At 59.9% G+C, this 57671-nt stretch carries 52 protein-coding genes (1 of these 52 cut by a window edge); 21 read left to right on the top strand and 31 right to left on the bottom strand.

Annotated elements, in window-relative coordinates:
* Positions 1–84 precede the first annotated feature (84 nt).
* Positions 85–1287 (bottom strand): Na+/H+ antiporter NhaA, encoded by a 1203-nt coding sequence (nhaA, locus tag JFT44_RS05035; RefSeq protein ID WP_057961239.1) that lies wholly within the window; start codon positions 1285–1287, stop codon positions 85–87.
* A 285-nt stretch (positions 1288–1572) separates the two neighbouring features.
* Here nhaA and JFT44_RS05030 point away from each other — a divergent pair, with 285 nt between their 5' ends.
* The 3 genes from JFT44_RS05030 to JFT44_RS05020 all read left to right on the top strand — a co-directional run bounded on the left by JFT44_RS05030 (position 1573) and on the right by JFT44_RS05020 (position 7445).
* Positions 1573–3783, top strand: a complete 2211-nt coding sequence (locus tag JFT44_RS05030) for an LTA synthase family protein (RefSeq protein WP_120734383.1) — start codon at positions 1573–1575, stop codon at positions 3781–3783.
* 427 nt (positions 3784–4210) lie between these two features.
* Positions 4211–6943, top strand: coding sequence for a cation-transporting P-type ATPase (locus tag JFT44_RS05025; RefSeq protein ID WP_120734382.1), 2733 nt, complete (start codon positions 4211–4213; stop codon positions 6941–6943).
* A gap of 67 nt (positions 6944–7010) precedes the next feature.
* Positions 7011–7445, top strand: a complete 435-nt coding sequence (locus tag JFT44_RS05020) for a universal stress protein (RefSeq protein ID WP_057961231.1) — start codon at positions 7011–7013, stop codon at positions 7443–7445.
* A gap of 432 nt (positions 7446–7877) precedes the next feature.
* Here the strand turns inward: JFT44_RS05020 and JFT44_RS05015 are convergent, their stop codons facing one another.
* From JFT44_RS05015 to JFT44_RS04985, 7 genes are all read right to left on the bottom strand, one after another.
* Positions 7878–8840, bottom strand: a complete 963-nt coding sequence (locus tag JFT44_RS05015) for a bifunctional GNAT family N-acetyltransferase/nucleoside diphosphate kinase regulator (RefSeq protein WP_169989914.1) — start codon at positions 8838–8840, stop codon at positions 7878–7880.
* Positions 8841–9084: 244 nt separating this feature from the next.
* Positions 9085–10017, bottom strand: a complete 933-nt coding sequence (locus JFT44_RS05010; RefSeq protein ID WP_115129328.1) for a phosphatidate cytidylyltransferase — start codon at positions 10015–10017, stop codon at positions 9085–9087.
* 1 nt (position 10018) lies between these two features.
* Complete coding sequence (locus JFT44_RS05005; RefSeq protein ID WP_057440592.1) at positions 10019–10639, bottom strand: 1-acyl-sn-glycerol-3-phosphate acyltransferase; 621 nt, start codon at positions 10637–10639, stop codon at positions 10019–10021.
* Between the two features lie 9 nt (positions 10640–10648).
* Complete coding sequence (locus tag JFT44_RS05000; RefSeq protein WP_057961225.1) at positions 10649–11092, bottom strand: hypothetical protein; 444 nt, start codon at positions 11090–11092, stop codon at positions 10649–10651.
* Positions 11082–12380 (bottom strand): phosphatase PAP2/dual specificity phosphatase family protein, encoded by a 1299-nt coding sequence (locus tag JFT44_RS04995; protein ID WP_057961224.1) that lies wholly within the window; start codon positions 12378–12380, stop codon positions 11082–11084. Before JFT44_RS04995 ends, JFT44_RS05000 begins: the two co-directional genes overlap by 11 nt.
* A 2-nt stretch (positions 12381–12382) precedes the next feature.
* On the bottom strand, positions 12383–14137 hold the full coding sequence (locus JFT44_RS04990) for a bifunctional alpha/beta hydrolase/class I SAM-dependent methyltransferase (protein ID WP_057440589.1): 1755 nt from the start codon (positions 14135–14137) through the stop codon (positions 12383–12385).
* A gap of 10 nt (positions 14138–14147) precedes the next feature.
* A complete protein-coding gene (locus JFT44_RS04985; RefSeq protein ID WP_057961223.1) occupies positions 14148–14771 on the bottom strand; it encodes a CDP-alcohol phosphatidyltransferase family protein in 624 nt (207 codons plus the stop codon).
* Positions 14772–14987: 216 nt separating this feature from the next.
* Between JFT44_RS04985 and JFT44_RS04980 the strand changes: the two genes are divergently transcribed.
* The 4 genes from JFT44_RS04980 (at position 14988) to cfaB (ending at position 18193) form a co-directional block, all read left to right on the top strand.
* The gene (locus JFT44_RS04980) at positions 14988–15242 is read left to right on the top strand and encodes a hypothetical protein (protein WP_057440587.1); all 255 of its coding nucleotides are present in this window, start codon (positions 14988–14990) and stop codon (positions 15240–15242) included.
* 62 nt (positions 15243–15304) lie between these two features.
* Positions 15305–16150: a DUF692 domain-containing protein gene (locus JFT44_RS04975; protein ID WP_057961222.1), complete on the top strand. Its 846-nt coding sequence runs from the start codon at positions 15305–15307 to the stop codon at positions 16148–16150.
* A complete protein-coding gene (locus tag JFT44_RS04970; RefSeq protein WP_057961221.1) occupies positions 16141–16923 on the top strand; it encodes a DNA-binding domain-containing protein in 783 nt (260 codons plus the stop codon). Before JFT44_RS04975 ends, JFT44_RS04970 begins: the two co-directional genes overlap by 10 nt.
* Before the next feature lie 85 nt (positions 16924–17008).
* A complete protein-coding gene (gene cfaB / locus JFT44_RS04965; RefSeq protein ID WP_120734377.1) occupies positions 17009–18193 on the top strand; it encodes a C17 cyclopropane fatty acid synthase CfaB in 1185 nt (394 codons plus the stop codon).
* 61 nt (positions 18194–18254) lie between these two features.
* Here the strand turns inward: cfaB and cls are convergent, their stop codons facing one another.
* Positions 18255–19694 carry a cardiolipin synthase gene (cls, locus tag JFT44_RS04960; protein WP_057961219.1) on the bottom strand — a complete coding sequence of 480 codons (1440 nt, stop codon included), beginning with the start codon at positions 19692–19694 and terminating at the stop codon, positions 18255–18257.
* 130 nt (positions 19695–19824) lie between these two features.
* On the opposite strand from cls, the gene JFT44_RS04955 reads away from it, so the two are divergent.
* The gene (locus JFT44_RS04955; protein ID WP_057961218.1) at positions 19825–20346 is read left to right on the top strand and encodes a DUF3617 domain-containing protein; all 522 of its coding nucleotides are present in this window, start codon (positions 19825–19827) and stop codon (positions 20344–20346) included.
* Between the two features lie 14 nt (positions 20347–20360).
* On the opposite strand, the gene JFT44_RS04950 is transcribed toward JFT44_RS04955, so the two are convergent.
* The 5 genes from JFT44_RS04950 to JFT44_RS04930 all read right to left on the bottom strand — a co-directional run bounded on the left by JFT44_RS04950 (position 20361) and on the right by JFT44_RS04930 (position 24032).
* Positions 20361–21698 carry a dihydroorotase gene (locus tag JFT44_RS04950; RefSeq protein ID WP_057961217.1) on the bottom strand — a complete coding sequence of 446 codons (1338 nt, stop codon included), beginning with the start codon at positions 21696–21698 and terminating at the stop codon, positions 20361–20363.
* Between the two features lie 2 nt (positions 21699–21700).
* Positions 21701–22261, bottom strand: a complete 561-nt coding sequence (locus JFT44_RS04945) for a DapH/DapD/GlmU-related protein (RefSeq protein WP_115129320.1) — start codon at positions 22259–22261, stop codon at positions 21701–21703.
* Positions 22258–22683, bottom strand: a complete 426-nt coding sequence (hisI, locus tag JFT44_RS04940) for a phosphoribosyl-AMP cyclohydrolase (protein ID WP_198817633.1) — start codon at positions 22681–22683, stop codon at positions 22258–22260. The genes JFT44_RS04945 and hisI overlap by 4 nt, the downstream gene beginning before the upstream one ends.
* Positions 22680–23585, bottom strand: a complete 906-nt coding sequence (gene folE2, locus JFT44_RS04935; RefSeq protein WP_198830402.1) for a GTP cyclohydrolase FolE2 — start codon at positions 23583–23585, stop codon at positions 22680–22682. Before folE2 ends, hisI begins: the two co-directional genes overlap by 4 nt.
* 78 nt (positions 23586–23663) lie before the next feature.
* Positions 23664–24032 (bottom strand): glutamine synthetase, encoded by a 369-nt coding sequence (locus JFT44_RS04930; RefSeq protein ID WP_128593105.1) that lies wholly within the window; start codon positions 24030–24032, stop codon positions 23664–23666.
* Positions 24033–24158: 126 nt separating this feature from the next.
* Here JFT44_RS04930 and dksA point away from each other — a divergent pair, with 126 nt between their 5' ends.
* From dksA to JFT44_RS04910, 4 genes are read left to right on the top strand one after another with little or no spacing between them, the layout of a single operon-like run.
* Positions 24159–24563 carry an RNA polymerase-binding protein DksA gene (gene dksA / locus JFT44_RS04925; RefSeq protein WP_057961215.1) on the top strand — a complete coding sequence of 135 codons (405 nt, stop codon included), beginning with the start codon at positions 24159–24161 and terminating at the stop codon, positions 24561–24563.
* Between the two features lie 26 nt (positions 24564–24589).
* On the top strand, positions 24590–25798 hold the full coding sequence (zigA, locus tag JFT44_RS04920; protein ID WP_186625693.1) for a zinc metallochaperone GTPase ZigA: 1209 nt from the start codon (positions 24590–24592) through the stop codon (positions 25796–25798).
* On the top strand, positions 25798–26442 hold the full coding sequence (locus JFT44_RS04915) for a DUF1826 domain-containing protein (protein WP_057440577.1): 645 nt from the start codon (positions 25798–25800) through the stop codon (positions 26440–26442). The genes zigA and JFT44_RS04915 overlap by 1 nt, the downstream gene beginning before the upstream one ends.
* A gap of 45 nt (positions 26443–26487) precedes the next feature.
* Positions 26488–27450, top strand: a complete 963-nt coding sequence (locus JFT44_RS04910) for a CobW family GTP-binding protein (RefSeq protein WP_198830414.1) — start codon at positions 26488–26490, stop codon at positions 27448–27450.
* Here the strand turns inward: JFT44_RS04910 and JFT44_RS04905 are convergent.
* Positions 27444–27836, bottom strand: a complete 393-nt coding sequence (locus tag JFT44_RS04905; protein ID WP_057440575.1) for a DUF3301 domain-containing protein — start codon at positions 27834–27836, stop codon at positions 27444–27446. The two genes, JFT44_RS04910 and JFT44_RS04905, sit on opposite strands and share 7 nt — an antisense overlap.
* 116 nt (positions 27837–27952) lie before the next feature.
* On the opposite strand from JFT44_RS04905, the gene pdxY reads away from it, so the two are divergent.
* Complete coding sequence (gene pdxY, locus JFT44_RS04900; protein WP_057440574.1) at positions 27953–28825, top strand: pyridoxal kinase PdxY; 873 nt, start codon at positions 27953–27955, stop codon at positions 28823–28825.
* A gap of 56 nt (positions 28826–28881) precedes the next feature.
* On the opposite strand, the gene JFT44_RS04895 is transcribed toward pdxY, so the two are convergent.
* Positions 28882–29367, bottom strand: a complete 486-nt coding sequence (locus tag JFT44_RS04895; RefSeq protein WP_057961210.1) for an acyl-CoA thioesterase — start codon at positions 29365–29367, stop codon at positions 28882–28884.
* 295 nt (positions 29368–29662) lie between these two features.
* Here JFT44_RS04895 and JFT44_RS04890 point away from each other — a divergent pair, with 295 nt between their 5' ends.
* Positions 29663–31426: a cation:proton antiporter gene (locus JFT44_RS04890; RefSeq protein ID WP_057961209.1), complete on the top strand. Its 1764-nt coding sequence runs from the start codon at positions 29663–29665 to the stop codon at positions 31424–31426.
* Between the two features lie 52 nt (positions 31427–31478).
* On the opposite strand, the gene JFT44_RS04885 is transcribed toward JFT44_RS04890, so the two are convergent.
* From JFT44_RS04885 to uvrD, 9 genes are all read right to left on the bottom strand, one after another.
* Positions 31479–31886 carry an SMI1/KNR4 family protein gene (locus tag JFT44_RS04885; RefSeq protein ID WP_198830401.1) on the bottom strand — a complete coding sequence of 136 codons (408 nt, stop codon included), beginning with the start codon at positions 31884–31886 and terminating at the stop codon, positions 31479–31481.
* Between the two features lie 99 nt (positions 31887–31985).
* Complete coding sequence (locus JFT44_RS04880) at positions 31986–33485, bottom strand: surface lipoprotein assembly modifier (RefSeq protein ID WP_198830400.1); 1500 nt, start codon at positions 33483–33485, stop codon at positions 31986–31988.
* Positions 33486–33578: 93 nt separating this feature from the next.
* Positions 33579–34340 carry a Slam-dependent surface lipoprotein gene (locus JFT44_RS04875; RefSeq protein WP_233093208.1) on the bottom strand — a complete coding sequence of 254 codons (762 nt, stop codon included), beginning with the start codon at positions 34338–34340 and terminating at the stop codon, positions 33579–33581.
* 129 nt (positions 34341–34469) lie between these two features.
* A complete protein-coding gene (locus tag JFT44_RS28860; protein WP_269835597.1) occupies positions 34470–34592 on the bottom strand; it encodes a hypothetical protein in 123 nt (40 codons plus the stop codon).
* 43 nt (positions 34593–34635) lie between these two features.
* Complete coding sequence (locus JFT44_RS04870) at positions 34636–37752, bottom strand: TonB-dependent receptor domain-containing protein (protein ID WP_198830399.1); 3117 nt, start codon at positions 37750–37752, stop codon at positions 34636–34638.
* Between the two features lie 135 nt (positions 37753–37887).
* On the bottom strand, positions 37888–38868 hold the full coding sequence (locus JFT44_RS04865) for a FecR domain-containing protein (protein WP_307829651.1): 981 nt from the start codon (positions 38866–38868) through the stop codon (positions 37888–37890).
* Between the two features lie 43 nt (positions 38869–38911).
* Complete coding sequence (locus tag JFT44_RS04860) at positions 38912–39409, bottom strand: RNA polymerase sigma factor (protein ID WP_057440570.1); 498 nt, start codon at positions 39407–39409, stop codon at positions 38912–38914.
* A gap of 185 nt (positions 39410–39594) precedes the next feature.
* Positions 39595–40470: a Tim44 domain-containing protein gene (locus JFT44_RS04855; protein ID WP_029290048.1), complete on the bottom strand. Its 876-nt coding sequence runs from the start codon at positions 40468–40470 to the stop codon at positions 39595–39597.
* Positions 40471–40694: 224 nt separating this feature from the next.
* Positions 40695–42878, bottom strand: a complete 2184-nt coding sequence (gene uvrD, locus JFT44_RS04850; protein ID WP_057961208.1) for a DNA helicase II — start codon at positions 42876–42878, stop codon at positions 40695–40697.
* 280 nt (positions 42879–43158) lie between these two features.
* On the opposite strand from uvrD, the gene JFT44_RS04845 reads away from it, so the two are divergent.
* From JFT44_RS04845 to JFT44_RS28590, 3 genes are all read left to right on the top strand, one after another.
* Positions 43159–46038, top strand: coding sequence for a GGDEF domain-containing phosphodiesterase (locus JFT44_RS04845; RefSeq protein WP_169989919.1), 2880 nt, complete (start codon positions 43159–43161; stop codon positions 46036–46038).
* Positions 46039–46194: 156 nt separating this feature from the next.
* Complete coding sequence (gene hexR, locus JFT44_RS04840; RefSeq protein ID WP_029290040.1) at positions 46195–47061, top strand: transcriptional regulator HexR; 867 nt, start codon at positions 46195–46197, stop codon at positions 47059–47061.
* 163 nt (positions 47062–47224) lie between these two features.
* Entirely contained in the window at positions 47225–47422 is a 198-nt protein-coding gene (locus JFT44_RS28590) for a PA3496 family putative envelope integrity protein (RefSeq protein WP_057444237.1), read from the top strand.
* On the opposite strand, the gene JFT44_RS04835 is transcribed toward JFT44_RS28590, so the two are convergent.
* Positions 47352–48326 carry a LysR family transcriptional regulator gene (locus JFT44_RS04835; RefSeq protein WP_057440568.1) on the bottom strand — a complete coding sequence of 325 codons (975 nt, stop codon included), beginning with the start codon at positions 48324–48326 and terminating at the stop codon, positions 47352–47354. The two genes, JFT44_RS28590 and JFT44_RS04835, sit on opposite strands and share 71 nt — an antisense overlap.
* A gap of 195 nt (positions 48327–48521) precedes the next feature.
* Here JFT44_RS04835 and JFT44_RS04830 point away from each other — a divergent pair, with 195 nt between their 5' ends.
* Both JFT44_RS04830 and oadA read left to right on the top strand, forming a co-directional pair.
* A complete protein-coding gene (locus tag JFT44_RS04830) occupies positions 48522–49937 on the top strand; it encodes an acetyl-CoA carboxylase biotin carboxylase subunit (protein ID WP_029290035.1) in 1416 nt (471 codons plus the stop codon).
* A gap of 11 nt (positions 49938–49948) precedes the next feature.
* Positions 49949–51757: a sodium-extruding oxaloacetate decarboxylase subunit alpha gene (gene oadA, locus JFT44_RS04825; protein WP_115129316.1), complete on the top strand. Its 1809-nt coding sequence runs from the start codon at positions 49949–49951 to the stop codon at positions 51755–51757.
* Positions 51758–51835: 78 nt separating this feature from the next.
* Here the strand turns inward: oadA and JFT44_RS04820 are convergent, their stop codons facing one another.
* Entirely contained in the window at positions 51836–53092 is a 1257-nt protein-coding gene (locus tag JFT44_RS04820; RefSeq protein ID WP_198830398.1) for an autotransporter domain-containing protein, read from the bottom strand.
* A gap of 150 nt (positions 53093–53242) precedes the next feature.
* On the opposite strand from JFT44_RS04820, the gene JFT44_RS04815 reads away from it, so the two are divergent.
* Positions 53243–53509, top strand: a complete 267-nt coding sequence (locus tag JFT44_RS04815; protein WP_198791863.1) for a transcriptional regulator — start codon at positions 53243–53245, stop codon at positions 53507–53509.
* 3 nt (positions 53510–53512) lie between these two features.
* Here JFT44_RS04815 and JFT44_RS04810 read toward each other — a convergent pair whose 3' ends face one another.
* From JFT44_RS04810 to JFT44_RS04800, 3 genes are read right to left on the bottom strand one after another with little or no spacing between them, the layout of a single operon-like run.
* Complete coding sequence (locus JFT44_RS04810) at positions 53513–54184, bottom strand: GNAT family N-acetyltransferase (protein ID WP_057961202.1); 672 nt, start codon at positions 54182–54184, stop codon at positions 53513–53515.
* Positions 54185–54194: 10 nt separating this feature from the next.
* A complete protein-coding gene (locus JFT44_RS04805; protein WP_057440565.1) occupies positions 54195–54641 on the bottom strand; it encodes a GNAT family N-acetyltransferase in 447 nt (148 codons plus the stop codon).
* Positions 54638–55273, bottom strand: coding sequence for an FMN-binding negative transcriptional regulator (locus tag JFT44_RS04800; RefSeq protein WP_057961201.1), 636 nt, complete (start codon positions 55271–55273; stop codon positions 54638–54640). The genes JFT44_RS04805 and JFT44_RS04800 overlap by 4 nt, the downstream gene beginning before the upstream one ends.
* Before the next feature lie 87 nt (positions 55274–55360).
* Here JFT44_RS04800 and JFT44_RS04795 point away from each other — a divergent pair, with 87 nt between their 5' ends.
* The gene (locus JFT44_RS04795) at positions 55361–56902 is read left to right on the top strand and encodes a PLP-dependent aminotransferase family protein (RefSeq protein WP_186625684.1); all 1542 of its coding nucleotides are present in this window, start codon (positions 55361–55363) and stop codon (positions 56900–56902) included.
* Between the two features lie 68 nt (positions 56903–56970).
* Here the strand turns inward: JFT44_RS04795 and JFT44_RS04790 are convergent, their stop codons facing one another.
* Positions 56971–57671: the 3' portion of a polyamine ABC transporter substrate-binding protein gene (locus tag JFT44_RS04790; RefSeq protein ID WP_057440563.1), read on the bottom strand. Its footprint extends 391 nt past the window's final position; the window shows 701 of its 1092 coding nt (coding positions 392–1092); its start codon lies off the right edge, out of view — the gene reads right to left on this strand; its stop codon occupies positions 56971–56973.

Here is a 57671-nt window from a genome sequence, read left to right as displayed (position 1 = left end):
AGCACGATGACCACACTTCGCCAGACGATGTTCCGGCCACAGGATTTCCAACATGGAGAAACTCCGTGGCCGGCTCGCTTACGCTTACTTGGAAACCGTGCCGGCGGTAATGGCAGGTGCAGCGCTGCGTCGCAAAATCAGGACACCACCTATTGCAGCCAAGGTCGAACCTATCAATACACCGACTTTTACCTCGTCAATCAGGTGAGCTGATCCAGCAAACGCAAGGTTTCCGATGAATAGACTCATGGTGAAGCCGATGCCACACAAGAGCGCAACGCCGTAAAGCTGTGCCCAATTGCTGCCTTCCGGCAGCTTGGCCAAGCCCATACGAATGGCCAGAGCAGCCAATAGGAAAATACCAATCTGCTTGCCCACCAACAAGCCGAGCGCTACACCCAGCGGAACCGGATCGACTAGGTTTTCCATAGAAATACCGGCAAGTGAAACACCCGCATTGGCGAAGCCAAAAATCGGCACCACAGCGAAAGCTACCCACATGTGCAGCTTTTCTTCCAGGAACAGCAGTGGAGACCGGACTTCCTCTTCAGGCTTACCCATTGGGATGCACAGCGCTACAGCGACACCCGCAAGGGTGGCATGCACCCCCGATTGCAGCACGAAGAACCACAGCACACCACCGACCAGCAAATAGGGGAACAATCGTCTGACGCCCCATCGATTCATTGCGATCAGAATGACCAAGGTTGCGAGCGATGCCAGCAACATCGGCATGGAAAGACCAGTGGTGTAGAAAAAGGCGATGATGACCACAGCCCCCAGGTCGTCAATGATCGCCAAGGCAGCGAGAAAAACCTTCAGTGAAGTCGGGACTCGCTTACCCAGCAGCGACAAGACGCCCAGGGCGAATGCGATGTCGGTAGCGGCTGGTATAGCCCAGCCTTTCAAGGTCTCAGAATTACCCCAGTTGATTGCGATGTAGATCAATGCAGGCACAACCATGCCGCCTAAAGCACCAAATCCTGGCAACGCACGCTGGCCCCAAGTGGAGAGCCCGCCTGCCAGTACCTCTCTTTTGATCTCGAGTCCGACCATCAGGAAGAAGATCGCCATCAGGCCATCATTGACCCAATGCTCGACAGACATGCCCAACCAGACACTGTGCAAGGCTGCAAAATAACCTTGCGAGAGAGGCGAGTTGGCCACAATTAGTGCCGCGAGTGCTGCGCCCATCAGTACAAGACCGCCAGCGGATTCCGACGATAGGAAGCGAGCCAGAATTGCGGCAGCTCTAGGGGTTTCGGCTTTAGCTTGATGATTGGTCATCAACATCCTTTGGATCATTTAAAAAGGTAATATATTAACACTTGGCCCGCGCACGCGGGGCGGGGTCTAAACAGCATGAAACAGTTGATGCTGAAGGGCTTAGTTAGCGAGCACTCCTCAACGCAAGCCTCTGAAATAGGGCTTACGCCCAAGCATCCGAAACGATATCAATGCCGTCACTGACTCAATCCACCGTCCCTCTTTCGAATAACTCGATGAGTCGTCCCCCCGCTTGATACCATCCAGCACACTTATATGACGATTTAATGTCTGGAAGGCCTTTGCGTGAATGTTATCCATCGCTGGTTAAGACAACCCCGTGCACGCCTGATCGCCTTGATCGGGTTGGTTCTGATCGTGCCTTTGTGCCTGCGTGCGGCTCTGGGTTGGTCGAATCCACTTGGTTATCTTTCAGATCTGGGAATTGCGAGCCTGCTGATAGTACTCCTGCATCGCCGTCCTTGGTGGTTAGCGCTTCCTGTGTTGCTGGTATGGGGACTTATTACTCTGGCGACTGCCGAACTGGTCAGCGCGGTCGGTAGACTCCCAAACTCCTCTGACCTGCACTACCTGGTCGACCCTCAGTTTTTGGAAAACTCTACAGGTGGTGGTTTCGCCCAGCCTTGGCTGGCCGCCACTCTGATTGTTGGACTGGTAATTTGGCTGATCACGCAGTACCTGGGACGCTTGTCTCCCGCTCCGGGTTTACCACGAAGCGCGTGGGCAGCACCGCTACTGCTATTGATCGCCCATTGGGGTGTGCAGCACCTGTACCCCTCAGAAGAAGACCAGTGGCGCTTGTTCAACCTCCCACATCAGTTAATGGCCGCGAGCGTTGGCGCTGTTCAGGCAAGCGCGGAAGAGTGGCTGGAAGGTGAGGCTGTCGATGAACTACCGAAAATGGCGGGGCTCACTGAACTCGATCTGGACGGACAGAAACTGCTCGCGACACCGGGGCGTGCGCGCAATGTGTTGATCATCGCACTGGAAGGTATTCCCGGCGCCTACGTCGGCGTCAACCGCAAAGCCCTACACAGCAGCTATCAAGAAAACCTCATGCCGAATCTCAGTCGTTGGGCAGAGCGCGGCATGAATACGCCGGATTATGTACTGCATAGCCATCAAACCATTCGTGGTCTGTACGCAATGCTTTGCGGGGATTACGACAAGCTGGACAACGGAACGCCTAAAGGCGTTGAGATGTTGACCCAGAACGAACGGAACCAGGCGTGCCTCCCTGCCCAATTGCACAAGAACGGATTCGCCACGCACTACCTTCAGGGCGCGGGCCTGCGCTTCATGGCCAAAGACAAGATCATGCCGCACATTGGCTTCGGTGCGACCCATGGCCTGGAATGGTTCACCAACAGCAACTACCTGGAGTTCCCTTGGGGTAAGGACGACAAGGCCTTCTTTGAAGGGGCGCTGGACTACGTCGGCCAACTGAAAAAGCAGAAAAAGCCGTGGATGCTGACCCTGCTGACCGTTGGCACCCACCAACCCTATTCGGCCCCTGAAGACTATCTTGAGCGCTACGACACACCCAAGGAGGCCGCCGTCGGGTATCTGGATGATGCTCTCGGGCAATTCCTCAGCGGCCTGGAACGTCAGGGCATCTTGAAAGACACCCTGGTGGTGATCACCTCGGACGAATCCCACGGTATCGATGGAGTGCGCCTGGCCTCCTCTTGGGGCTTCAACCTGATGTTAGCGCCCGAGCAGGATCAGTTGCCTGGGGTAAAGTCTGGAGTCTACGGGCATGTCGATCTGAGTGCTTCGATACTCGACTACTTCGCCTTACCCGTCCCTTCAGCCTTAAGCGGTCGTTCCCTGTTTCGTGACTATGAAACAGGCCGCGAGATCATGTCGTTCACCAACGGCAAGCTGCGCTATCACGATGGCCAAGGCACGTTGACCGAGTGTGACTTTCAACAGCGCTGCCGGAATTACAACAGCACAGGGTTCATTGCCGATCACGCTACCCTTGCCGGACAGTACGGCGGCAAACGAGCACGAGAAATCACAGCAAGAGCCTTGGCGCTGGATCATTCGCTGATCCGGACACCGTTGAACCAGCATTACCAATTCGGCAGTCCCGCCATCATCCCGCTTCAGGCACAGATCAAGGATGACTGGGCCGACAACCTGATCGGTGCTCAGTATCTGGAAATGCCCAAGGGCTCACAAACACGCGTGCGCCTGACCGTGCGCTCTTTAGATCCCCGGCAGGATGCCTACATCCTGCTGAAAGCCAAGGAGTTGGAGCAGGATGTGCCACTGGGGCTGCCAGCAGAAATGGTCGTCACTGCCGATCAGCCGTTGGAGATGGACTTCAGTTTCGATAATCCGCAGCCGCGTAAGGCGTTCTCGTTCCATCTGTTGGGCTATGGGCTAGGTGCCGTTGAAGTGAGTGACTTCAGCGTGATTACCGAGTTGCTAGAAGCTCCGGAGGCGCTGGAAGAGTCCCAGGTTGATAACGTAGCTAAATCAAGTTAGGGCGTTATGCATAATTAGGATTAAGTTGAGCGCATTAATATGCCGGGTTTAACAAAGCAACACAGGAGTGTTGCAAAAACTGCATGCCATATACTGAATAAACAGAGTTTTATTAAAAGTCAGCAGTAGTATTTATGCCTCCCCGTTTTTGCTTTGCGCAGTATTCGGTTGCCTGCACCATTGGATGAAAATCTAGAAAATTAAATTTTTCACCAAAACATTTTGTCACATTAATTGCTATTGATAATTTGATCTGCATCAGTAATTGCCAACCGGTTGATTGCGTTACATCTATAGTTCCTGTCAGCTAGAAGGAACTATAGGATGTAAGACCGAAAAATAATGTTTTCAGTCTTATATTCCCACGCTCGCTCATGATCACCTCAGCCCGTCTCACTTGAGCTGTGCACACAGGAGATACTCATTGATGAAGCAGGTGGTCGACGCATCAACGGAGCAAACACCAATCCCTCCGCATTCCGTGGCCTGGCACTCCCTACCTGCAGAGCAGGTGACAAACCTGCTTGAGGTCAATGAGCATGTCGGGCTGGAGGCCGCCGAAGTTCAAGCGCGGCTTGCCCGCACGGGTTTCAATCGTTTGCCAGAAGCCGCACGGCGACCCGCGTGGCTGCGATTCATGCTGCAATTTCACAACATTCTGATTTATGTGCTTTTAGGATCCGCTGCGATTACCGCGATGCTGCAGCATCTGTGGGACACGGTGGTGATTCTTGCAGTGGTTATTGCAAACGCAATCATAGGTTATGTCCAAGAGGGTAAAGCGGAAAAGGCCATGGACGCTATCCGGCAGATGCTGGCGCCGCACGCCGCCGTGATTCGTGCGAGTCAACGTTTGAGTGTTGTAGGCGAGGAGTTAGTACCGGGCGACATTGTATTGCTGGAGGCCGGAGACAAAGTACCTGCTGATCTACGCCTGCTGCACGTGAATAGACTGCAAATCCAAGAAGCAATTCTCACCGGTGAATCCGTACCGGTAGAGAAACACACCGAACCAGTGGGTGTTGAAGCCGCTCTGGGTGATCGTACCTGCATGGCGTTCAGTGGCACGCTCGTGACTTGCGGCCAAGCAACCGGGGTTGTAATTGCTACCGCAGCAGCAGCTGAAATAGGGCGCATCAGTACGCTGCTTGCTGGAGTTGAAACGCTGACCACGCCGCTGGTGCAGCAAATGAATATATTTGCACGTTGGCTGACGATCTTGATCTTGTTAGTCGGCGGCCTTCTGCTCGTGTTCGGCCATTATGTCGGGCACTACGAGTTCACAGAGATCTTCATGGTCGTGGTGGGGATGTCGGTAGCGGCGATACCTGAAGGACTGCCCGCCGTCCTTACCATCACGCTGGCTGTCGGCGTTCGTGCAATGGCTCGCCGCAACGCTATCGTGCGTCGCCTGCCGGCCATCGAAACACTCGGCTCGGTATCCGTTATCTGCACTGACAAAACCGGCACACTGACCCGCAACGAAATGATGGTCGCAACGGTCGTCACGAGCGATCTGCTCTTCACGGTTGATGGTGCAGGTTATCAGCCAGCGGGAAGCATCAGTCTTGCCGATCAGTTAATCGACATATCATCTCACCCCGCGCTCTCAGAATTGGGGCGAGCAGCAGGTCTTTGCAACGATGCCTCGCTGCGCCTGCATGAGGATGTATGGACGGTGGAGGGGGATCCGATGGAGGGGGCCTTGCTGGCGTTTTCCGGAAAAGCTGGAATCGATAGCGATGAAGATCATCGTACCTGGCCACGAACCGATGCCATTCCGTTTGACGCGAAACACCGCTTTATGGCGACCCTCCATCACAATCATGATCGCCATGCCTCTATCTATGTAAAAGGCGCGCCGGAGCAAATACTGGCCATGAGCACGCAGCAGTTCGTAACCGCCGGCGTGACGGAGCCCCTCAACGCGGACTACTGGTACGAACAGGCGAACACTATCGCCGCAAAAGGGCAGCGTGTATTGGCGTTTGCCGCTAGATCAGTTCAGCCAGAGCACACCGTGTTGGAGTTTGGGGACGTGCAAGGGAAGCTAACCTTGTTGGGTATGGTCGGGCTAATTGATCCGCCGAGACCCGAGACGATAGAGGCCGTTCAACAATGCCAGGCGGCGGGCATTGTCGTAAAAATGATCACTGGCGATCATGGCGGCACCGCCGCCGCAATCGGTCGGCAGATTGGCTTGCAAAATCCCGACAATGTGCTGACTGGTATAGACCTGGACTCCATGAACGATGCAGCGCTCAAGGAGGCGGTGAAGAACGTCAATATCTTTGCACGTACCAGCCCTGAACATAAACTCAGGTTGGTCATGCTGCTGCAATCGAATGGCATGACCGTGGCAATGACCGGCGATGGCGTCAACGACGCACCCGCGTTGAAGCGTGCCGATGCGGGTATTGCCATGGGGGGGAAGGGCAGTGAAGCCGCCAAGGAAGCTGCAGACCTGGTGCTGGCCGACGACAACTTCGCATCCATCGTGGCGGCAGTGCGCGAAGGGCGGACAGTCTACGACAACATCAAAAAAGTGTTGAGCTGGACGCTGCCTACCAACGCGGGCGAGACCATGACCATCATCGTGGCCCTGCTGCTCGGCCTTACACTGCCGGTCACGGCGATACAGATTCTGTGGATCAATCTGATTACCGCCGTGACACTTGGCATCGCGCTGGCGTTCGAGCCTACCGAAGAAAACACAATGCGCAGACCGCCTCGTTCCCGTAAGGAGCCCCTCATAAGCGGTGCGTTGGTTTGGCATATGGTGCTTGTTTCTATTCTGTTCCTCTGTGGTGTTTACGGCATTTTTTCGTATGCGCTCGACCGTGGCTACTCCGTGGAGTTGGCCCGAACCATCGCGGTGAACACGTTAGTCGTGATGGAAATATTCCATCTGTTCTTCATTCGTAATCTCTACAGCACATCGCTTACCTGGAGGGGCATTCGTGGCACCAAGGTCGTGTGGATGACCGTCGCAGTGGTGACCTTGGCTCAGTTCGGCATCACCTACGCGCCACCGCTGCAAAAGGTGTTTGCCACAGAAGCGATCCCCTTCCTGGATGGCCTACTTATCATCGGGGTTGGTGTTGCGCTCTTTGCGATCATCGAGATTGAAAAACAGATTCGAATCCGCCTGTCCGAGTAGAACTGATTGCAAGCTGGCAATCCCCAAACGACAAGCATCTTCATGCCACTGAAAGAGGATTTAGAAAATGCATAAAATACTTGTAGCTGTCGATGGTTCCGAGCATTCGGAGCGCGCGGTGCGTTACCTTATTGGGTTGATCCAAGAGGGCGGATTGCTGGGCGGAAGTGTTGAGGTGCATCTGCTGAATGTGCAGCCACTTTTACCAACGCGAATTGCACACGACATGAGTGCGGATGAGATTGATCGTTACTACGGTGATAAAAGTGCTGAGGACTCACAAAACGCTGGGGTGCTTCTGAAGCAGGAAGGGATTGCATTTACACTTCATACCCTACAAGGCGATGCAGCAAGCCAAATCGTGGGGTGCTCCCACTCTTTAGGATGTGACAGCATCATCCTAGGCTCACATGGCAACGGCTTTCTTGCAGGGATTTTTCTGGGCTCTGTTGCGGCAAAGGTGATTCAGCTCTCAGATATACCAATCACCTTAGTCAAATAGGAGATCGTCAAATGCTTGATAGCGCGACCCCATAAGTGGGTGATCAAAGGTGGATGTTCTGGAAAGGCTTTGATCGAGTTGAGTCGTGCGCAACATAAGCCATCGACTTTTCCATGCGTGTGGTTCCCTCGACATTTGATGTTCCGAGCGACTGAGAAGCAAATCACGTGCTCCTCAGTTCCTACTCCCGGCTGATGAATTCAATCTGGAGTGAAACCTGGTTGGGGGTATACGCAGCTACTGACTTGCGAATTTCTTCCCGCGCCTCATCTGCGCTTCCCCACAGGCCGCAAAAAACGAGGGCCTCCTGCGACAGTTTGAATTCTCTAATTTCAAGGGCATGGTTTCAGGATTGAAAACTGTCCCGCTTGGGGCCCCTCGGGGCTCCAAACGACGTCCTTCTCTCCTTACAGCTCCTAGCAAAAGGTGCAATTACAGGTGGAAGTGGCCCGCCGCCTCGGGCTGGTAAAGCACTTTCCTGATTTCAATCCGACGGGTCCGATCAGAAATTCGCCAGTCGATGGCGTCCCCCTCCTGATAGCCCAGGATGGCGGCGCCGATGTCAGAATACACGGAGTGCTTCCCTGCGGTGCTGTCCGCGTCTTCAGGGTAGACCAAGGCCACTTCGATCTCTTCTTCGTCCAGTTGCAGCAAGGCTCTAGAGTTCATCGTGACGACATTGCACGCCACCTGCTGCGGCTTGACGACAATGGCTCGTTCAAGCTCATGTTCGAGTTCAACAACGGTCGGGCCTTGCTCGAGCGCGATTAGGCTTTCGAGCCTGGCCTTGTCGATTTCCGTAATGTAGATCCTGGTGGCGTCGCCAGCGGCACCTTCGCGCAAGAACTGGAGATAGCGCCCCGCCGTCATGGAAAATGACTTCAATGTCGGCGTTTCGCCTTCAAGCAGAAAGCCGCTGCGTAGAAAGGCGTTCAGCGAGCGCGCGTTGTCCGGGTGGATCTTGGCGATGAGCTTCTTGGCCCGCATGTCGAGGAAGGCCAGTTTCATGCCTTCGCGAATCGTGCGGGCGCCAAGGTTCTGGCCCCATTTATCGCTGTCTCCGATGACCAGGACTATCTCGCAATCTGAGCCGGTCTTGATCAGACGGACAAAGCCCACCGGGGCGTCATGTCGGTCATAGGCCATGAAGAATCGGCCGCCCTGGTTGAATAGATGGGTCAGGATCGGCGATTGAGTCCGATCGATGACTTGCTCGATGGAGCGGGAGACATGACGCGAATCGCTCAGATAGCAGGTGACGCGTTCATCCTCCAACCAATCCATCAGCGTCAGCGCGTGCGCCCGAGTAATTTCAGGGCACAGCGAAATGAAAGGCTTGTTCATCTTCATCACACTTACTTGTAAAGGATGGAAGCCCGTCATGGCTTTGGCCATGACGGCTCTTTGGGCAACCGACCATGTTAAGACATAACGCGGGTAATGCCGAACCCTGCTCCTTGGTCCGACCCAGAGGCTCGCCGCAAGCGGTTCCATCAAATGTACGTGGATGTCGTGTGATTACTGGGTGCAGCTGTTTTGCGGTTCCTCTATACGACGCGGCAGGCCCCGAAATACGGGCACTCTTCGCGACAGTTTTAGCTCTCTTTGGGAGCGTCGTTAGCCTTTGGATCGGTGTGACTCAGGTCCACCAATACCGCACCAAATGAAAGAAAATCGGCGCCGCAAAACACACCGAATCCAACCGATCCAGCATCCCGCCGTGTCCTTCGATCATATGCCCCCAGTCCTTCACCCCTCGGTCGCGCTTGATCGCCGACATCACAATCCCGCCGGCAAAGCCCAGCAGGTTGATCAGCAGCGCAATCAGGAATGACTGCCAGGGGTTGAACGGGGTGGTCCACCACAGTGCGGCGCCGATCAGGGAGGACAGCAGGATCCCGCCGACAAAGCCTTCCACGGTTTTCGACGGTGACAGGTTGGGCGCGATTTTGTGTTTGCCGAACAGTTTGCCGCACACGTACTGCAACACGTCCGAGAGCTGCACCACGATCACCAGGTAGGCGATCAGCAGCAGGTTGCGGCCCTCGTAGCCGACGATGTCGAGGGTCAGCAGGGCGGGTACGAAGGAGACGCAGAACACCGCGATCATCAGCCCCCACTGTACTTTCGATGCGCGCTCCAGGAAGTGCGTGCTGTCGCCGCCCAGCGAGGCAAGGATGGGCAGCAGGAGGAACACGTAGACCGGAATAAAGATCGAGAACAGGCCGTACCAGTCAAAGTAGATCAGCAGGTATTGCAGGGGCAGCGCCAGGTAGAACGCGGCGACCAGTGCGGGGTAGTCGCTGCGGCGGGTGGGCGTGAGGGTGAGGAATTCGCGCAGGGCGTAGAACGACACGGCGTAGAACAGCAGGATTACCGCACCGGTGCCGAGCCAGAAGGCGACGCCGATCACCACCACCATCACCCACCAGGCATTGATGCGGGCGTTGAGGTTGTCGATCACCGCATTGGGTGTGCCACGGGTGCGCAGCTTGAGAATCAGGCCGATCAGCGAGGCGAGCACCAGGATCATGCCGATGCCGCCGAACAACATCAGGGTTTGGCTATCCATGTCAGGAATGCTCCGGGGCGAGGGCGAGCAGGGCGTCGCGGCTGCGGGCAAGAAACAGGGCCTTGTCTTCACCGTCTGCAAGCTGCAGCGGTGCGCCAAAGCTGGTGGTGCACAACAGCGGCAGTGGCAGCACACGGCCCTTGGGCATCACGCGGTTGAGGTTGGCGATCCACACGGGGATCAGTTGCGCCTGTGGGTAACTTTTTGCCAGGTGATACAGGCCGCTCTTGAAGGGCAGCAGGCCATCCTCCAGGTTGCGCGTGCCTTCGGGGAAAATGATCAGCGAATCGCCGTGTTCCAGGGCTTCGAGCATCGGTTGCAACGGGTTATCCACAGGGTCTTTGCGTTCGCGGTCGATCAGCACGCCGTTGAATACCCGGTTGATGATGTAGCGGCGCAGTGCGCTCTTGTTCCAGTAGTCGGTGCCGGCCACCGGGCGCGTGGCCTTGCGCAGGTTCTGCGGCAACGACGCCCACAGCAGCACAAAGTCGCCGTGGCTGCTGTGGTTGGCAAAGTAGATGCGCTGCACGGGTTCTGGGGCGCAGCCCAGCCACAGGCTGCGGGCGCCGGTCACTGTGCGGGCCATGGAGGTAATCAGGGTCGCGACCAGGGGTTCGAACATAAGGATTCCTTATCCGGCGAAGGGCAGCCACGGGCTGGCCAGGATGACGGCCAATGTCAGTAACACTTGCGCACCCAGCAGGTAGGCCTGTTTGCGCAGCAATTTGAGGGCGCCACGCCGGCGTTCGGTCCAGGGCCGGCTTGCGCGGTTGGCGGGTTGCAGGCCCAGGGTTTGCAGAGTCTGGTCCAGCTCGCTGGTGCGTTCTATGTCCTTGGCCATCAGCGCAAACAGGTCGGCATCGAAGGCCACCCGTAGCGCCCAGTACTTTTGCAGCAGCCCGAGGATAATCATCCACAGGCTGAGCAACAGGCAGATCGGTGTGATACTGACCATCAACAATTGCGCCAGGCCAAACAGTACCCCGAGCAGGGTCAGGCCTGTGGATAACTGATCCAGCGAACGGCCGCGGCGCAGCAGGCTGGCGACTACCTGGAGTTGCATATCAGCGGGCATAGGGCAGTGCTCCCAAGGCTTGGCGGTGATCGGCATGCAGGACCACATCCGATCGTGCTGTACGAATAATAGCCAGTGCCTCGTCCACCGTGGCCGCCCGTCCACTGTGCAGCAGCCAGGCGGCCACGGCGCTGGCGCTGCGGGAATAGCCGAGGGCACAGCACACCAGCAACGGGCCGTGCTCGCGCAAGCGCTCGATGGCTTGGGCCGCCTCCAGGCACTGTGCCGGTGTGGGTGCGGTCAGGTCGAGGACGGGCAGGGCATGGTAAGCGCGGCCCTGTGGATAAACAGGCAATTCGGCACACAGATCGACCACCGCATTGAAAGAACTCAGCTGCGCTGGCGTCGGAATTCGCCCCAACCACACGTTATCCACAACCCGGTCAGGCTGCGGATGCTTGCGCGTCCACAGCCGCGAGTTGAGCCACGCCGCCGCGAGATAAGGCGCATACAGCCAGCGTGCTGCCGGGCTGAGGCGGCCATCGGCGCGTTTCTGAAAGCCTGCGGCGCCCAGCAGCCAGTAGTTGAGCGCCACCAGCAACACCGCGACGGCAGGCCACAGCAGCCATAGCCAGGCACCGCCCCCGGTAAAGGCCACTATCGTCAGCACCAGGGCGCCCATGGCGTAGCGCAACCCCAGGCGCCAACGTTTCGGGTCTTTGGCCGGCCGCGCATGCAACAGCGGGCTGGGTTGATCCACCGGCCATAGCCACACACACAGCCAGCCGGCCAGGGCGCCTGTGGGTAAGTCTATAAAGTGGTGTTGGTAAGTGGTCAGCACCGAAATGCCAATCAGCGCGAACCAGCCATGCACCAGCCAGCGCCACAGGCCTTGGCTATGCCGCTGGTACATCACCCACAGGATCACCAGCAAAGCGATATGCAGCGAGGGTGCCTGGTTGAACGGTTTGTCGAACCCGGCCAGTACCGCAAACAGCCAGCCGAACACGCCGTCCATTTCCGGGCGCTCAAAGGTGAAGCGCAGCGGCCATAGCAGGAAGCAGCTCACGGCAATCACCTGCGCACTGAGCAGACGCAGGGCATGTTGTTTGAGCTCATGGCGGCTGTTAGGCAGCAGCAGGGAGAAGCCGTAGAGCAGGTCGATCGACCAGTAGGGCACGATGGTCCAGGCCCAGAACGGCATATGGGTTTCCCAGCCGAATACCAGGGTGCCCACGTCGCTGCGCTGGCTGGTGACCCAGGTGGCTAAGCCGTAGGTGCTGAAAAACAGCGGCGCCAACAGCAGCAGCCAGAGCAGGGCTGGTTTGAAGAGACCTGGTTCGCGCATGGTCAGATCTTCTGCGCCAGCGACACGCTGAAGATGCCCCACTCATCCACACGCTGGGTGATCTTGCGAAAGCCCGCGGCTTCCACCAGTTGATCCATTTCCGCCTGGCTGCGACGGCGCATCACCCAGGCCTGGCCCTGGCGATGGCTGGTCAGGGCGCGGGCGATCAGTTCCAGTTGCGGGTGCCACGGTTGGCCGGTGTACACCAGGTATCCGCCGGGCTCCACGGCTTCGGCCAGCCCTGCCAGGGAACCACCGACCATGGCGTTATCGGCAAACAGTTCGTACAGCCCGGACACCACTGCCAGTGTCGGCGTGGGCGCCAGTGCGGCGAGGTCGGCCCGGTCAAAGGCATCGCCTTTGACGAACTGCGCAATCTCCCCCAGGCCTTTCTCGCGGATCAGCGCGCCACCGTCGCGCACGTTGATATCGCTGTAGTCGCGCAACAGGATTGACTCAGGCAGCGGCGAAACGCCCTGCAAGGCTTCCAGAATGTACCGACCATGCCCTGCGGCAATGTCGACGATACGCACTTCGCGCCCGTCGTCGCGCAGCTTGGCCATGGCCAGGCGCAACAACTCTTCAACATGCAGTTTGCGCTGGCGAATCCCGCGCCAGCCGATGGAGTTCAGGTAGTTGGTATCAATCATCCGCCCCAGCGCGCCCTTGCCGGTGGGGGTATTGCGGTACACGTAGTCCAGGGTACTGCCCGAGTCGAAGCCGGTGTCGAAGCCCAGCTTCACGCCCTCGGACAGCTTGCGGCCCAGGCCCATGCTGGCGCGGGTCATGCGCCAGTACAGGTCGCGCAGGGAGTTGTGCGGCAGCGGCGCGGCGAGGGATTCGGATTCGGCGCAGGTCGCGCCGATCTTGTCGGCGTCCAGCAGGCTGGCGCGGTCCAGCGGGTGCGCGAAGTTTTGCAGGATAAAACGCCTGGCGCTGGCCAGTGCCACGGCGCGGTCACGTTCGCCGAGGGTGTCGTGGAAAAAGCCGGGCAGGATGTGCAGTTCCTTTTTCAGGCTGCCAAGCCGCTCGAAGAACTGTTGCTGGGGTTTGCGGTGCACCACAAAGTCCGAGCCGGAGATCAGCAGTTGGGTCGGCACCTGGATCGCCTGGGCATCGGCGACCACGCGGTCGGCCGCTTCGTACAGGCCCAACAGCACATTTACCGAGATCGCCTTGGTGATCAGTGGGTCTGTGTCATAGGACGCGACACGCTCGGGGTCATGGCTGAGGAACTTGGCCTTGACGTAGCTGTTGACGAAAAAATTGCCGCGAAAGCGCCGCATCAGCGCCAGGCCCGGGCGAGCGAAGGGCACGTAGAGCTTGACCTTGAACGCCGGGGAGGCGAGCACCAGGGCCCTGATATTCGGGGCGTAGTCGTGGACCCAGGTGGCGGCAATCACTGCGCCTACGCTCTGGGCGATCACTGCAAGGTTTTCTGGCGCGATGCCATAGGTGGCGCCGATATGGTCGCAGAAGGTCTGCACGTCCCGCGCGCTGGTGGCAAAGCTCGGGCTGTCGCCACGCTCGCCGGGGGACTGGCCATGGCCGCGGGCGTCCCAGGCGAAGAAATCGAACTGTGGCAGGTCCAACTCGTCCACCAGGTGCGCAATGCGCCCGGAATGCTCGTGGCCACGATGGAACAGCAGGATCGCCTGGCGTGGCTCAGGCCCGGTGGCACTGGTCGCGGGCCAATGCCGATAGAAAAGCTCTACGCCGTCATGGGTACTGAAGGTGTGCTGTTGCTGTTCGCGCATCGCAAGATCCTTATGCCGTCGGAGAGATGTCGGATTGTTCTTTGAGGCCCTGGCGCACACGGTTGACTAGGGTGTAGGCGAGCAATGCCGCCACCAGCCACATCACCCCGTCGACCCAGCCGGCGCCGAGCCAGCCCAGGGCCACGCCGGTGGCGAGTACGCCAAGGACAAACGCCCGATCACTCTTGCCCATGGGCCCGTCGTAGCGGCGCGAGGCACCGACCATCGGCCCGAGTACGCCGGCGTATTCGCTGAACACCGCCAGCAGCGTCACCAGCAACACCGGCGCCAGGCTGACCCCGGGGAGCAGGGCAAATGGCAGGATCAGCGCGCTGTCGGCGATCACGTCGCACAGTTCATTGAGGTAGGCGCCCAGGCGTGATTGCTGGCCGAATTCCCGGGCGAGCATGCCGTCGATGGCATTGAGGGCCATGCGCAGGATCATCCACAGCGGGATCAGTACGAACACCCAGGCGTGCTGGGCGAACCCCGCGATCAGCAGGCCGACGAGCAACGACACGATCCCGGCCAGCACGGTGATCTGGTTGGCGGTGGTGCCGTTGTCATACAGGCGCTGCACCAGGGGCCGCAGCAGGTTTTGAAAACGCGGTTTGAGCTGATAGATCGAAATCATGAGGGTGACGCTTCCTTGTCCGTGATCCCACGAAAAATCTGCTGTGAGTGTGACGATAAATCGCGGTGCGCACTAGTGATGGCTCCTACAACGGTTCAGGAAACCAGGAAAATTTTCACGGCGCTGTAACGCCCCTGCGGCACCTCACTCTAGTGCTGTGTCGGGACTGGACAAACCGTTCAGCCGACCCCCTACAGACCCATGAGGAATACCACAATGAACTTCAAGAACGCTGTTTCCGGTGCTGCCCTGGCCATTGCTGCCGCCACGATGTTTGCCGGTGTCGCGACCCAGGCGCAGGCCGCCGATGAGGCGAACGTGCATTGCTACGGCGTGACCTCCTGCAAAGGCATGAACGACTGCAAGACCGCTGAAAACGCCTGCAAAGGCCAGGCTGTCTGCAAGGGCCATGGCTTCAAGGCAATGACCAAGGCCGCTTGCGATGCGGCTGGCGGCAAAGTCGGCGAGTAACCGCGAATACGTGATCCCGCAGCGGTGTGCACGTCGCTGCGGACACTTTCCAGGAGTTCGTCATGTCGGTATCGGTTCCTTGCCTGGGCTACGGCCTGGGGCTACGCAGTCATTACTATCAACACATCATCGAGCAGTCGCCGGAGGTGGACTGGTTCGAAATCGTCTCCGAGAATTATCTGGTCCAGGGCGGCAAGGCCCTGTACTACCTGGACGCCATCGCCGAGCGTTATCCGCTGGTGATGCATGGGGTGTCCCTGTCCATTGGCGGCCCCCATGCCCTCGATAGGGACTACCTCAAGCAACTCAAGCAATTGGCCGACCGGGTCAAGCCGGCATGGGTCTCCGATCACCTGTGCTGGAGCCGGGGCAACGCCCATCAACTGCATGACTTGTTGCCGCTGCCCTACACCGAAGAAAGTCTCTACCACGTCGCCACCCGTGTGCGGCAGGTACAGGCGGTGCTGGAGCGGCCGCTGGTATTGGAAAATGTCTCCAGCTATGTGCGATCCAAGGCCGATGAATTCACCGAGTGGGAATTTCTCAGCGCCTTGAGCCACCTCAGCGGTTGCGAGCTGCTGTTGGACGTCAACAACGTGTATGTCAGTTCGCGCAACCATGGCTTCGACGCCTGGACCTTTATCCGCAACCTGCCGCCGCAGAGCATCCGCCAACTGCATTTGGCCGGGCATATGGACTACGGCGACTACGTGGTCGATACCCATGACCATCCGGTGTGTGATCCGGTGTGGCAGCTGTTTCAACAGACACTGGAACACCTGGGGCCAGTGGCGACGTTGCTGGAGCGCGATGACCATTTCCCGCCGTTTGCCGAGCTGCTCGACGAGTTGGGCAAGGCCCGTGAGTTGGGGGCGGATGCCTTGGCCCGGAGGTCGCTATGCGCCTGACCGACTGGCAACTGGCGTTTGAACGGCATTTATTGGCAGACGCCGACGACACTGGCTTTGCCGGCACCTTGATCGGTGGCCCGACACTGGATGTCGACACCGGCCTGGCGATCTACCACAACGCCTATCGGGCCCGTTTGCTGGAAGTGATGCAGGGGGATTTCCCGGCGGTGTGGCATTGGCTGGGGGACGACGAGTTTGCCGGGCTGGTGGTGGCCTATGTGCAGTGCTATCCATCCACGCATTTCAGCCTGCGCTGGCTGGGGCAACGGTTTGCAGACTTTATCGACGAGCATCTGGTCGCCGAACAAGCCGCCCCCCTGGTGGAGCTGGCGCGCCTGGAATGGGCCTTTACCCTGGCGTTTGATGCGCCTGCGGGCCAACCCCTGACTCTTGAAGACATGGCCCGGCTGGCGCCCGAGGCCTGGCCGTTATTGCAGGTTGAGTGGACGCCGGCGGTGCAGCAAGTGCTGTGTCGCTTCAACAGCCTGCAGATCTGGCGTGCGGTCAAGGCGCAGGCTGGGTTTCCCGGTAGCCAGGCGTTGCCGCTGGCCGAGGTGTGCCTGATCTGGCGTCACCAACAGGTGTGCCGTTACCGGAGCCTGGAGCCTGCCGAGGCGTACGCCCTGGCCGGGATGGCCGACAGCGGGTGGAGTTTTTCAGAACTGTGCGCGGAATTGGCAGTCACTTATCAAGAGGGCGCGCCGCTGCAAGCTGTCACGTGGTTGAAACAGTGGGTTGAGGACGGTTTGCTGCAACGTCGGGCACCATAAAAGGGCGTTATCGAACCGATAGCCTGCTACTTTTTGTGGATGGTCTACCCTCATTTCGGACGTCTGAAACAAGGGGGGACTACTCATGCTCGCGCAACTTCCACCGGCCTTACAGAATCTTCAGCTACCGCTGCGTCTGCGACTCTGGGATGGCCATGAATTCAACCTGGGCCCGGAGCCCAGCGTTACCATCGTGGTCAAGGATCCGGTGATGGTGACGCAACTGACCCACCCCACGCTCGATTCCCTGGGCGCTGCTTTCGTTGAAGGCAAGCTGGAGCTGGAAGGCTCGATCAGCGATGTAATCCGGGTGTGTGACGAATTGAGCCACGCCCTGCTCGAGGAGGACGAGCACGCCGGCCCGGTGCGTTCGATTCACGACAAGGCTACGGATGCGGCCGCGATTTCCTACCACTATGACCTGTCGAACGAGTTCTACCAGCTCTGGCTGGACCGCGACATGGCCTATTCCTGCGGTTACTTCGAGACCGGCAGCGAATCCCTCGACCAAGCCCAACAAGACAAATTCCGCCACCTGTGCCGCAAGCTACGCCTGCAGCCTGGGGAGTACCTGCTGGATGTCGGTTGTGGCTGGGGCGGGTTGGCGCGGTATGCGGCCCGCGAGTTCGGGGTCAAGGTGTTCGGCATCACCCTGAGCAAGGAACAATTGGCACTGGCCAAGGAGCGGGTAATCGCTGAGGGCCTGGAAGACCTGGTTGAGTTGAAATTGCTCGACTACCGTGACCTGCCCCAGGACGGGCGGTTCGACAAAGTCGTCAGCGTCGGCATGTTCGAGCACGTCGGCCACGCCAACCTGGCGCAGTACTGCCAGACCCTGTTCGGCGCCGTGCGTGAAGGGGGGCTGGTGCTCAACCATGGCATCACCGCCAAACATACCGATGGCCGCCCGGTGGGGCGCGGTGCCGGCGAGTTTATCGAGCGTTACGTGTTCCCCAATGGTGAGCTGCCGCACCTGGTGATGATCAGCGCCGAAATCAGCGAAGTCGGCCTGGAAGTGGTCGACGTGGAAAGCCTGCGCCTGCATTACGCACGCACCCTCGACCACTGGAGCGAACGCCTGGAAGACAACCTGGAGGCGGCGGCAAAAATGGTCCCGGCCCAGGCACTGCGTATCTGGCGCCTGTACCTGGCGGGTTGCGCCTATGCGTTTGCGCGTGGGTGGATCAACCTGCACCAGATCCTGGCGGTCAAGCCCCATGCCGATGGCAGCCATGAGTTGCCGTGGACGCGGGAAGATCTCTACCGCTGAGCCAACCGATGGCTGAGTGTGGGAGCTGGCAAGCCAGCTCCCACCTTCTGTCCGGCGCAATTTATAAGATAGGGGAAATCAGCCGCGCCACGCGCATGCCCAGTTGCTGCAGGCGGCGGGTCTGCTGGCTTTCTTCCTGGCTGGTTTCGTGGGCCTGGGCGAAGTCATCCAGCAGCATGTGTTCCACCTCGCTGGCGAAGGCTTCGTCGACTGTCAGCAACATCACTTCGAAGTTGAGGCGGAACGAACGGTTGTCCAGGTTCGCACTGCCGATGGCGCTGATTTCCCGATCTACCAGCACCACTTTCTGATGCAAAAAACCCGGTTTGTAGCGGAACACCCGGACCCCGGCGCGCACCGCTTCAATCGCGTACAGGCTGGAGGCGGCATACACAATGCGATGGTCGGGGCGTGACGGCAGCAGCAAGCGCACGTCCACGCCACGCAACACCGCCAGGCGCAGCGCGGCGAATACCGCCTCATCGGGGATGAAATACGGGCTGGTGATCCACACCCGCTCAGTCGCCGCATGAATGGCTTCGACGAAAAACAGCGAACAGGTTTCATACGGGTCCGCCGGACCGCTGGCCAGCAATTGGCAGAGCACGCCGTCATCGGCATAGGTATCGGGCAGGATCAGCGGCGGCAGTTCGCGCGCGGCCCAGAACCAGTCTTCGGCAAACGATTCTTGCAGGCACGCCACCACGGGGCCGCTGACTTGCACATGGGTGTCGCGCCAGGGGGCGAGCGGCGGCTTCTTGCCCATGTATTCGTCGCCGACGTTATGCCCGCCGACAAAACCGGTCAGGCCATCGACCACGACAATCTTGCGGTGGTTGCGGAAATTCACCTGAAAGCGATTGAGCCAGCCGCTGCGGGTGGCAAACGCCTTGATCTGCACCCCGGCATCGCGTAGCGATTGCACATAGCGGTGGGGCAGGGAGTGGCTGCCGATGCGGTCATACAGCACGTAGATGGCTACACCTTCGGCGGCCTTGGCCCTGAGCAGTGCATGCAATTGGCGCCCCAGTTCATCGTCATGAATGATGAAGAACTGCACCAACACGGCAGTCTTGGCGGCGCGGATGGCGTCGAAGATGGCGCTGAAGGTGGCGTCGCCATTGACCAGCAAACGCACCTGGTTGTTCGCCAGGCACGGCATGCGTCCCAGCTTGGGCATGGCGCGCAGGGAGGCGTAGGCCTGGGAGTTACGTGCAGCCAGGGCTTCTTCGACCCAAGGGCGCCAATTCAACTCAGTGATTGCCTTGTGCATTTCCTGGTTGGCCTGGCGCCGCGCCTGGATATAGGCGTCGAAGCTGCTGCGGCCAAAGATCAGGTAGGGGATCAGCGTCAGGTACGGCATGAACATCAGCGACAGTGCCCAGGCGATTGAGCCTTGGGCGGTACGCACGGTGAGCACCGCGTGCAGGGCAGCCAGCGAGCCGAGAAAATGCAGGGTTGCGATGAAGTAGCCAAGCAAGTGCGGGCCGAAGAAATCCATGGGCAACGGTACTCCTGACAATCCAATGCGTAACAGACCATGTTCGGCGGCGATTGTCGCTATTTTATTGAGCATGCAACGCCGACCACTTTACGACGTCTAACGCCGACAATTACCCAGGAGTTACCCGATGAATGCTCGTCTGCTTGGTTTGGCCATGGTTGTTGGTTTGACGCTGCCGGTGGCAGCGCAGGCGCAGATGTTGGCGCCGGGCTTGTGGGAATTGACCACCAGCAATATGAAAGTCGATAACCAGAATCTGCCGGACTTGTCGTTGATCCTCGGTCAACTGAAGCAACAGATGACCCCGGAACAACGCGCAATGCTGGAAAAACAAGGCATCACCATGGCTGGCAAGGGCGTGCAGGTCTGCCTGACCCCGGCCCAGGTGGCCTCTGATTCCATCCCGCTGACCGACCCGCAATCGGGTTGCAAGCAAGAGGTCACAGACAAGACCGGCAACCAGTGGAAATTCCGCTTCAGTTGCCCGAAAGCCCAGGGCACTGGCGTGGCCACGTTCCAGAGCCAGAAGGCGTTCACCACCACGGTCAACGGTACTTTCAATGCCACTGGCGTGCAGCAGAACGGCAGCCTCGACACCCATGCACAGTGGCTGGGCAACGACTGTGGCACGGTCAAACCCCGGGCCTGAACGGCTCCTGGGTTTTAGCGCAGAAAATGCAGGGGCAGCCCCTGGCAACTGTCGATCACCTGCCCCTGGTGCCAGGCCACATGGCCTGACACCAGAGTAGTGCTGACGCTATGGCGAAAGCTGCGCTCGGCAAAGGGTGTCCAGCCGCAGCGGGCGAGGATCGGTTGGCTGCTCACCGGTTTGCCTTCGGGCTCGGGTTTGATCAGCACCAGGTCGGCCCAGTAGCCCTCGCGCAGGTACCCCCGGTCGGGAATGGCGAACAGGTCGGCAACGCGATGACTGGTTTTCGCTACCAATGTGGTCAGGGGCAACAGGCCGTCCGCCACCAACTCCATCAACGCCGGTAGCGCATGTTGCACCAGGGGTAACCCCGCTGGTGCCTCGCGGTATGGCCGCTGTTTTTGCTCCCAAGTATGAGGTGCGTGGTCGGTGCCGATCACATCCAGGCGATTGCTCAGCAGTGCCAGGCGCAGGGCATTGCGGTCGGCCCGGGTTTTGATCGCCGGGTTGCATTTGATCTGGTGGCCGAGGCGGGCGTAGTCGCGGTCGTCGAACAGCAAGTGGTGCACGCACACTTCTGCCGTGATGCGTTTTTCTGCCAGCGGTTTATCTTCAAATAACGACAGTTCCCGGGCGCTGGTCAGGTGCAGCACATGCAAGCGCGTGCCGTGGCGGCGCGCCAGCTCCACGGCCAGGGATGAGGACCGATAGCAGGCTTCGGCGTCGCGAATCAGCGGGTGGGCGACGGCGGGGATCGCCTCGCCAAACCGGTTTCGCAAGCGTTGTTCATTGGCCTGGATGCTCGGCGTGTGCTCGCAATGGGCGAGGAGAATGGTCGGCACCTCTGCAAATAAACGCTCCAGGACGCGTGGATCATCCACCAGCATATTGCCGGTGGAGGCGCCCATAAACACTTTGACCCCGGCGACCTGCCGCGGATCAAGGGCAGCCACGGTGTCGAGGTTGTCGTTGCTGACACCAAAGTGAAACCCGTAATTGGCTACCGAGTGCAGTGCGGCGCGGCGTTTTTTGTCGGCCAGAGCTTCCAGGGTCAAGGTCGCGGGCTGGGTGTTGGGCATATCCATGAAACTGGTAATGCCCCCGGCCACTGCGGCGCGGGACTCGCTGTAAAAACTGCCTTTGTCCGGCGCGCCAGGTTCGCGGAAATGCACTTGGTCGTCGATCATGCCCGGCAGCAGCCATTGGCCTTGGGCATCAATCTCAATCTCGGCCGTTTGCCCCTGGATGCTGCCGGCGATTTTTTCGATACGGCCGTTGGCGACCAGCACGTCGGCATCGAATTCCTGGCCTTCATTCACCAGGCGGGCGTTGCGGATCAGCAAGCGGCTCATGTTTAGAACTCGTTTTGCAGGGCTTTGTAGCCGCGCACCAGGTCGACATTGGTACGCGCCACGTCTTCGGAAAACTCCGATGCGCTGACGCTCACGGGCGGGAACTGCGACAGGTCGGTGTTGGGGCCGATGCGCGTGGTGGACGGCACATAGAACGCGGCGGGCAAGTCGCGGCCATCGACCACCGAGTTATGCCGCACCACGCAGCCATCACCGACCACACAGTTGAACAGCACACTGTTGAAGCCGATAAACACCCGGTCGCCGACAGTGCAGGGGCCGTGGACAATCGAGCGATGGGCGATGGAGCTGAACTCGCCGATAGTCACCGCCGCACCGGATTTGGAGTGGATCACCACGCCGTCCTGGATATTGGAATTGGCGCCGATGGTGATCGGGTCCATGTCGCCGGTGGCATCGACTTCGTCGGCGCGGATCACCGCATAGGGGCCGACAAATACGTTCTCGCCGATGATCACCTTGCCGCAGATGATCGCGGTTTTATCGACGTAGGCCGACTCGGCAATGACCGGCAGATCGCCGGAAGGATTCTTGCGGATCATGCTTTAGGTTCCTTGAGAGGCGCGGTGATGATGTGCAGTTGATCGTTTTCGATAGCGTTGTAAAAACAGGTGGGTCGGCCGGTGTGACAGGCAGGACCTTGTTGGTCGACGATCAGCAACACGGCATCGCCGTCGCAATCCAGGCGTGCTTCGATCAACTGCTGCTGGTGGCCAGAGCTTTCGCCTTTGCGCCACAACTGCTGGCGCGAGCGTGACCAGTAGCAGACCTGGCCGCTGGCGAGGGTCTCGTCGAGGGCCTGGCGGTTCATCCAGGCCAGCATCAACACTGCGCCGCTGCCGTGTTGCTGGGCGATGGCGGCGATCAGGCCGTCACTGTTCCACGGCAGGGCATCCAATACGGGGGCCAGGGGAAAACGGCTACCCACGGCTGCCGCTTCCAGGTCGAGCATCGTCAGTTTCATGGGGTGCCCGAGGTGCCTCTCGTCCAATGGCTTTCGGCCACGGCGTCATGGGCGTGCAGGCTTTCGGCGTGGATGACTTTGAGTTGAATGGCTTGCACCGCATCCGAGCGTTTCAGTGCCAGGTTCAGGCGGCGCGCGGCGTCTTCGCAAAACATGAGGTTCTGGCCGTTGGCGAGGGCGAACGCCTGTTCATCGGCGCGCTTTACAGCGGTTTGCACGGCGGTGCCGAGGGCTGCTTCGGCCTGGTCGATCAAGGCCGTCAGGGGCAAGGCTTGGACGTCCGGTTGCAGATGGACCTGCAACAGCGCACTGCTGCGTTGGCTATGGGGCGTGGCGACGATGCCATTGGCACTGCCAAGCCAGGCCACTACATCTTCGTGTTGCAACGACTTGTGGCCGAAGTGATCGACAAATTGCTGTTGAATCAACTGCCTGGCGAGGGCCGCAGAGCATGGGCAGGTGGAAGAGTAGGTCACGTCAATTTTTAGTTCCACGTGGAACATCTGTTTTTCCAGACGCGCTTCGATGGTCACCGGGTAAGTCTTCCAGCCCGATAGCGGGCTGACCAACGCCGGGCGTTTGAGCAGCAAATCGGTGTGAATCCGCAGGTAGGCGCTGCTCGATAACCCTTCATGGCTATCGAGAAATCGCTGCAACACCTGACGCAGCAGCGCCGGTTGCAGGTCTTGTTGCTCGAGCATTTCCAACGCCAGGTACAGGCGCGACATATGAATGCCCCGCGCCTCGCCGTCATCCAGGCTCACGCCGGCATCGGCCTTGGCACTCAAACGTTGGCCGTCGATCAGGATGGGAAGAGCAATGCCGCACATACCCACCCAGTCGAGGGGCAAGGCTTGGCGAGAAGCCTGCGCGGCGATATCGGGCAGAGTCAGCGCATTCATGAGCAGGTCCATCGTTGGAGATAATCTGACATGTTATAGTATAACAATTAGATCGACGATGATTTTTCTACGATCGCTCTAGCACCCGCTGATACGGCTGCAGGTGAACTTGGCGCTGGAGCCTCCGGAACTGGAGAACCGGTTGATCGTGGTCCAGCCCACACGCCGTGTGTAGCCGACCCACGCCTCACCGTCTGAGGCCAGACCGGTAAAGAACGTCAATTGGCCGTAGCGGCTATTGGTCTGCGCCCAGTAACGCTTGCCGATCACCTCGAATCCGCGCAAATACGTGGTGTTGCCTGCGGTCGCGACACTGTAGGCATTGCCCTGGGCATCGACACAGGCCAGCAGGGTGGCGCTGCGGGTGCATGTGGCCAGGGGGCTGGCTACTTGGGCGCCGGCCTGGGTCGCTACCAGCAGCAACACACCCCATAACAGGGATTTCATCGCGTTTCTCGGGGCCTGGAGGCGTTCAAGGATTGCGCCCTTCGTCGTGACGGGCAAGAGGGGATTAGCTTATTTGCATTGTTATACTATAACATCAAAATACAGCCTGACCCGTGAACCGACCTGATGACTGAACAAGACCTGCTCGCTCAACCACCTGCTGATTATATGAACGAGGCCCAGCAGGCCTTTTTCCGCGAGCTGTTGTTGGCTCAGCGCTATGACCTGCAAGCGCGCATCGAAGCCGAGTTCATCGTGCTGCGCGAGCAGGAGCCCCATAGCGATCCCGCCGATGTCGGCAGCGCCGAAGAACAGCGCCAATGGCAACTGCGTCTGCTGGAGCGGGAAAAGAAGCTGCTGGACAAGATCGACGAGGCCCTTGAGCACCTCGCCCGTGGTGAGTACGGCTGGTGCCGTGAGACAGGCGAGCCGATTGGCCTCAAGCGCCTGTTGCTGCGGCCCACGGCCACCCTGTGTATTGAAGCCAAAGAACGTGAAGAGCTGCGCGAACGCCATCAACGGGCGATTTGACCGGCCAACCTGATGAGGAACACCCGATGACCGACCGTCTACCCGTAACCGTGCTGTCCGGCTTTCTCGGCGCCGGTAAAAGCACGCTGCTCAATTACGTCCTGCGCAACCGCGAAAATCTGCGAGTGGCGGTGATCGTCAACGATATGAGCGAAATCAACATTGATGGTGCTGCGGTACAGCGCGACGTCAGCCTCAATCGCGCCGAAGAAAAACTGGTGGAAATGAGCAACGGCTGCATCTGCTGCACTTTGCGCGAAGACTTGCTCGTTGAGGTCGGAAAGCTCGCCAGGGAGGGTCGGTTCGATTACCTGCTAATCGAATCCACTGGCATTTCCGAACCGCTGCCCGTGGCAGAAACCTTCACCTTTCGCGATGAAAACGGTCAGAGCCTGGCCGACATTGCGCGTCTGGACACCATGGTCACCGTGGTCGACGGCATGAACTTCCTGCTCGACTACCAAGCCGCCGACAGCCTGGCGTCACGGGGCGAAACCCTGGGTGAAGATGATGAACGTTCCATCACCGACCTGTTGATCGAGCAGATCGAGTTTGCCGACGTCATCCTTATCAGCAAGATCGACCTGATCAGCAGCCACGAACGTGAAGAACTGGTGGCCATCCTTGAACGCCTGAATGCCCAGGCGCGCATCATTCCCATGGTCATGGGCGAAGTGCCGCTGGCCGAGATCCTCAATACCGGGCGTTTTGACTTCGAGCGCGCGGCCCAGGCGCCGGGCTGGCTGCAGGAACTGCGTGGCGAACATGTGCCGGAGACTGAAGAATATGGCATCGCCTCCACGGCCTATCGGGCGCGCCGGCCATTCCATCCCCAGCGTTTTTTCGACTTTATCGACCGCCCGTGGGTCAACGGCAGGCTGCTGCGCTCCAAGGGATTTTTCTGGCTGGCCAGCAAACATCGCGACGCCGGCAGTTGGTCCCAGGCCGGTGGCTTGATGCGCCATGGTTTTGCTGGTCGCTGGTGGCGCTTTGTGCCCAAGAGCCAATGGCCCGAGGACCAGCAAAGCGTCGCGGCGATCATGGAGAACTGGCAACTGAGCACCGGCGATTGCCGCCAGGAACTGGTGTTTATCGGGCAGAACATCGACTTCGTGCGCCTGCGCGCGGAGTTGGACGCGTGCCTGCTGACCGACGATGAAATGGCCCAGGGCGTCGAAGGTTGGCGCCTGCTGGTCGATCCTTTTGGCCCTTGGTATGAGGAGGCAGCCGCCTGATGTTGGCCCCTGTGATTCAACTGCGCCCGGTGATTCGCCAGACCCGTGGTGAAACCCCGTTGGCGCTCGCCGATATCCTCGATAACGGGGTGAACCTGGCGCTGTGGCAGCGTCAGTTGCCGCTGCATATCGCCGAGTTTGGTGCGTTGCTGGTCTCGCTGAACGAGCCGCTGGCAGAATCGCTGGTGGTTGAGTTGGACAGTGAAGATGCTGAGCCCAACTTGCAGGGCTTGGCCGCAGGTTGTCGTGACCTTGAGGGCTACGACGGGTTTATCGCCGATGTGGCATGGCTGGTCAGCGCCTTTGCCTGCCTGCTGGGCGCCAAGCGTATTGGCGTGCGGTTAAGGCTGTTGGACAAGGCCATGTGCCCGCGTTTTCACGTCGATCATGTGCCCGTGCGCTTGATCACCACCTATGCCGGTATCGGCAGCCAATGGTTGCGCGAAGGGGTGATGGACCGACGTCAGTTGAGTCAGGCGGACGCGGAGCCCACCGAGCGCATCGAACAAATCCACTGCGGTGAAGTCGCCCTGCTCAAAGGCGAAAAGTGGCGTGGCAATGAAGGCTACGGCTTGATTCATCGTTCGCCGGCGCTGGCCGCCAATGAACGACGGCTGATTCTGACGCTGGATTGGCTGGCATAACCGGGTAGGATCAATCGTCTCTACACGGCCTGAATAATGTCCACGATGCTGCAGAATATTCCCACGCATGTGATTGCCGGCCCCTTGGGGGCTGGCAAGACCAGCTTGATCAAGCACCTGTTCACCCAGCGCCCGGCCAATGAGCGTTGGGCGGTGTTGATCAATGAGTTCGGGCAGATTGGCCTGGATGCTGCGCTGCTGACTCTGGATGACGACGGTATTGCCATCGGCGAAGTGGCCGGTGGCTGTTTGTGCTGTGTGAATGGTGCGCCGTTCCAGGTAGGGCTAGGCCGCCTGCTGCGTAAGGCCAAGCCGGACCGCCTGTTTATCGAACCCTCAGGGTTGGGGCACCCGGCGCAATTGCTGGCGCAGTTGCGCCAGGCGCCCTGGCAAACCGTGCTGGCCGTCCAGCCTTGTGTGCTGGTCCTGGATGCCCAGGCACTGGCGGCAGGCAGACCGTTGCCCGACGCGCAACGCGAGGCATTGGCCAGTGCCGGGTTGCTGGTGCTGAACAAGGAAGAAGGGCTGAATGCCGCGCAACGCAGCGTTATCGAAAACACGTTACCGGCCTGCGAGGTTTACTGGACTCGGCAGGCGCATCTGCCATGGGGCCGGCTGCCAGGATTCGGCGCACAGGCCGGAGCGCCTGTGGATAACTTTGAAGTGCCCAAGGGGTTGACGCAAATCCCGGCAATCTGGAGCGATCCGTGCGTGCCGATTTGCCTGCACCAGGCGCAGGCAGGCGGCTGGAGCATCGGTTGGCGCTGGCACCCGAGCCAGCAGTTCGATCCCGCGTTGCTGCGGCAATGGTTGCAGGGCCTGGACTGGCGCCGTGCCAAATTGGTTATCCACAGCGCCGATGGTTGGGTTTCGGCCAACGCTGTGGATAACACCATGCTCACTTGGCAGCCCAGCGAATGGCGCCGGGACTCACGCATCGAGCTGATCTTCAGCGAAAAGCAGGACGTGGCAGAACTGCAAAAGGCCCTGGCCGCTTGCCGTCAGTGACGGCTCTTGCCGTGCTCCTGACGCCACTGGCTCAGTTCAATCACTTCGGCGCTGGGCGGCGGGGTCTTTATTTCAAACGGGTAGGGCGCCAGTTCGATCTGCGCACTGTGGGCCCCAAACTGGGTGATGGTGCCAGGGTGGCGGGCCTCACCGGTCACGGTGAACTCAAAGTTGTAGACCCGCGCCAAACGCCGGCGGCCGCTGGCGTCCTTGACGAAGCCGATGCGTTTCAAGGCCACGGCGCCGTCGAGCAATTCGATGTCGAGCTTGGCGCAATGCTGTTTGACCCTCTCCAGCGCACGCTCGCGCAAGCCGTGGTTGTGCCACACCCAGGCGGCAGCCGCCGCCACTAGCATCAGCACAAAGATATTTCCCAGGGTCAGCATGCGATTTGCTCCAACAAAGTAAGGCCAGCTTAACTGTGTCTCCGGTCTGTCGTACAGGATGCTTTTAGTCGCATACTGCGCGGCCAGAATTCAACGGTTTTACGGAAGTTTCCTGCATGAAACGCACACCTCATCTGCTTGCGATCCAGTCCCATGTGGTCTTCGGCCATGCCGGCAACAGCGCCGCCGTATTTCCCATGCAGCGAGTGGGGGTGAATGTCTGGCCGCTCAACACCGTGCAGTTCTCCAACCATACCCAGTATGGCCACTGGGCGGGAGAAGTGTTGGCGCCGCAGCAAATTCCGGCGCTGGTGGAGGGGATTGCGGCGATTGGCGAACTGGGCAACTGCGATGCGGTGCTGTCCGGCTACCTGGGCAGCGCCGCCCAGGGGCGGGCGATCCTGAGCGGTGTGGCGCGGATCAAGGCGATCAACCCCAGGGCCCTGTACCTGTGCGACCCAGTGATGGGCCATCCGGAAAAAGGCTGCATCGTACCCCAGGAAGTCAGTGATTTTTTGCTGGACGAAGCGGTGGCCATGGCCGACTTCCTGTGCCCCAACCAACTGGAGCTGGACAGCTTTTGCGGGCGTAAACCGCAGTCGCTGTTCGATTGCCTGGGCATGGCGCGCGCCCTGCTGGCGCGTGGGCCCAAAGCGGTGCTGGTCAAGCACCTGGACTACCCGGGCAAGCTGGCGGATGGTTTCGAAATGCTGCTGGTGACGGCCGAAGGCAGCTGGCACCTGCGCCGGCCGCTGCTGGCATTTGCGCGCCAGCCGGTGGGGGTGGGCGACCTGACATCGGGCCTGTTCCTGGCGCGGGTGCTGCTGGGCGACAGCCTGCTGGCCGCGTTCGAGTTCACGGCGTCGGCTGTGCATGAAGTGCTGCTGGAAACCCAGGCATGCGCCAGTTACGAGTTGGAATTGGTACGGGCCCAGGACCGCATCGCCCATCCGCGCGTGCGCTTTGAAGCCACGCCGATCAGTCTGTAACACCCAAAATCCCCCTGTAGGAACTGGCAAGCCAGCCCCTACAGGGGGATTGTGTTTTACAGCGCGTCGGCTTTGATTTCCTGGTAGCGCTTCTCCAGCTCCTGGCGAATCTGCCGGCGCTGTTTGCCCTGGATAAACCGGCGCTTGTCTTCACTGTTCTGTGGCTGCAACGCTGGCACGGCGGCCGGTTTGCGGGCGTCGTCGACGGCAACCATGGTGAAGAAGCAACTGTTGGTATGGCGCACCGAGCGCTCGCGGATGTTCTCGGTGACCACCTTGATCCCCACTTCCATCGACGTGTTGCCGGTGTAGTTGACCGAAGCCAGAAATGTCACCAGTTCGCCCACATGGATCGGCTCACGAAAAATCACCTGGTCCACCGACAGTGTGACGACATAGCGGCCGGCATAACGGCTGGCGCAGGCGTAGGCCACTTCGTCGAGGTACTTGAGCAGGGTACCGCCGTGGACATTGCCTGAGAAATTGGCCATGTCAGGGGTCATCAATACCGTCATCGACAGCTGGGCGTTTCCGGGTTCCATAGCACACTCACGGTTGTAGGCATTGGTTGGGGGGGGGCACCTCTGCGGATGCTCGAATCATTACAGCGCCATCCCTAACGGGACGCCGGGACGGGGCTTGCCGTCACGCCCAGGGCGATCTGTTTCCATATATTGCACCGGCTTTCTGCCGCAAGTCGCGGTGTTACCCTTGAAAAGCCCATTTCAAGGGCATTTCTTACGAATAAGGCAGACTTTTCCTTCCGCATATTGCGCGCCGTTGTGGCGGCTGCCTGGAATTCGGGACAGTGCCAGTACCCTCAAGGAGCCCCTCGCCATGCACGCCATCAGTTTTATCCAGGACTTGGCCGTGATCATGCTCGTGGCAGGGGTGGTGACCATCCTGTTCCATCGCTTCAAGCAGCCGGTCGTCCTGGGGTACATCGTCGCCGGCTTTATCATCGGCCCGCACACCCCGCCTTTCGGCCTGATCCACGACGAAGACACCATCAAGACCCTGGCCGAGCTGGGGGTGATTTTCCTGATGTTCTGCCTGGGCCTGGAGTTCAGCCTACGCAAGCTGTTCAAGGTCGGCGCCACGGCGTTTATCGCGGCCTTCCTGGAAATCATCCTGATGATCTGGATTGGCTATGAAATTGGCCAATGGTTCGACTGGAACACCATGGATTCACTGTTCCTCGGTGCGATCCTGGCGATTTCCTCGACCACCATCATCGTCAAGGCGCTCAACGACCTGAAGATGAAAAACCAGCGCTTTGCCCAACTGATCTTTGGCGTGCTGATCGTCGAGGACATCCTGGGCATCGGCATCATCGCCTTGTTATCAAGCATCGCCGTCAGCGGCACGGTCAGCTCCGGCGAGGTATTTTCCACGGTCGGCAAGCTCTCACTGTTCATGATCGTGGCCCTGGTGATTGGCATTTTGCTGGTGCCACGCCTGCTGGCCTACGTGGCCAAGTTTGAAAGCAACGAGATGCTGCTGATCACCGTCCTGGGCCTGTGTTTTGGCTTCTGCCTGCTGGTGGTCAAGCTGGAGTACAGCATGGTGCTGGGCGCCTTCCTGATCGGTGCGATCATGGCCGAGTCCCGGCAGTTGCTGAAAATAGAACGCCTGATCGAGCCGGTTCGCGACATGTTCAGTGCCATCTTCTTCGTTGCCATTGGCTTGATGATCGACCCGCAGATCCTGCTGCAATACGCGTGGCCGATTGCGGTGATTACTGTGGCCGTGGTGCTGGGCAAGATGCTGTCCTGTGGCCTTGGCGCGTTTATCGCCGGTAATGACGGCCGCACCTCGTTGCGGGTGGGCATGGGCCTGTCACAGATCGGCGAATTTTCTTTCATCATTGCGGCGCTGGGGATGACCTTGCAGGTCACCAGCGACTTTCTCTACCCGGTGGCGGTGGCCGTTTCCGCCATCACTACGTTGCTCACGCCATACCTTATTCGTGGCGCCGACCCATTGTCCTTGAAGATCGCGGCTGTGATGCCACAGCGTCTGAGCCGGGTGTTTGGCATGTATGGCGAATGGCTGCGCAGCATTTCGCCCCAGGGTGAAGGCGCGATGCTGGCGTCGATGATCCGCAAGATCATCCTGCAGGTAGGGGTGAACCTGGCGCTGGTGGTGGCGATCTTCTTTACCGGCAGCTTTTTCGCCGCGCGCATTGGAGGGTATCTGGAAGGCTGGATCAGTGATCCGAGCTGGCAGAAGGCATTGATCTGGGGTGGTGCGTTGCTACTGTCGCTGCCGTTTCTGATTGCCGCATATCGCAAGCTCAAGGCGCTGTCGATGCTGCTGGCGGAGATGAGCGTGAAGCCGGAAATGGCTGGGCGCCATACCCAACGTGTACGGCGGGTGATTGCCGAACTGATCCCGATTCTCTCGCTGCTGGTGATCTTCCTGCTATTGGCGGCCTTGTCGGCCAGTATTTTGCCGACCAACAAGTTGCTGGTATTGATTGCGGTGGTGACGGCCGCAGTGGCTGCCGTGCTCTGGCGCTGGTTCATCCGCATCCATACGCGCATGCAAGTGGCCTTGCTGGAAACCCTGGATAATCACAAGGACACGCCGGAGCATTGAGCGTATGTGGCGAGGGGACTTTGCACATCGCCCCCTTGTCACTGGTTTTGGCTCAGCTTTCCAGCCACACGTCCCGCGCCCAGTGCCACACCGACTCCCAGGACTCTTCAGTCACCAGTTCTTCTTCGCCGGACCACAACACCACCGTGCCGTCTTCTTCGACGCAGTAGTAGTCGTCGCCATCCTGGCAAATCGGGATCAGTTCGCGAGGCACGCCAAGATCCCAGGCCGTGGCCGCGACTTCCGGCAGGTAAGTGTGGGACTGGGGGTCGGTGATGGTCACCGGCTCCAGGCTGCCATACACCACATCGCTGACGGTCAGCAGGAATTCCTTGAACACAAACGGGATGTTGATAAACAGCTGTTCTTCGACTTCCACCAACTGGTCTTCGTCGGGCAGTTCCAGAGGAACCGGTACCGGTTCGTTGGCTTCACGTAATTGTTCGATAACTTCTTCCACGGCCGGGATCCTCATGCTGAATGGCGCGGTTTATAGGGGCGTTTTATACAGTAGCTCGCTATAAGTGCAACCGCGAAATAGAAAACCCGGGGTTATTGATTAAAACTGCTTTTCCAGCTTTAGGCTGATGCTGTTTTTGTCGTAGGAATAAAGCCAATCCACATTGCTGACGACCTTGTTGTACTTGACCGTCAGACTGGGCACCACATCCATCACCGCCAGGCGTGGGGCGCGCAGGATAAAGGTGTAGCCCTGTTCATCGTCGTTGCGTCGCTCATCGACAATGGCGCTGTAGGCATCGTATTGGCGCTGGCGGTATGAGGCGAACAGCACAGCGCTGACGCCCACCTCGAAATCCTTGGCGACGCCCAGTCGCACACCTTTTTGCAGGTAAGCCTGGGTGCTGTCCCGGGCGTTGCGCTGGCTCAGGTCCACGCCGCCGAACAACGTCCAGCGCTGGGGCAGGGCCTGCCACAGAGTGGCGTAGACAGAACTGATGCCGCCGTCGAGGTTGCTATTGATTTCGTGTTTGTAGGCCATGTCCTTGTATTCGCCTTCCAGCTTGAACATCCGCGTGGCTGACAGCGTGTGAATCCATTCGCCGCGCAGCCCCCAGGCGCTGTACATGGCGTTGTCGGCGATGGTGTTGAATTCATAGGATGGCCCGAGAGCGTACTGGTTTTTCGCATCGTGATAGCTGTAGCCGGCGTTGTTAATAATTGTGCTTTCGTTGTACTTGCTCTCCTTTTCATACGCCTGGCCGTACAACAGCGAGCGCATGAACACCCCGTGATGGCCGCTAAGGGCGATGCGCTTGTTGAGCGTGGCCTCGTAATCGGTGCCGTGGGCAGACACTGCCTTGGGCAGCGAGCGTTGGACCAGAATGGTTTCTTCGGCAGTGACATAGCGATACGTCACTGTGCTTTCGGGGGACTGGTTGAGATTTTTGCCCCAGGTCGGGCCGATAGCGAAGGAGCCTTGCCAGTCTTCACGGTGATCCAGGGCCTGCTTGAAACTGTCGACGGTCTTGCCCAGGCCCATGGCCTGCGCGTCGGAGGGGCTGAGGCCACTACTGATCTGCTGAAATACGGCGTTGGACTCGCCATCCTTGCGGTTTTCGAACAGTACCCGCGCCAGCTCCAGGCGGCCCGGCAGGAAGTCGGACTGTATCGCCAGCAATTGGCGGTAATAATCTTCGGCTTGCTCCAGGTCGCCATCGGCGCGGGCCAGGCCACCCTTGGCATAGGCGGTGAGCATCGGGTCGTGGCCGGGCAAGGCGGTGTAGCGCTTGAGGTAGTCCCTGGCTTGGGGCCAGTTCTGGCGCGAGATCGACACATACACAGCACGGCCCAACTCATCCAGGGTGTTGCCCACGGTGTAGTCCTGACCGTCGATGTTCAAGAGTGGCGCGGCGCCGTCGCTGGGCATTTCATCCTTGAGCAACTCGCGCTCTTGCTGATTGGCGCGGTACTCGATGGTCTGGTTCAGGCGCAGGCTGGTGTCCTGGTCGGCAGCAAATACCGTAGGGGTTATGGACAGCAGTAGGAAAAAGGGCAAAACGTGGAGCGTGAGGGATCGCTTGCAGTAGGGCTGGGGCATTACCGGGCTCTCGGGATCGCTTCAAAACGCCAAAAGCAAGTACCTGGGGGCAGGCACTTGCTTGGGTGGTGCTACAACAGGTTCAACGTGCGATTACTTGGCGACGCCACCGAAGGCGGTGTCGTAGTTGCGATCGGAGAACTTGGCGATACCGGCCAGCGACGCGGTGGAGCCTGCGCCGAAGAAGCTGCCTTGGGTGGTGCCGGTTGACAGGCTTGCGTTACTCACGGCGTCACGCGCTCGTGCAGTACCGGCGAAGCTGGCATCGGCAGTGTTGATGTTGGCCGACAACTGGACTTTCAGGGCGCTGTTGCTCAACGAGCCGGTCAGGGTTGGTGCCGCTGTACCGAAGGAAGCGGTCAGGTCGCCGGACAGCACGTTAGCGCCGGAGTAATTGTTAATGCCCTGTACCGCATAGGTCACGTTAGCAGTTGGCAGTACGCGGCCAGTGGTGTCGCCGGAGTAGTACACAACACGGGTTGGGTCATTGTTGGCGCCGGTTTGCGACCACTCGCCGTAGTACACCTGTTGGTTGGCGACTTGTTTGAAGTCAAAGTTGCCCAGTGTGGAGTGGGAAGCCGGCATCATCGCGGTAGTAATGGTGGATACACCATTTGCGTCGTTGGCAGCCATGCCTTTCAAGCCGCTGAAGGCAACTTTTGTACCGTTGTAAAACGCTTTTACGCCAATGGCAGGCTGACCCGCCGAGCCAGGGTGGTTCGTAGAGCCGGTGCCACTGGAGCCGTCAACAACGATGGTGCCATCGTAACTTTGACCAGAAGAAGTGGCTGCTTGAGCAACGCCAGCCAGACCCAGAAGTGCCACTGCCAATACTGTGTGTTTGAAAGATTTCATTTCATCATCCATTGAGTGATTTAAATTAAGTCAACACGTCAAGCATTTGCCGATTGCTTCTTTAGCCTCCCATGTCACACCTCACAAGTTAGAACGTAGTGATAAAACGATTTCAATAGAAACTTATGTTCATTTAACAACCCTGCCGAAAGCGGTGTCGTAATCACGATTCGTAAATTTGGCGATACCGGCCAGCGATGCATTGGTGCCGGCACCGAAGAAGCTCCCCTTGGTGATGTATACGTTGGACATTTAATTCAGGCGTTACTGTCTCTGGTTTGCTGAACCTTGAAATTTAAAAAGTGGTAGTAAATGCAAGTTTTAATGTGCGGCCGGGTGCGGGCATGGCCGAACGCGTCATCGGGTCGATATAGTAGAGGTTGCTCAAGTTAGTGCCCGTCAGCTCGATGGAGGCATCATCGGTCAACTTGTAGTTTACATAAGCATCATAAGTGACGATTTTGTCCCATGACATGGGCGTGTTGATGTAGTAACTGACCATGGCGCTGTTTGGGTAATTGCTGTTGAACTTGCTCTCGTGCTGACGGTAATAAATCGCGCGGCCACCGATCTCTAGTTTACGGTCGAGGAAACGTGCACCCAATCCAAGGTTGGCTGACCACTCGGGCTGAGACATGCTCACCAAGTAACCGCCCACAAAGCCATCATCCACGCAGTCAGGGGTACTGCCATCGGTGCTGATGGATAGGGCTGAATCTTCATCACAGACTTTATTTTTCAGGACATGGGCGAGGCTGAAATCGGTGAAAAAGCGCCCGCTATCGTAGCGACCTTGAAACTCCACGCCGGAGGTCATCTGTTTTTCCAGGTTACTGAAGCGCAGTTGGGGGCTGCGTTCAATCACGTTCTTCGTGGTGTTGTTGTAATAGGTCAATTTGACGTCGGCGCTCTCACTACCACCCCACCCGGCAAGGTTATGAATGTAAGCGACTTCGTAGTTATAGGCGTGCTCCGGCTCAAGTCCCCAAGGGTTTGTAGACGACGAGAATCCTATGGTGCTTTCAAACATGCTTGGGAAGCGGATGGCTTCACTGTAGCGAAGATAAACTCGACCATTTTCCGAGGTGTAAAAGGTCACTGATAAATTTGGCACCCAGCCGCTGTCTTTCTGATGTTTGGCACTGATATCTTTTTGCTCGGTAATATAATTGTCGTCTGCCGTGCACTGAATAATATTTTCCCCAGCGTTCACACCATTAATACACGGATTGTTATCGCGTGAATAACGACCTTTTCCATCATGTGCCCAGTTAACAAGGTGTTTGGTATCTTGAATACGCTTCGTATCTCGTTTGATCCGTTCTACATCCTCTAAACGCTCTTCATCCGTCATACCGAAGCCATCCCAAAACTGGCTCTCGTACGCTATTTTTTCATCAATCAATACTTTCAATTCGTGGTCTGTCAGCGTTTTTTGAGTGACGTAAGACACTCGCCGACCGGTTGGTACGTCTTGCGTTATTGTCCCTGTCTTGTCTTGGTCGCCTTTGAGATAGTCATCAAATGCCCAATACGATGAATAACGCATCCCGGCGTTGAATCGGGCAAATGTGACGGGTCTCCAATCGAAGTTGAAGTTGTACTCTTTTTCCACCCGGCGTCCGGCGCGGGGATACATGCGCAATGTGTCGCCGATGATGGGGTCTTGATAGTTATCGTTCGAACCCAGCTTTTCATGTTGGTAGCTGCCGCCGAGGGTCAGGTCGAGGCTGTCGAGCAGCTTGAGTTTGTTGCTTGCAGTCAAACCGACGCGGTCATGCTGAGCATTGGCTACGGCCGTGTTCCGGTACACTCGATCATCTTCGGTGGTCTGATTGGGTACACCGCCGCTGCTGTAAGTATCGCTGCGGGTATTGGTTGCCCAGAGGTTGGAATAGAAGTCCACCCATGGGTTGCCCTCAGGCTTGAGATTGTATTCCAGGTTGTAGGCTTTGCTTTGTACATGACTCAAGGGCCACTGCGGTACGCCGTAAGTGGCTGCGTCATAGAGGTCCTGGGGCCTGAAGAACGAGATGCGCGATGGCATGATTTCGCCATATAGCGCATCCGTATCGCGGTAGCCGAACTCCAGGGATTGGCCTTCATCGATCTTGAGTTTGGCCTTGCCCAGCCAGGACTCCATCTTGCTGGAAGTGTTGGGTACCTCATCGCCCGGCTTGTAGATATTTGCCAGGTTGGGGATGTAGTCAAATTGGCCGTTGATCTGTTTACCGGTGGAGTAAAAGTCGGTCTTGTTCTTGCCCGCGTAGTGGTTGCCCTTTTCCCGGAAGGCGTAGGCCGCCAACAGTTCGAATTTCTCCTGACGTGTGCCCAAGGCTAAACGATAGGCAGAATCATCGCTGGACAGGAGTTTGTTGTTACTGCTCGTGCGCGGATGTTTGTACAGCGAAGGATCGTAGTAAGAGTGGAGGGGAATGTGCTGATAGTCGGGACTGCGCGTCTGCCCGGTCAGCAGCGTCGGCAGCTTGGGCGACACCGAATTGTTGCTGCCTTCGATCTTGAGTTCGCCACCGAACGCCTGGTCTTCCTTGAGGATGTCGTCGACGTTCAGGGTGCTGGCTACCACTGCCCCCCCGACGCCGCTGTAGACGTTACGCTCCAGGTTCGGGCCCTTGAGCACCTTGATGCTGCCGATCAAGTTGGGGTCGATGTAATTACGGTTGTTGGCGCCCATGTAGCCGCGATAAGCGGTGATTGCCTGTTCGGTGCCGTCGATGGTCACCGGCACGCGGCCGGGGCCCTGGATGCCGCGGATGTTTGGGTCCAGTGCGCCGCTATTGCGCGAGTCGCCGCTGTACACGTTGAGCATGCCCTTGAACATATCGGCGGGGGCCGCGCCTTTGTAGCGCTCGATCTGCTCCTTGCCGGCATACACCGAGGAGATGTCCTGGTCGTAGATATCGTTGTAGCCCTTCTCGTCCCGGGACTGCTTGCCTTCCATGCCCATGATGTACGTCGGATGCAGGTCGCCGGCCTGGATGCCCGCCGAGTTCGGCATCGATTGCACTTGGATGATCGGGCGTTCGGCAGAGCCGGTGAGGCTGTAGCTGACCCCTTGGTTGGCCAGCAGCGTTTGCAGTGCGGCATCCAGGGAGAGGCGACCCTTGACTGGGTTACCGTAGCTTTTGGTGAGGTCGTTACTGCCCAGGTAGAGCTCGACACCGGCTTGACGCGCCAACAGCACCAAGGCTTCGTCCAGCGCCAGGGTGGGTACGTTGAACGTGTATAGGTCAGTGGCCGGGGCGTGGTTTGCACTGGCGGCTGGTGCCGCCAGCACCGCGCTGATGGTCGCGGCATCGGCGACCAGCGCAATGACGGCCAACTGGATCCCCAGGCTCAGCCGGGTACGTTTTGTTCCCTGGCGTTTTTTGTTGTTCTCTTGCGTCTGCAAAACCGGCCTCACTAAAGTAAATAAGATTTATTCACATGTAGTAGAAACGGCCCAGCTGCAAAAACGCGATAGATCGTTATGATCTATGTATGTAGTTTTTTATCCGATTTAGAAACTTACGTTGCCTGAGGTTACTCAGTAGATCAGCGTCAGCCCTGACAGGTCGACCATGCGGCCGTGGACTTGCGCCACCAGGTGTTCAAGCGCGTCGTCCAGGTTATCCAGGCGTATCACCGCGCTGACCCGGGCGTTGCGCAGCGCCTCGCCCTTGACCAGCACCAGCCCGGGTCGGTAACGGTTGATGCGGGCGGCGACATCGGCGAGGGACTCGCGCTGGAATACCAGCCGGCCTTCCTGCCAACTGGCCAGTTCCTCGGGGTTGGTGTTCAGCGGCACCAGGCCCGTTTTGGGGCTGAAGCGCAGGCTGTTACCCTGCTCCAGCAGTGCGGAGCCGGCGGCCTCATCGCGCCCGCGCGGGGTCAGGTTGACCTCGACCCGGTGTTGCAGCACACCCACCCAGCCTTCGCGATCCTTGCCCACACCGACCAGATAACGCGTGCCTCGCGCGGTGATATCGGCCCCGGGCGCTTGTACGGTGAAGGGCCGCCGCTCCTGTTCATTCATTGGCGCAGGGGTGAAGACCGCCTCGCCCTGGCTCAGGCGCACCCGCCGGGTCTGATCGTCGTAGGCCAGGCTCAGGATACTGTGGCTACCCAGTTCCACCTGGCTGCCATCGGCCAGGGTGATCTGGCGCACTTCGCCAAAACCGGTGTGATAGTCGCTGTTCAGGGCTTGTAGCCAGAAGGGTGGGGCCAGCAGCATCCAGCAGCCCAGCACCAGTGCAGCCACGGCGCTGCCGCCGACCACCGGCATGCGCAACCAGGCAGACCGCGGCGGGCGCTGGGGTTTTACATAACCGGGGCGTTGCTTGAGCTGGGCGGTAGCCTGCCATGCACGATTGGCGCGCTCGGCGGCGGCGGCGTGCAACGGGTCGGCGGCCAGCCAGCGCTGAAAAGCCTCGAGTTCACGTGCCGAAAGCTGTCCTTGGCGATGGCGCATCACCCAGTCGGCAGCTTTGCGCTCTACCGGGTCGATAGTCTGTGGGGAGGCGTTCACGGTTCGGTCTATTTACCTTTTGGCTCTTTGTCGTACACAAGGCTCAGCCCTCTTGGCCCGGCTCAAGCGCCCGGCCAATCCTGGCCAGGGCCATGGCCATGTGTTTTTGTACAGAGCTTGTGGATATCCGTAAATAGCGCGCGGTCTCTTTGTGCGTCATGCCCTCCACCCGGCACAGCATGAACACATCGCGGGTACGCGGTGGCATGCGCTCCAGCAGGCTTTCCAGGTGCTCCAGTTCCAACGCGCCGAGGGCCTGTTCTTCAGGGCAACTGGTTTCGTCGACCAGGGTGGCGAAGAAGGCGCTGGGGTCGTTGTCGTAACGCTTTTCACCATAGCGGCGGTGATGGTCGATCATCAGGTTGTGCGCTACCCGAAACAGATAGGACGGCGCGCACAGCACGCGCTCCAGGCTCTCCAACTGGGCGATGCGCAGGAAAGTGTCCTGCACCAGGTCCGAGGCCAGGCTTGGGGAGCACTTTTTGCGCAACAGATAGCGATGCAACGCGGGTGCATGTTGAGTGAACAGTTTTTCCAGCACGGCGGCACTTTCCTATGCTCGGGCAGAACCGGGGAGGGTGAGTATAATGAGAGTCGTTCTCATTAATCCAGCAAAACCCCATGCCGACTTTTCCACAGGCAAAAAAACACCCCGGCTGTGCAGGCTTCTTAAAGCGCTGCACAAGACCGGGGTGTTCGTTACAGCAGGCTGTAGGCCTTTGCGGATCAGCCGTTCTGGCGGATACCGGCTACCAGCCATGGCTGGTTTTCGCCCTGTGGACGTTCCATGTTCCAGCTTTCGCTGAACACTTCGCCCTGGTCGAAGCGCGAGGTCTTCGACACACCGCTGAAGGTCAGGGTGGCGATGGTCTTGTCAGCGCGGTCATCCACACCTTCCAGTTGTACGCGCAGGTCGTCGATATAGGTCGACTGGAAAGCGTCGCCCAACTCGGCACGTTCGCGCTTGAGGAACTCCAGCAGTTGCGGGGTCACGAACTCGGCGATCTTGTCCATTTCGTTGGCGTCCCAGTGTTGCTGCAGGGACTGGAAGTGGTTGCGGGCCGCTTCGACGAAACGCTCTTCGTTGAACCAGGCTGGCGCATTGATCACCGGACGGGCGGCAGCAGCCGGTGCCGCCGAGCCGCCGAAGATCGAACCCATGGCAGGCTTTTGCTCGAACACTTCACGCTGCATCGGCGCGCCGGCTGGAGCCAGGTGCTCCTGCTGCTTGCGGCGACGGGCGGCGATAAAGCGGAAGATCACAAAGGCGATGACGGCCATGATCAGGATGTCGAAGATCTGCATGCCCTGGAAGCCGCCGCCCATGAACATGGAAGCGAGCAGGCCACCGGCAGCGATACCGGCCAGAGGGCCCAACCAGCGCGAAGCACCGCCGGCCTTGGCAGCAGCGCCTGCGGCACCGGCTGCACCTGCGGTGGCAGCCGCTCCGCCCATGCCGCCAGCGGCTGGGGCCATTTGGCTGGTCTGGTGGCTCGGCGCTGCGCCGGAGCTTTTACCGCCACCGAAGCGTTTGGCGTTGGCGTCGAGGCTCATCGTCAGGCCGATGCACAACGCCATGGCGATGCTAAGAAAACGTTTCATAAAGGGAATTCCCATTTGTGGATTGCACGCGCGCCATGTTGCACAGGTGTAGAGGCAGTGGCTAGCGGCATAATGTTTCGGGCTTTTGCGTAAGACCTATTCGGAATGGTCTGTAGGACTAATTACAGATATTGGCCCGTACGTGTGAAAAACAAGGGCAAGGCGACCCATTACACCGAGGCAGAGCGTCCGGTCGTTCCCACGCAGAGCGTGGGAACGCTCAGTCAGACCGCTTCGAGCTTGGCGTAACCCATCATCAACCACTTGCTGCCTTCGGCGAAGTTCACCTGCACTCGGGCCTGGGCCCCGGCGCCTTCGAAGTTGAGGATCACCCCTTCGCCAAAGATCGCATGCCTGACCTGCTGGCCAAGGCTGAACGGGGTCTCGGGAATTTCCGAACCGGCAAACATGCTGCTGGAGTTCTGCTGCTGGCCGCCGCCAAACGGCCGGCTTACGCTATTGGACAAGCGCACTTCCTGAATCAGCCCTTTCGGCACTTCCCGTACGAAACGCGAGACCTTGTTGTAGGTTTCGCTGCCATACAGGCGCCGTGTCTCGGCGTAGGTCATCACCAGGTTCTGCATCGCCCGGGTGATACCCACGTAGGCCAGGCGGCGTTCTTCCTCAAGGCGGCCGGGCTCTTCCAGGCTCATCTTGTGCGGGAACAGGCCTTCTTCCATGCCCACCAGGAACACGTAGGGGAATTCCAGGCCCTTGGCACTGTGCAGGGTCATCAACTGCACGCTGTCTTCGTGCTCGTCGGCCTGGGTATCGCCCGCTTCCAGGGAGGCATGGCCGAGGAACGCCGCCAATGGCGACAGGTCGGCATCTTCCTCACTGTTCTCGAACGCGCGGGCGGCGCTGACCAGTTCCTCAAGGTTTTCTACCCGGGCCTGGCCTTTCTCGCCTTTTTCCGCTTCGTGATAAGCGATCAGGCCGGACTGTTCGATCACGGTCTGGGTCATCAGGTGCAGCGGCATTTCCAGGCACTTGGCGGCGAGGCTGTCGATCAACTCGACAAACCCACCCAAAGCCCCGGCAGCGCGGCCGGTCAGGCCTTTATTGGCGATCAGCAGGCGCATGGCCTCCCACATCGACACATCGCTGTGACGCGCATGCTCGCGGATCGCCTCGACGGTTTTCTCGCCGATGCCCCGTGCCGGTACGTTGATCACCCGCTCCAGCGCTGCATCGTTGCCGCGGCCTTCCAGCAAACGCAGGTAGGCCATGGCGTTCTTGATTTCCGCACGCTCGAAGAAGCGTTGGCCGCCATAGATGCGATACGGGATGCGCTCGCGCAGCAAGGCTTCTTCCAACACCCGCGATTGGGCGTTGGAACGGTACAAAATAGCGATATCGCTGCGGGCCAGCCCGGTTTTCAGGGCGCTTTCAATGGTTTCGACCACATAGCGCGCTTCGTCGTGCTCGTTGAAGGCGGCGTAGAGGTTGATCGCCTCGCCTTCGCCGCCATCGGTCCACAACTCCTTGCCCAGGCGCCCGGTGTTGTTGGCGATCAAGGCGTTGGCGGCCTTGAGGATCCCGGCGGTGGAGCGATAGTTCTGCTCCAGGCGAATAGTCTCGGCGTCGGGGAAGTCGTCGGAGTACTGGTAGATGTTCTCGATTTTCGCGCCGCGCCAGCCGTAGATCGACTGGTCGTCGTCGCCCACCACCATCAGGCTGTCGCCGCCCTTGGCCAGCAGGCGCAACCAGGCGTACTGCACGGCGTTGGTGTCCTGGAACTCGTCCACCAGGATGTGCCGGAAGCGCTTCTGGTAGTGCGCGAGCAAACCGGGGTTGTCGCGCCACAGGTCGAGGGCGCGCAGTAGCAGTTCGGAGAAGTCGATGACGCCGGCACGCTGGCAGGCCACTTCATAGGCTTCATAAATGCTGCGCATGGTGGCCAGGAACAGGTCGCCACTGGCCTGGATATGTTGCGGGCGCAGGCCTTCGTCTTTCTGGCCGTTGATAAACCACTGGGCCTGGCGGACCGGCCAGCGTTGTTCATCCAGGCCCAACTCGCGGATTACCCGCTTGACCAGGCGTTGCTGGTCATCGCTGTCGAGAATCTGGAAGGTCTGGGCCAGGCCCGCCTCCTGCCAGTGGGCCCGCAACAGGCGGTGCGCCAGGCCGTGGAAGGTGCCGACCCACATCCCGGCCGGGCTGATGCCCATCAACTGCTCAATGCGGTGGCGCATCTCGGCAGCGGCCTTGTTGGTGAAGGTCACCGACAGGATCGAATGCGGGGACGCGTTCTCGACCTGGATCAACCAGGCGATACGGTGCACCAGCACGCGGGTTTTACCGGAGCCAGCACCGGCCAGGACCAACTGACGGCCAACGGGGGCTGCTACGGCCTGGCGTTGGGCATCGTTGAGGGAGTTCAGCAAAAGGGAGAGATCATCGCGCATCGGCGCATTCTAGGGTGCCGGGGGAAGGGGGGCAAATCCCATTGCCGGGTGGTCGCTACAAAAAAACCGCCGGCGCTGTTCAATCGGTAAATATTCCAGCCACGGTGATGACTGGTAAGTCATCCTCTGCAGCCCGCGCCCTGTCTTGTTCAGCCCCTCTGGGCCAATGGTTTGCGGGGGTTTATTCGCGGATTTTTATGATCCAGAGCAGTTTGGTCTGCCCCTCTGCTTGTGTATGCTCCGTCGACGTTTCGGGCTCACCATTATAAGAACACTGCCTATGACCCTCAGCACTGACTTGCCCGGCCCTTCTGTCGCGCCGGAGCAGGTTATCCGCAAGCATTACGCCATGGAGATGGCGGTCGAGCGCACGCGTCTGTTGTACCAGGGGTCGTTGCTGCCCACGTTGTTGATGCTGATTAACGGTCTGGTCTGCGCCTGGTTGCTCTGGAGCCCGCAGCGTTATGTGCTGGTCGGCAGTTGGCTGGTGTGGTTGCTGGCCCTGGTGGCGATGCGCGTGATCCAGGTGGCGGCCTTCGACAGCGCCTTGCCCAGCCGACAGGCTCAGCCGGTCTGGCGGCGGATGTTCATGCTCGGTTCGGCGGCCAGTGGCCTGACCCTGGCGAGTGCGGCCATTGCCCTGGTGCCCTTGGATAGCTTCGTGCAGCAAGCCTGGGTCTTTGGCCTGATTGGCGCGGCCACTTTATCGGCCAGCGTGGCCTATGCCGTGAGTTTGCCGGCGTTTTTGTCGTTTGCCTTGCCCTGCCTGGTGCCCACCATCCTCTATCTATTCTGCAGCGGCGAACCGCAACTGCAGGGTTGGAGTTACTTGGGCCTGATCCTGCTGGCATCCCTGAGCCTGGTGGCATGGCAGGTCAACCGCCTGATCCAGCGCGGCTTGCTGCGGCGCTTCCAGAACCAGGCCCTGATCGAGCACTTGCAACAGGCGCGTCAGCGTAGCGAGCAGTTGAATCAGGACCTGGTGCGCGAGGTCGAGCAGCGCCGCCAGATCGAGCAGGAACTGCGCGAGGCCCAGGTCGGCCTGCAACAGCGCGTCGAACAGCGCGGCCAGCAATTGGACGCCGCCAGCCTGGCCCTGAGCAAAAGCGAGGCGCGCCTGGCCATGGCGTTGCAGGCCAGTGAGCTGGGCTTGTGGGACTGGAACCTGCAAACCGATGAAGTCCACCACACCCAACTCAAGGAGTTGTTCGGCCTGGAGCCGGAATACGTCACGGCGATGCTGCGCGACCTCAAGCCACGCCTGCACCCGGACGACTTGCCGCTGCTCAAGTACGCGCTGGTGGAGCACTTGAAAGGGCGCAGCGAGGACTATCAGGTGGAGTACCGCGTGCGCCATGGCGACGGGCGCTGGGTGTGGATCGAGGACCGTGGGCGCGCCGTAGAGCGCACGGCCAGCGGGCGCGTGACGCGTATGCTCGGTACCCGGCGCGATATCAGCGTCGGCAAGGCGGTGGAAGAGCAGTTACGGCTGGCGTCCACGGTGTTCGAGGCGGCCAGCGAAGGCATCGTGATCCTGGACCCGGAGTACGTGTTGATTGCGATCAACCAAGCCTTCAGCCGTGTCACCGGCTTTGATATCGACGACATGCTGGGGCGCAATGTCGTGGAGTTGCCGTGCAGCCGCGACGCTCGCCGGCACTTCCCGGTGATTCGCCAGGCCCTGTTGAACCACGGCAGTTGGCAGGGTGAACTGGTAGAGGCGCGCAAGAACGGCGAGCTGTACCCGCAATGGCTGCAATTGAGCGTGGTGCGCGATGTTCGGGGAAATGTCAGTCATATCGTGGGCTTCTTCGCCGATTTGTCCGCCCGCCGCGAGTCCGAGGAGCGCATGCGCTACCTCACCCATTACGACGAACTGACGGGCCTGGCCAACCGTTCGCTGTTCCGCGAGCGCCTTCGTGAGGCCCATCAACGGGTGCGCCAGGGCGGCCGCAGCCTGGCGTTGCTGCATATCAACCTGGACCGCTTCAAGCTGCTCAATGACAGCCTGGGCCACGAAATTGCCGACCAATTGCTGCAAAAAATGGCCCGGCGCCTGATCAATGCCTTGCCGGAAGCCGACACCATTGCGCGACTGTCTGGCGACGAATTCGCGGTGTTGTTCGACGCCTATGGCAGCCTGTCGAGCCTGGCGCGGGTGGCCACCCGACTGCTGGCCAAACTGCGGGTGCCGGTGGCGGTGGAGGGGCATGAGTTGGTGGTCAGCGCTTCAATCGGTGTCAGCCTGTTACCGGATAACGCGCGGGAAATTTCCGCATTGGTCAGCCAGTCAAACATGGCCATGCAACACGCCAAGCATCTGGGCGGCAATAACTTCCAGTTCTATACCGACAGCTTGCAGGCCAGCACCCTTGAGCGTTTGCAGCTGGAAAACCAGTTGCGCAAAGCCATTGATGAGCGCCAGTTGAAGGTGTTCTACCAACCCAAGCTGTGCCTGGCCACCGGCAAGATGAACGCCGCCGAGGCGCTGGTGCGCTGGGACCATCCGCAGTGGGGCAGCGTGCCGCCGGGTGATTTTATCGGGCTGGCGGAAGAGACCGGGTTGATCGTGCCATTGGGCGAGTTTGTGTTGCGCCAGGCCTGCTGGCAGGCCTGTGAATGGCAGCGTCAGGGCCTGGCGCCGATCCGCGTGTCGGTCAACCTGTCGGTGCACCAGTTGCGCCAGGGCAAGTTGGTCAGCCTGGTACGCCAGGTGCTGGACGAAACCGGGTTGGCCCCGCAGTACCTGGAGTTGGAGCTGACTGAAAGTCAGTTGCTCGACAGTGTCGAGCACATCATCGCCACCTTCCAGCAACTGCGCGATCTGGGGGTGAAGCTGGCCATCGACGACTTTGGCACCGGCTATTCGTCCCTCAGTTATCTCAAGCGCATCCCGGTGGATTACGTGAAGATCGACCAGACCTTTATCCGCGGCCTGGGCCAGGGGCGTGAAGACTTGGCGATTACCCGGGCCATCATTGCCATGGCCCATGGGTTGTCGCTCAAGGTGGTGGCCGAAGGTGTGGAAGATCAGCAGCAGCTGGATTTCCTGCGCGCTGAAAACTGCGATGAGGTGCAGGGCTATTTGATCAGCCGGCCGATTGAGGCCGAAGGACTGGCGGATTTGTTACGGAAAAATGCAGATTTTCCTGACGGCTAGCCAGGCGCCATCGGGTGCTACATCGCACTTGCCCGCTGATTCAGGGGGCAGTAGGGCGATTTAGTGATGCATCGAGCGGGCAAATCAGCAATTCTTGTAGTATAACTACAAGCTTGCTACATCCCTGGCGTCTGCCAATAACAAGAGTCCTGCCCTTTGAACCTGTTGCAACATATCGCCCAGTCGCGCCACCTGTTACGCAAATCGGAACTCAAGGTTGCCGATCACGTGCTGCTTGACCCTGCGGCCGTGATGCACAGTTCCATGGCTGACCTTGCCCACAGTGTGGGGATCAGCGAGCCGACCATCGTGCGCTTCTGCCGCGCCATCGGTTGCTCGGGGTTCCAGGACTTGAAGCTGAAACTGGCCCAGAGCCTGGCGGCCGGTGCCAGCTTCGGGCAGTTCGCGATTCATGAAGACGACTCCGTCGCCGACTACAGCCTGAAAATTTTCGACACCACCCTGCACACCCTGATGGAAGTGCGGGAGAAGCTCGACCCGATCGAGCTGCAAAAAGCCGTGACCGCCATGTCCCAGGCCCAGCGCGTGGAGTTCTATGGCTTTGGCGCGTCGGGTGCGGTGGCGGCGGATGCCCAGCACAAGTTCTTCCGTCTGCTGCTGACGGCGGCGGCCTACAGTGACCCGCATATGCAGGCGATGTCGGCGGTGACGTTGAAACCCACCGATGTGGCGATCTGTATTTCCCAGTCGGGCCGCTCCAAGGACTTGCTGATCACCGCCAACCTGGTGCGTGAAAGCGGCGCCTCACTGATCACCTTGTGCCCGAGCCAGACGCCATTGGCGGAGCTGTCCACGGTCAACCTGGCGATTGATGTGCACGAAGACACCGAGATCTACACCCCGCTGACCTCGCGGATTGCCCACCTGGTGGTGATCGACGTGCTGGCGATGGGCGTGGCCATGGCGCGTGGCCCGAGCCTGGTCAACCACCTCAAGAGCGTCAAGCGCAGCTTGCGCAGCCTGCGGCTGTCGCCCAAGTCCGTCAAAGCCCTCGACGACTGACCCAAGGTGGCACTCGGTCAACTGTGAGAGCAGGCAAGCCAGCTCCCACAGATTTGCTCGGTGTTGCACCGGCAAGATTCATCGTCCTGTAACCCGCGTGCCGCCAAACCGTCATCCCCCGCGCCCATCCTGAACTCCCCGTACTCGCATTGGGAGACTCGAAATGGCCCGGCACTACGAAGACAGCACCAGCACCGTCAAAACCCGTCGTCAGCAGGAAGACCAGCGCCGCATGGCGTTCCGTCGTGCAATTGAAGACCGTTGTGACCAGCGTCAACTGCTGCAGAGCATCAGCGACTATCCGGAGCTGCACTGGCAGGCGCCCGCGGCTGCCCAGCGAAGCGTTCAGCCAGCACGCTGATCTGCACCCGCTCGTTGCGGATAAAGCCCAGGAACGCATGGGCCACCGGTGACAGGCGCTTGGCCTTGGCCTGCACCAGGCACCAGCTGCGGTACAGCGGCAGCTCTTCCACCGGCAACTCCTTGAGCCCGCCGGTGGCCAGCTCCAGGTTCAGGGCGTGGCGCGTCAGCAGGGCCACGCCCAACCCCGCCACGACGCACTCGCGCTGTGCCTCGGCCGAGGCCACTTCCACCGTCTGGGTGAAGTGCACGCGCTTTTCCTTGAAGTACTCCTCGCAGGCCAGGCGCGTCCCGGAGCCCGGCTCGCGCAACAGCAAGGTGTAGGGTTCCAGATCCTGCAGGCGCAATGGGCCTTGCAGGTTCAGTGGGTGGTCCGGCGGGGCCACCGCGACAATCGGGTTGTTGAGAAAGGGCAAAAATTCCAGGCCCATGTCCTGCGGCACCATGGACATGATCACCAGGTCGTCACGGTTGTCCGACAGCCGGCGGATCACCTGGGCGCGGTTGACCACCGTGAGGTGCAACTGCACCTCGGGATGCTGGCGCTTGAAGGCGGCGAACAAGTGCGGCACGAAGTATTTGGCACTGGACTCCACCGCCAGCTTCAATTGCCCCTGCAGCGAGCCCTGCATGTCCGAGAGCTGCATATCAAGGTTTTCCAGGCGCCCGAAGATGTCCCGGCTGGCCCGCTGCAGGGCTTCGGCGGCTTCGGTCATGTAGAGCTTTTTGCCCACGTAGTCGAACAACGGCTGGCCGACCAGCTCTTCGAGCTGGCGAATCTGTAGGCTGACGGCGGGTTGCGTAAGGGACATTTCCTCGGCAGCGCGGCTGTAGGAGCGCAAATCGCAGACTTCATTGAAGATTTGCAATTGACGTAATGTCATACGCATCAGTGACTTACGCATAATTCAAAGCGGCTCGCAGGGGGCGGTGGGGTCAACTATAAGTCTTTACTTATACACAACCCAATAATTATTGATTTTTGTTAATCCCTAAGTGCGCATAGTGTGTGTCTGGCGACTGACCTGAAACATTTAGTCACGCGCCGACCTGGTCTAGCAGGTCGAAGAACGCAGCAATCGGCTCAAGGGAATTTCCAAGTGATAACAAAGATCCTGATCGCCAACCGTGGTGAGATTGCCGTCCGCATTGTGCGGGCCTGTGCCGAAATGGGTATTCGTTCGGTGGCGGTCTATTCCGACGCTGACCGGCACGCCTTGCACGTCAAGCGCGCCGATGAGGCCCACAGCATTGGTGCCGAGCCCCTGGCCGGTTACCTGAACCCGCGCAAGCTGGTGAACCTGGCTGTGGAAACCGGCTGCGACGCGTTGCACCCTGGCTACGGCTTCCTCTCGGAAAACGCCGAACTGGCGGACATTTGCGCCGAACGTGGAATCAAATTCATTGGTCCATCGGCCGAAGTCATTCGCCGCATGGGCGACAAGACCGAAGCGCGCCGCAGCATGATCAAGGCCGGCGTGCCGGTGACGCCGGGCACCGAAGGCAACGTCGCCGACATCGCCGAGGCGCTGACCGAAGGTGACCGCATTGGTTACCCGGTGATGCTCAAGGCCACCTCCGGTGGTGGCGGTCGCGGCATTCGTCGCTGCAACAGCCGTGAAGAACTCGAACAAGCCTTCCCCCGCGTCATCTCCGAGGCCACCAAGGCCTTTGGTTCGGCGGAAGTGTTCCTGGAAAAATGCATCGTCAATCCCAAGCACATCGAGGCGCAGATCCTCGGCGACAGCTTTGGCAACGTGGTGCATCTGTTCGAACGTGATTGCTCGATCCAGCGCCGTAACCAGAAGCTCATCGAAATCGCCCCCAGCCCCCAACTGACCCCCGAACAGCGTGCCTACATCGGCGACCTGTCGGTGCGTGCGGCCAAGGCCGTGGGCTATGAGAACGCCGGCACCGTGGAGTTCCTGCTCGCCGAGGGCGAGGTGTACTTCATGGAGATGAACACCCGGGTGCAGGTGGAACACACCATCACCGAAGAAATTACCGGCATTGATATCGTTCGCGAGCAGATCCGCATCGCGTCCGGCCTGCCGCTGTCGGTAAAACAGGAAGATATCCAGCACCGTGGCTTTGCGTTGCAGTTCCGTATCAACGCCGAAGACCCGAAGAACAACTTCCTCCCAAGCTTCGGCAAGATCACCCGTTACTACGCCCCCGGCGGCCCCGGCGTGCGTACCGACACGGCAATCTACACCGGCTACACCATCCCACCGTTCTACGACTCCATGTGCCTGAAACTGGTGGTATGGGCGCTGACCTGGGAAGAAGCCATGGACCGCGGCCTGCGAGCCCTGGACGACATGCGCCTGCAAGGCGTGAAGACCACCGCCGCCTACTACCAGGAAATCCTGCGCAACCCGGAATTCCGCAGCGGCCAGTTCAACACCAGTTTTGTGGAAAGCCATCCTGAGCTGACCAACTACTCGATCAAGCGCAAACCCGAAGAGCTGGCCCTGGCCATCGCCGCCGCCATCGCCGCCCACGCAGGCCTGTGAGGAATATAACAATGAGCAAGAAGATCTTCGTTACCGACACCATCCTGCGCGACGCCCACCAATCGTTGCTGGCCACCCGCATGCGCACCGACGACATGCTGCCGATCTGCGACAAGCTCGACAAAGTCGGCTACTGGTCCCTGGAAGTCTGGGGCGGCGCGACCTTCGACGCTTGCGTACGCTTCTTGAAAGAAGACCCGTGGGAGCGCCTGCGCAAACTGCGCGCCGCGTTGCCCAACACGCGCCTGCAAATGCTGCTGCGTGGGCAGAACCTGCTGGGCTACCGCCATTACAGCGACGACGTGGTCAAAGCCTTCGTGGCAAAGGCAGCGGTAAATGGCATCGACGTGTTCCGTATCTTCGACGCCATGAACGACGTGCGTAACCTGCGCGTGGCCATCGAAGCGGTAAAAGCGGCCGGCAAACACGCCCAGGGCACCATCGCCTACACCACCAGCCCGGTGCACACCATCGAGGCGTTCGTGGCCCAGGCCAAGCAGTTGGAGTCCATGGGGTGCGACTCCATTGCGATCAAGGACATGGCCGGCCTGCTGACCCCGTATGCCACTGGCGAACTGGTCAAGGCGCTGAAGGCCGAGCAGAGCCTGCCGATCTTTATCCACTCCCATGACACCGCCGGTTTGGCCGCGATGTGCCAACTCAAGGCTATCGAAAACGGTGCCGACCATATCGACACCGCCATCTCCAGCTTCGCCTGGGGCACCAGCCACCCGGGTACCGAGTCGATGGTCGCCGCCCTCAAAGGCAGCGAATTCGACACCGGCCTCGACCTGGAGCTGTTGCAGGAGATCGGTCTGTACTTCTATGCCGTGCGCAAGAAGTACCACCAGTTCGAAAGTGAATTCACCGCCGTCGACACCCGCGTGCAAGTCAACCAGGTGCCGGGCGGGATGATTTCCAACCTGGCCAACCAGCTCAAAGAGCAGGGCGCCCTCAACCGCATGAGCGAAGTGCTGGCGGAGATCCCACGGGTACGTGAAGACCTCGGCTTCCCGCCGCTGGTCACGCCAACCTCGCAAATCGTCGGCACCCAGGCGTTCTTCAACGTGCTGGCCGGCGAGCGCTACAAGACCATCACCAACGAAGTGAAGCTGTACCTGCAAGGCGGCTACGGCAAGGCGCCGGGCACGGTGAACGAGAAGTTGCGTCGCCAGGCCATCGGCAGCGAAGACGTGATCGACGTGCGCCCAGCCGACCTGCTCAAGCCGGAAATGACCAAGCTGCGTGGCGAAATCGGCGCGTTGGCCAAGTCCGAAGAAGACGTGCTGACCTACGCGATGTTCCCGGACATCGGCCGCAAGTTCCTTGAAGAGCGCGACGCCGGCACCCTGGCCCCAGAAGTATTGCTGCCGATCCCGGAAGCCGGCGGCGTGGCCCGTGCCGGCGGTGAAGGTGTGCCGACCGAGTTCGTGATCGACGTGCACGGCGAAAGCTACCGCGTGGATATCACCGGTGTTGGCGTCAAGGCCGAAGGCAAGCGTCACTTCTACCTGTCCATCGACGGCATGCCGGAAGAAGTGGTGTTCGAACCGCTCAACGAATTCGTCGGCGGCGGCACCAGCAAGCGCAAGCAGGCCAGCGAGCCGGGCCATGTGAGCACGGCGATGCCGGGCAATATCGTGGATGTGCTGGTCAAGGAAGGCGACGTGGTCAAGGCCGGCCAGGCTGTGCTGATCACCGAAGCGATGAAGATGGAGACGGAAGTGCAGGCGGCCATCGCCGGCAAAGTCACCGCCGTTCACGTAGCCAAGGGCGACCGGGTCAACCCGGGTGAAATCCTGATCGAAATCGAAGGCTGATCCCCAGCCTTCGAGACTACCGCTTAATCCTCGGGGGGGCATGTGCCCCCTTTTTTTTCGTCTGCAAACCGTGCGAAATCAGAACGTCAGGGTCCATTGGCCCATCACGGCCTGGTTGCTGCTGCGCGCGCCAAAATCGCCGGTGTAGGTCAGGCCCACGCTCTGGGTGGTCGATACGCCCAGCCCCAGCCCGGCTTGCAGGGCCATGCTATTGCGGTCCAGGGCAGTGCCCTCGATGGTGAAATCGCTGTTGAACACCGACCTGTCCACCCAGGCCGAGGACTGGCGCACGCGGTTGCCGACATCGCCATACAGGTGTTTCCAGCGGGCGCTGAAATGGGGTTTGAGGGGCATCTGGTTGTCCAGGGTATAGAGGCTGGTCATGCGCAGGCCGAAGGTGCTGCTCAGGTTCTGCTGGGTCTGCTCGCCGACATTCAGGGCGCTGAGGCCGCCTTTTTCCTTGAAGCGCTCGCGCTGGTAGCGCTGATAACCGATGCCCGCGAACGGTTCGACGGTAAAACTGCCGTGGTCCGCGCGATAGCCCATTTCGCTGAAAACCGTCTGGCTTTGCGCGGTGTACTTGCCCTTGAGTTGTTCGCGATGGTCGATGAAATCAAAATCCACGCTGCGCTTGTTCAACCCGGCGTGATTGCTGTGGATCGCCCCCAGGCGCAAGGCCAGCGGCCCATCCTGGCGCACCGCGTAAGCCCCCAGGTGCCAGCTGTCGAGCGCGGCCTTGAAGCGTTTGGCGCTCAGGTCACTGGTCGTCTTGGCCCCCATCACACCCATGCGCCAAGCGGGGTCCACGGCCCAATCGGCGCCCAGCACCACGCCCTGGTTACGCTGTTGCAAATCGCCACCGCCGTGCTGGCCGTTCAGGCTGCCGGCGTTGCCCAGGCCCTGCAGCCAGACACGACCGTTGGCATCGCCGCTCACGTCGCTCATGGCCGCCAGCAAACTGCTCTGCAGTGGCTTCAGGCTGTTCTGGGTGGCGCTGCCCAGGTTGGCGTTCTGGCTGGCAGCCAGTTGCTCCAGCACCGCGCCGATTCTTCCAGGGGCCAGGTTGCCCATATAGCGGGCGTCATCTGCAATCAGATACTTTTCTCGCGCGCTCAGGTCGCCCGACTCCAGCACCGCATCCACCGCACGGTCCAGCACCTGGGCCACAGCCCGGCCATTGCCGGTGGTGGCGTAGTCAATGAAATAAAAAGGACTGGCCGGTTCAGGTTCGCTGGGCGGCGACCCCATATCCCCGCGTGCAGCGGCCAGTTGAATGCTCAACGCACTCAGCGCGAAAGTGATGACAAGGGCGAGTCGTTTGGATGTGCAGGGCATAGGTCCGAACCTCTGAGATGTGAGGCGGGAAATTTAGCGAGGCGCTGGAGGGATAACTGTCAGGGTAAGCGTTTGCGGTTTGCGGGACAGATCTTCAGTGCCAGGTGAATAAAGGCGTAAGGGTTGTGGCCTGGAGGAAGGTGTATTTTATTGGATACACGCGCCTTGTTGATCGAGAGTGTGGAGCAGGGCCTGGCCGAAGGTACCCTGCAGGTCGGCGAAGCCTTGCGCCGGCTGCGTGTGGAGGTCACCGGCCTGCACCAGACTCCGTTCGCCAGGATGTGCAGGATTTCCCTGCGCACCCTGGTGCATATCGAGCACGGTGAGGGCAATCAGACGCTCAAGTCGTTGAACGCGGTGTTCCGGCCGTTCGGCTTGCAGATGGGCTTGGTCAAGGTTCGGCGTCCGTTGAGCTGAACGTCAGCCCCGGCATTCAGTCAGGGTTTTCGCCTGTCCATCGGCCGTCTGGTTAGCCTCCCCAAGCCAGGCCTCAAACCCGGCGCCGACCTTCGGCCACTCTCCATCGAGGATCGAGTACCACGCCGTGTCGCGGTTCTGCCCCTTGACCACCATATGCTGGCGGAACACCCCTTCAAAACTGAACCCCAGGCGCTCGGCTGCGTATTTGGAGCGGGCGTTACCGTTGTTGCACTTCCATTCCAGGCGCCGGTAGCCCAGCTCAAACGCGTGCCGGGCCAGCAGATACACGGCCTCGGTGCTTTTCGGTGAGCGCTGCATTGGGGCGCCGAAGGTGACGTGGCCGATTTCGATGCGGCCCTGGGCCGGGACGATCGACATCAGGCTGAGGATGCCCTGCACGTCGCCGCTGGCGCGGTCGATCACGCTGAAAAAGTACGGATCGCTATTGGCCGCATGGTTGTTCAGCCACGCATCAAAAGCGGCGCGCTCGGTAAACGGGCCGTAGGGCAAATAGTCCCACAGCTTGGGGTCGGCACCGGGGCCCTGGAGGGCTTGCCACAGGCTATCGGTGTGGCGGGCCGGGTCGAGTTTTTCCAGGCGGATAAAGCGCCCTTCGATCAGTTGGGCGGTGGGCGCCGGGGCGCCTTTCCAGTCTGCGAGTGAGGTCGACATGCTGTGCTCCTTAAAGGCCTTTGCGAAACTGGATAAAGCCGGGACGTTCGGCGATGCGTTCGTATAACGCAATCGCAGTGGCATTGGTCTCATGGGTCAACCAGTGGACCTTGCAGCACCCCTCGGCCTTGGCGGTGGTGTAGACGAATTCGATCAATTTGCGACCAACTCCGGCACCGCGCTGGGCGGCGTCCACGAACAGGTCTTGCAAGTAACAGGAGCTTTCGATGCTCCAGTTGGAGCGGTGATAGATGAAGTTGACCATACCCACCGCCTTGCCGTCCTGCCAGGCCAGGGCCGAATGGGTCGGCTCGTTGCGGTCGAGCAGGCGTTGCCAGGTGCTGGTGCTGACGGCGTCCGGCAACTGCGTGTCGTAGAAGCGCAGGTAGGCCTGCCACAGTGGCAACCAGGCAGCGTGGTCGGCGGCTTGCACCCGGCGGATGTCGATCTGGCTCATAAGGGCTCCTTGGGAATGAATCGGGCGAGGGTTTGGTCACGCACGTCAAAGCTTGCGGCCAGCCCTTCGCGTACGCCGGCGATATCCGCCGCGCTGCGGTTCTGGCTGAGCTTACGCTTGCCTTGCAGGCGCTGGATCGGCAGGGCGAACCCGACGATGGCTTTGAGCATGCCGTCGATGTAGTCCACCGGAGCATCGCTGACTTTCCACGGTTGGGCGCGCCCGTTTTCGTGGCGGTCGGTCAGGGCGCTGACCAGTGTGAGCAGGCGCTCGGCATCGGTGAACACCTCGGCCTGGCCATAGGCGTGGACCGCCAGGTAATTCCAGGTGGGCACCACTTTGCCGTGTTCGGCCTTGGCCGGATAAAACCCTGGGCTGACATAGGCCTCGGCACCGGCAAAAATCACCAGGGCCTCGCTGCCGTTCTGCAGGTCTTGCCACTGGCGATTGGCCTTGGCCAGATGGCCGTAGAGGGTGCCATTGGGTCCTTCATCGGGGTTGAGCAGCAGCGGCAAATGGCTGGCCTGCAGGCCGTGCTCGCCAAAGGTCACCAACTGCGCCAGGCGCGTGTGCCGGATCAGTTGCTGCAGTTCGGGCAAATCGTCGAGGGCAAAGGCGCGAGGCGTGTACATAAATATTTTCCTTGGCGAATGCCTGCATCCTAGGCAGGCTAATGGTCTGTTGTAAGAGCCATCTCAGGCCAATTTCATAGGTCCAATATGTCGCCCATGTCATTCAACCCTGCGGGTATTGAGCTGGATCGCCGTCAGGGCCTGACACGCCAGCTGTACGAGGCCCTGCGCCAGCGGGTGCTGGATGGGCGGCTGGCCAGTGGGACCCGGCTGCCCGCCAGCCGGGATCTGGCGGCGGCGTTGTCGATTTCCCGCAACAGCGTGGTGCGGGCCTACGATCAGTTGTATGCCGAAGGCTTTATCGAAGGACGGGTGGGCGATGGGACCTATGTGGCGCAATTGCCCACCACCGACCCGGGCACAAAAAAATTATCCACAAAAGTGTCCACAGGGTTATCAACAGGCTTATCCCCAGCCTTATCCACAAAACCCGCAAATATAACTGGGAATTTATCCAGTGAAGTTATCCACAGTCCCGCTCTGGGTCGTCTGGAAAACAACCATTTACCGCTGCCACCCAGTGGCCCTCCACGGGCTTTTCGTGTCGGTGTACCGGCCTTCGATCTGTTCCCGTTTGACGTCTGGGCCAAGCTGAATGCGGCTTTTTGGCGCAAGCCTGACCTGCAACAACTGTGTTACGGCAACCCGGCGGGGGATGAGCGATTGCGTGGGCTGATCGCGGCTTACTTGCGCAGCTCGCGAGGCATGCAATGCACCGCTGAGCAAATTGTGATCACCAGCGGCGCGCAACAGGCAATCAGCCTTTGTGCACAGCTACTGGTGGGCCCTGGGGATAGCGTGGCAATTGAAAATCCCGGCTACCGGGCGGCAGGGCATGCGTTTGCCAATGCCGGGGCAAAACTCCAGGGCGTGGAGGTGGACGCAGAGGGCATCGACTGCACGGCATTGAACGCGCTCAACGATTGCCGCCTAGCCTATGTCACGCCTTCCCACCAGTACCCGACGGGGGTGGTCATGAGCCTGGCCCGGCGCCTGGAGTTGCTGGCCTGGGCCGAGCGCACGGGCGGCTGGATCATCGAGGATGACTACGACGGTGAGTACCGTTACAGCGGCGCGCCCCTGGCACCGCTGGCGGCCCTGGATCGCAGTGATCGGGTGCTCTATGTGGGGACTTTCGGCAAAGTCGCGTTCCCGGCGTTGCGCCTGGGTTATCTGGTGCTGCCGCCGGGCTTGGTGAGCGCCTTCACCCAGCGGCGCGCCGTGGACGTACGGCATTCGGAGGTCAGCACCCAGGCGGTGATGGCCGAGTTCATGGCAGCGGGGCACTTCCAGCGGCACATCCGGCGCATGCGCCGCGCCGCCTTGAGTCGTCGCAATGTCTTGCTGGCCGGTTGGCCCGACGACGTGCCTGGCGTGGGTAGCCTGCCCGGTGTCGCGGCAGGCTTGCACCTCACGGTACGGGTGCAAAGCCTGGCCCGTGAGGCGCAGTTAGTCGCCCAGGCCCTGGCAGCGGATGTAGAAATCAACGCCCTGAGCAGCTATTGGCTGCCCGACACCCACTCGGCACCGGCCCAGCGCGCCGGCCTGGTGCTGGGGTTTGCCGCCGTGCCCGAAGCGGCTATCGCCCAGGCCCTGGCGCGGCTGCGCAAGGCCTGGCAGGTGGGTTGATCTGGGAGCCGATCGCTTTCGGTGAGGCGCCGCCGGGGCCGGAGAGGGTGCTCCCCGGCCATGATTGCTCAGGTCCCGGACTTGATCTTGGTCCAGGCGCGGGTCCTGGCGCGTTCGGCGTCACGGGCCAGCGGCTTGAGGGTGTAGAGCGTGGCCATCGCCGCCTCGGTCGGGTACAGGTTAGGGTTGTTGCGGATCGCCGGGTCCACCAGCCCGGTTGCGTCCTTGTTCGGGTTGGGATAGCCGACAAAGTCGCTGATGGGCGCAATGACCTGGGGTTGCAGCAGGTAATTGATAAAGGTGTAGGCGTCCTGCGGGTTTTTCGCGCCCTTGGGAATGGCCAGCATATCGAACCAGATCGGCGCGCCCTCTTTGGGCAGGCGCATGTCGACAATCACCCCGTTCTTGGCTTCCCTGGCGCGGTTGGCCGCCTGGGAGAAACTGCCGGAGTAGCCGACGGCCACGCAAATGTCACCGTTGGCGATATCGGCCATGTACTTGGAGGAGTGGAAGTAGGTGATGGAGGGGCGGATCTTCATCAGCAACGCTTCGGCTTTTACATAGTCCTTGGGGTTGCTGCTGTTGGGGTCCAGGCCCAGGTGCTGCAAGGCCAGGGGCAGGATTTCCGATGGCGAATCCAGCAGCGCGACCCCGCATTGCTTGAGCTTGCTGATGTTCTCGGGCTTGAAGATCAAGTCCCAGCTGTCCACCGGCGCGTCGGCCCCCAGCACGGCCTTGACCTTGTCCGGGTTAAAGCCAATCAGGATGG

The sequence above is a fragment of the Pseudomonas sp. MF5691 genome (assembly GCF_016405645.1).
In the GTDB taxonomy this organism is placed as follows: Bacteria; Pseudomonadota; Gammaproteobacteria; order Pseudomonadales; family Pseudomonadaceae; genus Aquipseudomonas; species Aquipseudomonas shahriarae.
Note: the sequence above shows the minus strand (reverse complement) of the source record. Positions and strands in the feature narration are given on the sequence as shown.

Coding starts and splice junctions, on each gene's coding strand:
- JFT44_RS04890 (WP_057961209.1), top strand. CDS start 29,663: ATGCACGCCATCAGTTTTATCCAGGACTTGGCCGTGATCATGCTCGTG.
- JFT44_RS04945 (WP_115129320.1), bottom strand. CDS start 22,261: ATGATCCGCAAGAATCCTTCCGGCGATCTGCCGGTCATTGCCGAGTCG.
- JFT44_RS04915 (WP_057440577.1), top strand. CDS start 25,798: ATGTTGGCCCCTGTGATTCAACTGCGCCCGGTGATTCGCCAGACCCGT.
- JFT44_RS04990 (WP_057440589.1), bottom strand. CDS start 14,137: ATGCGCGAACAGCAACAGCACACCTTCAGTACCCATGACGGCGTAGAG.
- JFT44_RS04805 (WP_057440565.1), bottom strand. CDS start 54,641: ATGAGCCAGATCGACATCCGCCGGGTGCAAGCCGCCGACCACGCTGCC.
- JFT44_RS04835 (WP_057440568.1), bottom strand. CDS start 48,326: ATGCGTAAGTCACTGATGCGTATGACATTACGTCAATTGCAAATCTTC.
- uvrD (WP_057961208.1), bottom strand. CDS start 42,878: ATGCGCGATGATCTCTCCCTTTTGCTGAACTCCCTCAACGATGCCCAA.
- JFT44_RS28590 (WP_057444237.1), top strand. CDS start 47,225: ATGGCCCGGCACTACGAAGACAGCACCAGCACCGTCAAAACCCGTCGT.
- JFT44_RS28860 (WP_269835597.1), bottom strand. CDS start 34,592: ATGTCCAACGTATACATCACCAAGGGGAGCTTCTTCGGTGCCGGCACC.
- zigA (WP_186625693.1), top strand. CDS start 24,590: ATGACCGACCGTCTACCCGTAACCGTGCTGTCCGGCTTTCTCGGCGCC.
- folE2 (WP_198830402.1), bottom strand. CDS start 23,585: ATGAATGCGCTGACTCTGCCCGATATCGCCGCGCAGGCTTCTCGCCAA.
- JFT44_RS04810 (WP_057961202.1), bottom strand. CDS start 54,184: ATGTCGACCTCACTCGCAGACTGGAAAGGCGCCCCGGCGCCCACCGCC.
- JFT44_RS05010 (WP_115129328.1), bottom strand. CDS start 10,017: ATGGATAGCCAAACCCTGATGTTGTTCGGCGGCATCGGCATGATCCTG.
- JFT44_RS05025 (WP_120734382.1), top strand. CDS start 4,211: ATGAAGCAGGTGGTCGACGCATCAACGGAGCAAACACCAATCCCTCCG.
- JFT44_RS04930 (WP_128593105.1), bottom strand. CDS start 24,032: ATGAAATCCCTGTTATGGGGTGTGTTGCTGCTGGTAGCGACCCAGGCC.
- JFT44_RS04855 (WP_029290048.1), bottom strand. CDS start 40,470: ATGAAACGTTTTCTTAGCATCGCCATGGCGTTGTGCATCGGCCTGACG.
- hisI (WP_198817633.1), bottom strand. CDS start 22,683: ATGAAACTGACGATGCTCGACCTGGAAGCGGCAGCCGTGGGTAGCCGT.
- JFT44_RS05000 (WP_057961225.1), bottom strand. CDS start 11,092: ATGCCCGCTGATATGCAACTCCAGGTAGTCGCCAGCCTGCTGCGCCGC.
- cls (WP_057961219.1), bottom strand. CDS start 19,694: ATGGATTTCTTCGGCCCGCACTTGCTTGGCTACTTCATCGCAACCCTG.
- JFT44_RS04975 (WP_057961222.1), top strand. CDS start 15,305: ATGTCGGTATCGGTTCCTTGCCTGGGCTACGGCCTGGGGCTACGCAGT.
- nhaA (WP_057961239.1), bottom strand. CDS start 1,287: ATGACCAATCATCAAGCTAAAGCCGAAACCCCTAGAGCTGCCGCAATT.
- JFT44_RS04895 (WP_057961210.1), bottom strand. CDS start 29,367: ATGGAACCCGGAAACGCCCAGCTGTCGATGACGGTATTGATGACCCCT.
- JFT44_RS04905 (WP_057440575.1), bottom strand. CDS start 27,836: ATGCTGACCCTGGGAAATATCTTTGTGCTGATGCTAGTGGCGGCGGCT.
- JFT44_RS05005 (WP_057440592.1), bottom strand. CDS start 10,639: ATGTTCGAACCCCTGGTCGCGACCCTGATTACCTCCATGGCCCGCACA.
- JFT44_RS04845 (WP_169989919.1), top strand. CDS start 43,159: ATGACCCTCAGCACTGACTTGCCCGGCCCTTCTGTCGCGCCGGAGCAG.
- JFT44_RS04970 (WP_057961221.1), top strand. CDS start 16,141: ATGCGCCTGACCGACTGGCAACTGGCGTTTGAACGGCATTTATTGGCA.
- JFT44_RS04795 (WP_186625684.1), top strand. CDS start 55,361: ATGTCGCCCATGTCATTCAACCCTGCGGGTATTGAGCTGGATCGCCGT.
- JFT44_RS04800 (WP_057961201.1), bottom strand. CDS start 55,273: ATGTACACGCCTCGCGCCTTTGCCCTCGACGATTTGCCCGAACTGCAG.
- pdxY (WP_057440574.1), top strand. CDS start 27,953: ATGAAACGCACACCTCATCTGCTTGCGATCCAGTCCCATGTGGTCTTC.
- JFT44_RS04995 (WP_057961224.1), bottom strand. CDS start 12,380: ATGCGCGAACCAGGTCTCTTCAAACCAGCCCTGCTCTGGCTGCTGCTG.
- cfaB (WP_120734377.1), top strand. CDS start 17,009: ATGCTCGCGCAACTTCCACCGGCCTTACAGAATCTTCAGCTACCGCTG.
- JFT44_RS04950 (WP_057961217.1), bottom strand. CDS start 21,698: ATGAGCCGCTTGCTGATCCGCAACGCCCGCCTGGTGAATGAAGGCCAG.
- JFT44_RS04875 (WP_233093208.1), bottom strand. CDS start 34,340: ATGAAATCTTTCAAACACACAGTATTGGCAGTGGCACTTCTGGGTCTG.
- JFT44_RS04985 (WP_057961223.1), bottom strand. CDS start 14,771: ATGATTTCGATCTATCAGCTCAAACCGCGTTTTCAAAACCTGCTGCGG.
- JFT44_RS04880 (WP_198830400.1), bottom strand. CDS start 33,485: ATGCCCCAGCCCTACTGCAAGCGATCCCTCACGCTCCACGTTTTGCCC.
- JFT44_RS05020 (WP_057961231.1), top strand. CDS start 7,011: ATGCATAAAATACTTGTAGCTGTCGATGGTTCCGAGCATTCGGAGCGC.
- JFT44_RS04820 (WP_198830398.1), bottom strand. CDS start 53,092: ATGCCCTGCACATCCAAACGACTCGCCCTTGTCATCACTTTCGCGCTG.
- oadA (WP_115129316.1), top strand. CDS start 49,949: ATGAGCAAGAAGATCTTCGTTACCGACACCATCCTGCGCGACGCCCAC.
- JFT44_RS05015 (WP_169989914.1), bottom strand. CDS start 8,840: ATGGCCAAAGCCATGACGGGCTTCCATCCTTTACAAGTAAGTGTGATG.
- JFT44_RS04955 (WP_057961218.1), top strand. CDS start 19,825: ATGAATGCTCGTCTGCTTGGTTTGGCCATGGTTGTTGGTTTGACGCTG.
- dksA (WP_057961215.1), top strand. CDS start 24,159: ATGACTGAACAAGACCTGCTCGCTCAACCACCTGCTGATTATATGAAC.
- JFT44_RS04910 (WP_198830414.1), top strand. CDS start 26,488: ATGCTGCAGAATATTCCCACGCATGTGATTGCCGGCCCCTTGGGGGCT.
- JFT44_RS04980 (WP_057440587.1), top strand. CDS start 14,988: ATGAACTTCAAGAACGCTGTTTCCGGTGCTGCCCTGGCCATTGCTGCC.